Source organism: Chryseobacterium sp. CH21, from assembly GCF_004119445.1.
In the GTDB taxonomy this organism is placed as follows: domain Bacteria; phylum Bacteroidota; class Bacteroidia; order Flavobacteriales; family Weeksellaceae; genus Chryseobacterium.
In genome coordinates this window covers 1-57671 of record NZ_QICI01000045.1, presented here as the reverse complement: position 1 = coordinate 57671, position 57671 = coordinate 1, and the positions used below count along the sequence as shown (strand labels likewise).

At 37.4% G+C, this 57671-nt stretch carries 48 protein-coding genes and 3 pseudogenes (1 of these 51 running past the window's edge); 29 read left to right on the top strand and 22 right to left on the bottom strand.

Features of this window, described 5'->3' with window-relative positions; translation table 11 throughout:
* Both BOQ62_RS08615 and BOQ62_RS08610 read right to left on the bottom strand, forming a co-directional pair.
* Window positions 1-957, bottom strand: partial view of a hypothetical protein gene (locus BOQ62_RS08615; RefSeq protein ID WP_129038689.1) — the 5' portion only. The gene continues 555 nt to the left of window position 1, outside the view; the window shows 957 of its 1512 coding nt (coding positions 1-957); its start codon is at window positions 955-957; the stop codon falls past the left edge of the window.
* 99 nt (window positions 958-1056) lie between these two features.
* Window positions 1057-2598: a glycine--tRNA ligase gene (locus BOQ62_RS08610; RefSeq protein ID WP_129038688.1), complete on the bottom strand. Its 1542-nt coding sequence runs from the start codon at window positions 2596-2598 to the stop codon at window positions 1057-1059.
* A gap of 257 nt (window positions 2599-2855) precedes the next feature.
* On the opposite strand from BOQ62_RS08610, the gene BOQ62_RS08605 reads away from it, so the two are divergent.
* The 3 genes from BOQ62_RS08605 (at window position 2856) to BOQ62_RS08595 (ending at window position 6246) form a co-directional block, all read left to right on the top strand.
* On the top strand, window positions 2856-3911 hold the full coding sequence (locus tag BOQ62_RS08605; protein ID WP_129038686.1) for an alpha/beta hydrolase-fold protein: 1056 nt from the start codon (window positions 2856-2858) through the stop codon (window positions 3909-3911).
* Window positions 3912-3935: 24 nt separating this feature from the next.
* A complete protein-coding gene (locus BOQ62_RS08600; protein ID WP_129038684.1) occupies window positions 3936-4643 on the top strand; it encodes a pseudouridine synthase in 708 nt (235 codons plus the stop codon).
* Between the two features lie 562 nt (window positions 4644-5205).
* A complete protein-coding gene (locus tag BOQ62_RS08595) occupies window positions 5206-6246 on the top strand; it encodes a quinone-dependent dihydroorotate dehydrogenase (RefSeq protein WP_129038682.1) in 1041 nt (346 codons plus the stop codon).
* A gap of 29 nt (window positions 6247-6275) precedes the next feature.
* Here BOQ62_RS08595 and BOQ62_RS08590 read toward each other — a convergent pair whose 3' ends face one another.
* On the bottom strand, window positions 6276-7166 hold the full coding sequence (locus BOQ62_RS08590) for a hypothetical protein (protein ID WP_129038681.1): 891 nt from the start codon (window positions 7164-7166) through the stop codon (window positions 6276-6278).
* A 26-nt stretch (window positions 7167-7192) separates the two neighbouring features.
* Window positions 7193-8277 (bottom strand): annotated as a pseudogene (locus BOQ62_RS08585) (DUF445 domain-containing protein).
* 335 nt (window positions 8278-8612) lie between these two features.
* Here BOQ62_RS08585 and msrB point away from each other — a divergent pair.
* From msrB to BOQ62_RS08570, 3 genes are all read left to right on the top strand, one after another.
* On the top strand, window positions 8613-9059 hold the full coding sequence (gene msrB / locus BOQ62_RS08580) for a peptide-methionine (R)-S-oxide reductase MsrB (RefSeq protein ID WP_228413844.1): 447 nt from the start codon (window positions 8613-8615) through the stop codon (window positions 9057-9059).
* 127 nt (window positions 9060-9186) lie between these two features.
* A complete protein-coding gene (locus BOQ62_RS08575; protein WP_129038677.1) occupies window positions 9187-9942 on the top strand; it encodes a murein L,D-transpeptidase catalytic domain family protein in 756 nt (251 codons plus the stop codon).
* A gap of 110 nt (window positions 9943-10052) precedes the next feature.
* Window positions 10053-10484, top strand: a complete 432-nt coding sequence (locus tag BOQ62_RS08570) for a hypothetical protein (protein ID WP_228413842.1) — start codon at window positions 10053-10055, stop codon at window positions 10482-10484.
* A 76-nt stretch (window positions 10485-10560) separates the two neighbouring features.
* Here BOQ62_RS08570 and fabF read toward each other — a convergent pair whose 3' ends face one another.
* The 6 genes from fabF to BOQ62_RS08540 form a co-directional block, all read right to left on the bottom strand.
* Entirely contained in the window at window positions 10561-11802 is a 1242-nt protein-coding gene (gene fabF / locus BOQ62_RS08565; RefSeq protein WP_129038675.1) for a beta-ketoacyl-ACP synthase II, read from the bottom strand.
* A 2-nt stretch (window positions 11803-11804) separates the two neighbouring features.
* Window positions 11805-12230 carry a PaaI family thioesterase gene (locus tag BOQ62_RS08560; protein WP_034691630.1) on the bottom strand — a complete coding sequence of 142 codons (426 nt, stop codon included), beginning with the start codon at window positions 12228-12230 and terminating at the stop codon, window positions 11805-11807.
* A gap of 9 nt (window positions 12231-12239) precedes the next feature.
* On the bottom strand, window positions 12240-13508 hold the full coding sequence (locus tag BOQ62_RS08555; protein ID WP_129038673.1) for an acetyl-CoA C-acetyltransferase: 1269 nt from the start codon (window positions 13506-13508) through the stop codon (window positions 12240-12242).
* Between the two features lie 10 nt (window positions 13509-13518).
* On the bottom strand, window positions 13519-14124 hold the full coding sequence (locus BOQ62_RS08550) for a TetR/AcrR family transcriptional regulator (protein ID WP_129038671.1): 606 nt from the start codon (window positions 14122-14124) through the stop codon (window positions 13519-13521).
* 179 nt (window positions 14125-14303) lie between these two features.
* Window positions 14304-14723, bottom strand: coding sequence for an OsmC family protein (locus BOQ62_RS08545; RefSeq protein WP_114822298.1), 420 nt, complete (start codon window positions 14721-14723; stop codon window positions 14304-14306).
* An 86-nt stretch (window positions 14724-14809) separates the two neighbouring features.
* A complete protein-coding gene (locus BOQ62_RS08540; RefSeq protein ID WP_129038669.1) occupies window positions 14810-15676 on the bottom strand; it encodes a helix-turn-helix domain-containing protein in 867 nt (288 codons plus the stop codon).
* 201 nt (window positions 15677-15877) lie between these two features.
* Between BOQ62_RS08540 and BOQ62_RS08535 the strand changes: the two genes are divergently transcribed.
* The 13 genes and pseudogenes from BOQ62_RS08535 to BOQ62_RS08480 all read left to right on the top strand — a co-directional run bounded on the left by BOQ62_RS08535 (window position 15878) and on the right by BOQ62_RS08480 (window position 36567).
* Window positions 15878-16756, top strand: coding sequence for an AraC family transcriptional regulator (locus tag BOQ62_RS08535; protein ID WP_129038668.1), 879 nt, complete (start codon window positions 15878-15880; stop codon window positions 16754-16756).
* Window positions 16757-17129: 373 nt separating this feature from the next.
* Window positions 17130-20090, top strand: coding sequence for a SusC/RagA family TonB-linked outer membrane protein (locus BOQ62_RS08530; RefSeq protein ID WP_129038666.1), 2961 nt, complete (start codon window positions 17130-17132; stop codon window positions 20088-20090).
* Window positions 20091-20107: 17 nt separating this feature from the next.
* The gene (locus BOQ62_RS23860) at window positions 20108-21187 is read left to right on the top strand and encodes a SusD/RagB family nutrient-binding outer membrane lipoprotein (protein WP_262708318.1); all 1080 of its coding nucleotides are present in this window, start codon (window positions 20108-20110) and stop codon (window positions 21185-21187) included.
* Window positions 21184-21732 carry a SusD/RagB family nutrient-binding outer membrane lipoprotein gene (locus tag BOQ62_RS23855; protein WP_262708317.1) on the top strand — a complete coding sequence of 183 codons (549 nt, stop codon included), beginning with the start codon at window positions 21184-21186 and terminating at the stop codon, window positions 21730-21732. Before BOQ62_RS23860 ends, BOQ62_RS23855 begins: the two co-directional genes overlap by 4 nt.
* A gap of 172 nt (window positions 21733-21904) precedes the next feature.
* Window positions 21905-23206: an MFS transporter gene (locus BOQ62_RS08520; protein ID WP_129038664.1), complete on the top strand. Its 1302-nt coding sequence runs from the start codon at window positions 21905-21907 to the stop codon at window positions 23204-23206.
* A gap of 30 nt (window positions 23207-23236) precedes the next feature.
* Window positions 23237-24208, top strand: a complete 972-nt coding sequence (locus BOQ62_RS08515; RefSeq protein WP_129038662.1) for a glycoside hydrolase family 130 protein — start codon at window positions 23237-23239, stop codon at window positions 24206-24208.
* Window positions 24209-24324: 116 nt separating this feature from the next.
* Entirely contained in the window at window positions 24325-26556 is a 2232-nt protein-coding gene (locus tag BOQ62_RS08510; RefSeq protein WP_129038660.1) for a GH92 family glycosyl hydrolase, read from the top strand.
* Between the two features lie 37 nt (window positions 26557-26593).
* Window positions 26594-28021, top strand: coding sequence for a glycoside hydrolase family 125 protein (locus BOQ62_RS08505; RefSeq protein WP_129038658.1), 1428 nt, complete (start codon window positions 26594-26596; stop codon window positions 28019-28021).
* Window positions 28022-28130: 109 nt separating this feature from the next.
* A complete protein-coding gene (locus BOQ62_RS08500) occupies window positions 28131-30281 on the top strand; it encodes an endo-beta-N-acetylglucosaminidase H (protein WP_129038656.1) in 2151 nt (716 codons plus the stop codon).
* A gap of 58 nt (window positions 30282-30339) precedes the next feature.
* Window positions 30340-32748: an endo-beta-N-acetylglucosaminidase H gene (locus BOQ62_RS08495; RefSeq protein WP_129038655.1), complete on the top strand. Its 2409-nt coding sequence runs from the start codon at window positions 30340-30342 to the stop codon at window positions 32746-32748.
* Between the two features lie 132 nt (window positions 32749-32880).
* Window positions 32881-33741, top strand: coding sequence for an ROK family protein (locus BOQ62_RS08490; RefSeq protein ID WP_129038653.1), 861 nt, complete (start codon window positions 32881-32883; stop codon window positions 33739-33741).
* Window positions 33742-33763: 22 nt separating this feature from the next.
* Window positions 33764-36045: pseudogene (locus BOQ62_RS08485) on the top strand (GH92 family glycosyl hydrolase).
* A 24-nt stretch (window positions 36046-36069) separates the two neighbouring features.
* Window positions 36070-36567, top strand: coding sequence for a phosphoheptose isomerase (locus tag BOQ62_RS08480; RefSeq protein ID WP_129038651.1), 498 nt, complete (start codon window positions 36070-36072; stop codon window positions 36565-36567).
* Between the two features lie 265 nt (window positions 36568-36832).
* On the opposite strand, the gene BOQ62_RS08475 is transcribed toward BOQ62_RS08480, so the two are convergent.
* The 5 genes from BOQ62_RS08475 to BOQ62_RS08455 all read right to left on the bottom strand — a co-directional run bounded on the left by BOQ62_RS08475 (window position 36833) and on the right by BOQ62_RS08455 (window position 43093).
* Entirely contained in the window at window positions 36833-39541 is a 2709-nt protein-coding gene (locus BOQ62_RS08475; protein WP_129038650.1) for a TonB-dependent receptor domain-containing protein, read from the bottom strand.
* Between the two features lie 69 nt (window positions 39542-39610).
* Entirely contained in the window at window positions 39611-39973 is a 363-nt protein-coding gene (locus BOQ62_RS08470) for a hypothetical protein (protein ID WP_228413838.1), read from the bottom strand.
* Between the two features lie 19 nt (window positions 39974-39992).
* The gene (locus BOQ62_RS08465; protein ID WP_228413836.1) at window positions 39993-40634 is read right to left on the bottom strand and encodes a hypothetical protein; all 642 of its coding nucleotides are present in this window, start codon (window positions 40632-40634) and stop codon (window positions 39993-39995) included.
* Between the two features lie 78 nt (window positions 40635-40712).
* Window positions 40713-41399, bottom strand: a complete 687-nt coding sequence (locus BOQ62_RS08460) for a response regulator transcription factor (protein WP_002982671.1) — start codon at window positions 41397-41399, stop codon at window positions 40713-40715.
* Window positions 41400-41548: 149 nt separating this feature from the next.
* Window positions 41549-43093 (bottom strand): sensor histidine kinase, encoded by a 1545-nt coding sequence (locus BOQ62_RS08455; RefSeq protein ID WP_129038646.1) that lies wholly within the window; start codon window positions 43091-43093, stop codon window positions 41549-41551.
* A 202-nt stretch (window positions 43094-43295) separates the two neighbouring features.
* Between BOQ62_RS08455 and BOQ62_RS08450 the strand changes: the two genes are divergently transcribed.
* A complete protein-coding gene (locus BOQ62_RS08450; protein ID WP_129038644.1) occupies window positions 43296-43781 on the top strand; it encodes an SRPBCC domain-containing protein in 486 nt (161 codons plus the stop codon).
* 135 nt (window positions 43782-43916) lie between these two features.
* Here BOQ62_RS08450 and BOQ62_RS08445 read toward each other — a convergent pair whose 3' ends face one another.
* From BOQ62_RS08445 to BOQ62_RS08425, 5 genes are all read right to left on the bottom strand, one after another.
* A complete protein-coding gene (locus BOQ62_RS08445) occupies window positions 43917-44255 on the bottom strand; it encodes a hypothetical protein (RefSeq protein ID WP_129038643.1) in 339 nt (112 codons plus the stop codon).
* 34 nt (window positions 44256-44289) lie between these two features.
* On the bottom strand, window positions 44290-44664 hold the full coding sequence (locus BOQ62_RS08440; protein WP_228413834.1) for a four helix bundle protein: 375 nt from the start codon (window positions 44662-44664) through the stop codon (window positions 44290-44292).
* A 15-nt stretch (window positions 44665-44679) separates the two neighbouring features.
* Entirely contained in the window at window positions 44680-46722 is a 2043-nt protein-coding gene (locus tag BOQ62_RS08435; RefSeq protein WP_129038641.1) for a S9 family peptidase, read from the bottom strand.
* Between the two features lie 170 nt (window positions 46723-46892).
* Window positions 46893-47633 carry a uroporphyrinogen-III synthase gene (locus BOQ62_RS08430; RefSeq protein WP_129038763.1) on the bottom strand — a complete coding sequence of 247 codons (741 nt, stop codon included), beginning with the start codon at window positions 47631-47633 and terminating at the stop codon, window positions 46893-46895.
* 12 nt (window positions 47634-47645) lie between these two features.
* Window positions 47646-48314, bottom strand: coding sequence for a DUF4271 domain-containing protein (locus BOQ62_RS08425; protein ID WP_129038639.1), 669 nt, complete (start codon window positions 48312-48314; stop codon window positions 47646-47648).
* 242 nt (window positions 48315-48556) lie between these two features.
* Between BOQ62_RS08425 and BOQ62_RS08420 the strand changes: the two genes are divergently transcribed.
* The 4 genes and pseudogenes from BOQ62_RS08420 (at window position 48557) to BOQ62_RS08405 (ending at window position 51961) form a co-directional block, all read left to right on the top strand.
* Complete coding sequence (locus BOQ62_RS08420) at window positions 48557-49273, top strand: polyprenol monophosphomannose synthase (protein WP_129038637.1); 717 nt, start codon at window positions 48557-48559, stop codon at window positions 49271-49273.
* Window positions 49274-49278: 5 nt separating this feature from the next.
* A complete protein-coding gene (locus tag BOQ62_RS08415) occupies window positions 49279-49647 on the top strand; it encodes a DUF4296 domain-containing protein (protein WP_228413832.1) in 369 nt (122 codons plus the stop codon).
* Window positions 49648-49766: 119 nt separating this feature from the next.
* Complete coding sequence (gene tgt / locus BOQ62_RS08410; protein WP_185146793.1) at window positions 49767-50843, top strand: tRNA guanosine(34) transglycosylase Tgt; 1077 nt, start codon at window positions 49767-49769, stop codon at window positions 50841-50843.
* A gap of 6 nt (window positions 50844-50849) precedes the next feature.
* Window positions 50850-51961 (top strand): annotated as a pseudogene (locus tag BOQ62_RS08405) (LptF/LptG family permease).
* Here the strand turns inward: BOQ62_RS08405 and BOQ62_RS08400 are convergent.
* Together BOQ62_RS08400 and BOQ62_RS23060 are read right to left on the bottom strand one after the other, a co-directional pair.
* Window positions 51955-52530 carry a biotin--[acetyl-CoA-carboxylase] ligase gene (locus BOQ62_RS08400; RefSeq protein ID WP_228413830.1) on the bottom strand — a complete coding sequence of 192 codons (576 nt, stop codon included), beginning with the start codon at window positions 52528-52530 and terminating at the stop codon, window positions 51955-51957. The pseudogene BOQ62_RS08405 and the gene BOQ62_RS08400 overlap by 7 nt on opposite strands.
* Window positions 52485-52667 (bottom strand): hypothetical protein, encoded by a 183-nt coding sequence (locus BOQ62_RS23060; RefSeq protein ID WP_228413828.1) that lies wholly within the window; start codon window positions 52665-52667, stop codon window positions 52485-52487. The genes BOQ62_RS08400 and BOQ62_RS23060 overlap by 46 nt, the downstream gene beginning before the upstream one ends.
* 87 nt (window positions 52668-52754) lie before the next feature.
* Between BOQ62_RS23060 and rsfS the strand changes: the two genes are divergently transcribed.
* From rsfS to BOQ62_RS08375, 5 genes are all read left to right on the top strand, one after another.
* Window positions 52755-53120, top strand: a complete 366-nt coding sequence (gene rsfS, locus BOQ62_RS08395; RefSeq protein ID WP_129038633.1) for a ribosome silencing factor — start codon at window positions 52755-52757, stop codon at window positions 53118-53120.
* Between the two features lie 21 nt (window positions 53121-53141).
* Window positions 53142-55163: an ATP-dependent zinc metalloprotease FtsH gene (gene ftsH, locus BOQ62_RS08390; protein ID WP_129038631.1), complete on the top strand. Its 2022-nt coding sequence runs from the start codon at window positions 53142-53144 to the stop codon at window positions 55161-55163.
* Between the two features lie 136 nt (window positions 55164-55299).
* The gene (locus BOQ62_RS08385) at window positions 55300-55881 is read left to right on the top strand and encodes an LUD domain-containing protein (protein WP_129038629.1); all 582 of its coding nucleotides are present in this window, start codon (window positions 55300-55302) and stop codon (window positions 55879-55881) included.
* Window positions 55882-55905: 24 nt separating this feature from the next.
* Complete coding sequence (locus BOQ62_RS08380; protein ID WP_129038627.1) at window positions 55906-56778, top strand: phosphatidate cytidylyltransferase; 873 nt, start codon at window positions 55906-55908, stop codon at window positions 56776-56778.
* Window positions 56779-56782: 4 nt separating this feature from the next.
* A complete protein-coding gene (locus BOQ62_RS08375; protein ID WP_129038625.1) occupies window positions 56783-57439 on the top strand; it encodes a phosphatidylserine decarboxylase family protein in 657 nt (218 codons plus the stop codon).
* Window positions 57440-57671: the final 232 nt, after the last annotated feature.

The window sequence follows — 57671 nt, the reverse complement described above, 5'->3', positions numbered from 1 at the left end:
GTCAGATTTGTTGAGAATCATTCTTGCAAATCCTACGGATTGGGAATCATCATAGTTTCTTCCCAACAAAACTACTTTATCATCAAAATTTTTATCATTATCAATCTTTCGGTAATTAGAGTAGAAGGTTTCAATATTGTCTATTGTATCATCAGATAATCCGGTAACGGGTTTATTGGATGTTTCTTTTCCGGTTTTCATATCAAGAACCAGAAGACTGAATGTTTTCTGCTTGTCATTCACTTTTTTCATGATGCAGTACATATAATTTTCATCTCTTTCCAGAACAGAGAGTGTAGTGTACATTTTTTTGCTTCCGTCTGTATTGTATTTGTACCTCCATACTTCTTTTTTGTTTTCATCAAACTTCATCAGACTGTTGCTGTTTTCATACTTTCCATAATCTTTGTATTCAACAGCAAAATAACCTCCTTCTTTCAGTTCTCCTACGGCAGAAACATAGTTGTAACCTTTTTCTTTTTTCTCATCACGGTTGTCTTTGCGCTGTTCTTTCCAGCTCTTTGGTTCGTTGATCTCCTTGAAAGTGCCGTTCTCCAGATAATCATAGTATATTTTTCTCGTAATGGAGTTTGTTTTCGGATCTATTACCATGGAAACCGGAGTGAAGATTTCTTTGCTTTTTACCAGGGAATAATCCATCATGGATGGCTTTAGAATAATTTGCCCTCTAAAATCTACATATCCTAAATAAGAAGCAGCCGTAATATCTCCTTCAAACTCTTTATTGGCAACAGGGTTGAGGTTTTTGTCCAGTATTACATACTCGAATTTTTTGGTCTTATCACCGGATTTTCCGTAAGAATATAGAGAAACGTAACCGTACAGATTGTCTTTATCATCAAATAATGCATTCATCCCTACGTGGTCCCCGGCAGCGAGTGTTGTAAGGTCCTGGGTTTGGGAAAATGCAAATGTCTGGATCAGCCCAAACATCATCAGTGTTATTTTTTCATGGTCAAAATTTGAGGAATAAAAGTAATAAATTAACCCTTATGTTGCGAAAAATAAAAAAGCCCTGAAACCAGGGCTTGTCAACTATAATTGAGAAAGTAAATTTCTGAAGTTCGTTTTCTCATCAATGATTCTTCTCAACTCTGAAACAGGAACTCTTTCCTGCTGCATCGTGTCTCTGTCTCTGATGGTTACCGTGTGATCAACTAAAGAGTCATGATCCACAGTGATACAGTATGGAGTACCAATGGCATCCTGTCTTCTGTAACGCTTTCCAATCGCATCTTTTTCTTCGTAGAATAAGTTGAAATCATATTTCAGATCATTGAAGATCTTTTCTGCATATTCTGCTAAACCATCTTTCTTCATCAATGGAAGAATAGCGGCTTTAATTGGTGCCAATGCCGGAGGTAATGATAAAACTGTTCTTTCCGAACCGTCTTCCAATACTTCGTCTCTTAAACAATGTGAGAATATAGAAAGGAATAATCGGTCTAAACCTACTGAAGTTTCCACTACATAAGGAACATAGTTTTCGTTTCTTTCAGGATCAAAGAACTGAAGTTTTCTTCCGGAGAATTCTTCGTGAGCCTTTAAGTCGAAATCCGTTCTTGAGTGAATACCTTCCAATTCTTTAAATCCGAATGGGAAATTAAACTCAATATCAGCCGCAGCATTCGCATAGTGAGCCAATTTCTCGTGATCGTGGAATCTGTAGTTTTCATCTCCTAAACCTAAAGCTCTGTGCCAGTTCAGACGTTTTTGTTTCCACTGCTCGTAGAATTCAAGTTCTGTACCCGGAGCAACGAAGAACTGCATTTCCATCTGTTCAAATTCACGCATTCTGAAGATAAACTGTCTTGCAACAATCTCATTTCTGAATGCTTTACCAATCTGCGCAATACCGAAAGGAAGTCTGTGACGTGAAGTTTTCTGTACATTCAGGAAGTTAACGAAGATACCCTGAGCCGTTTCTGGTCTCAAATAAAGATCCATCGCAGAATCAGCAGAAGCACCTAATTTAGTTCCGAACATCAGGTTGAACTGTCTTACCTCCGTCCAGTTTTTAGAACCTGTATCAGGATCTGCAATCTCAAGCTCTTCAATCAAAGCTTTTACATCAGCAAGGTCTTCATTTTCCAGAGATTTTGCCAGTCTTGAAAGAATAGCCTCTCTTTTGGCTCTGTATTCCAGAATTTTTGGATTCGTAGCCACAAACTGATCTTTATCGAAAGCATCCCCGAATCTTTTCGCTGCCTTTTCGATTTCTTTATTCTCTTTATCTTCAATTTTAGCACAATAATCTTCCACCAAAACATCTGCTCTGAAACGTTTCTTAGAATCTTTATTATCAATCAATGGATCGTTGAAAGCGTCTACGTGGCCTGATGCCTTCCATGTGGTTGGGTGCATAAGGATCGCCGAATCAATGCCGACAATATTTTCGTTAAGCTGTACCATAGCTTTCCACCAATATTGTTTGATATTATTTTTGAGTTCGGCACCGTTCTGTCCATAATCATAAACAGCGGATAAACCATCATAGATCTCACTCGATGGGAAAATAAAACCATATTCTTTAGCGTGAGAAATCACTTTCTTGAAAACATCTTCTTGCTTTGCCATAATTTTTTTAACGTCTGAAATGCAAAAATATGAATTTGGAATCAAAATCATGAGTTTCAATAAAAAAAGCCGTTAATAAACAGGCAAATATTTACATTTTAATTTTACAGAAGCCGGGAACCTGCTTTTCACTCTATCTTTTGCGTTGCAAAAGGATGCCGTTACAATCAGGGCTAAATAGTAACAGCATAAAAACCTTCTATTATTATCTTGTTTTGAGACAATTTACCGACATTTGGTTTACCTAAAATATCACAATGAAAAAATCAGGATTCCTATTGATAATGTTTGTCTTGTTGGCTCAGTTTTTATGGGCACAAAAAATTCCTGAAGGAAAGGTGGTTATAACTTATATTACAGCCAAAACTTTACAGAATAAAGTGGGAGAAAATCCCAGGCGCAGAGTATCAGTGTATCTTCCTCCGGATTATGAAAAATCTTCAAAAAGATATCCTGTTATTTATTTTTTGCATGGCTTTTTCTGGAATGACAGTTTATTGGTCAGCAGAGATAGGATGAATCGTATTATTGACTGTGCTATCAGCTCAAAAAAAATAAAACCTGTTATTATGGTAATGCCGGATGAGAGCACCGTGTTTAAAGGAAGCTTTTATACCAATTCAAAGTCTTCAGGAAACTGGTCAGATTTTACATCCATTGAGCTGGTAGATTTTATTGATAAGAACTACAGAACTATTGCTGATAAAGACAGTCGGGGAATTACCGGGCATTCAATGGGAGGAAATGGAGCTTTGCGGAATGCTTTTCTGCACCCTGAAGTTTTTTCTTCGGTTTATGCACTTTCTCCGGCAGTTCTTGATGCTCAGTTTTTTACAATCAATGAAATTGATCTGTATAAAAACCTGAACAATATTAAAGATGTTTCTGATCTTTCAAAACGTGAAAATGCAAGAACCAATATGATTTTCGCCATTGCAAGAGCTTATAACGGAAATGAAAACAAATCTCCTTTCTATGCAGATTTTCCTTATTCTTTTGAGGAAGATCATTTGAAAGTGAATGCTTCTGTAGCCCAAGAACTAAAGAAAAATTCTACCTCTGAATTAATTTTTTCACATTACGACAACATTAAAAAACTGAAGGCCATAAAATTTGACTGGGGAAGAAATGATGAATCCAAAACCATTCCCATAAACTGTATGACTCTGAGTAAAAATCTTGAAATGCTGAAAATAAAACATGAAGCTGAAGAATATATAGGCACGCACGGCAGTGAGGTCAGTAAGGAAAACGGAAGAATTGAAAATCAAATGCTGCCATTTTTTAATGAACACCTGATATTTGAGGAATAATCAAAAAACCTCTACTTTTGCACCATGTTAGAAATTCTTTATCGTGACGAACATATTATAGCCATTAACAAGCCCAGCGGATTACTGGTTCATAAATCTTTCTATGCGGGAGAAGCCGATACTTATGCTATTCAGGAGCTGAAGAAACAGATTGGGCAAAAAGTGTATCCTGTACACCGGTTAGACCGAAAAACTTCGGGTGTTCTGCTGTTTACCCTAGATAAAGATACTCTTAGAATCATGAGTGAACAGTTTGCATCACGAGAAGTGGAGAAGAAGTATCTGGCCATTCTTCGGGGCTGGACAAAAGAAGAAGAAACCATTGATTATGATTTGGTTAATGAAAATGAAGTCAAACAAAACGCCGTTACAAACTATCGCCGTTTGCAGACTTCAGAAATAGATTTACCTTTTCTAAAGCATCAGACTTCTAGATATTCTTTGGTAGAGGCAATTCCTGAAACCGGAAGGTTTCATCAGTTGAGAAAACATTTTAAACATATTCTGCATCCTATTTTAGGTTGCCGAAAACACGGCTGCAATAAACAAAATAAATTGTGGCTTCAAACATTTGAGATCAGCAAAATGACGCTTCATGCACACCAGCTAATTTTCAATCATCCTCTTTCTAACGAAAGAATTACCGTAAATGCTACTATAGATGAGGAATTCAAAAGAGTAGGAGATATTCTGAAATTTGACCTGAGCGCGTACTCTTCATTAAAATCTTAAGATTTTAAATAACCTTGACAAGGTTGGGGAAGGTATTTCTCTGCTTCTATTGTTTTAACGCAATGGTCGCAAAGTTTAACTAATACATGGTTTTTATTTCCGATCGCAAGGGCACTTCGTTCAGCAAGGATTTATAATGTGCACTTCGCTTAGTGAAACGCCTTTGCGGCCAAAAAATGTTTTCAGGATGGTGATATTTCTTTGCGATCGTAGCGTTAAAAAATCTCACTGATTTGTAGCGTACACAGATTGTACCCGTTGTTATAACGCAATGCTCGCAAAGTTTAGCTAATACATAATTTTATTTTCGATCGCTGAGGCACTTCGTTCAGCAAGGATTTATAATGTGCACTTCGCTTAGTGAAACGCCCTTGCGAACAAAAAATGTTTTCAGGATTGTCCTATTTCTTTGCGATCATAACGTTAAAATAGTTTACTCATTTGCAACGTACATAGATTTGTTTCCAGCTTATAGATACTATAGATCAAGCATTTTGATAAAATATCATAGGATAATCTGAGATTAATTTTAAAATGAGTAATTTTGTAAAACTTTTTTTCAATGTACAAATCGCTCATTCGTCCGATCCTTTTCAAATTTGACCCTGAAGAAGTTCATCATTTTACATTTTCAATGCTTAAAAATTTTGGATTTCTTACCAAACTGTTTTTACCAAAACCTATTGAAGACAAACGTCTGGAAAGAGAAGTCTTTGGATTGAAATTTAAAAATCCTGTAGGACTGGCTGCCGGTTTCGATAAAAATGCAGTGTTATTTAACGAATTAGGAGATCTGGGATTCGGATTTGTAGAAATCGGGACGGTAACTCCAAGAGCTCAGTCCGGAAATCCTAAGAAAAGACTGTTCCGTCTTATTGAAGATGGCGGAATCATCAACAGAATGGGATTCAACAACGAAGGTCTCGAAGCTGCTATCGAAAAATTGAAATCCAATAAAGGAAAAATAATCATCGGTGGAAACATTGGAAAAAATACAGATACCACCCCGGAAAATTATACCCAGGATTATCTGGACTGTTTTGAAGGTCTTCATCCTCATGTAGATTACTTTGTACTGAATGTAAGCTGCCCGAATGTAGGAAGCCACGCCAAACTTGAAGATGTAGACTATCTGAGAGAGCTGATCACAGAAGTGAAGAAAATAAACCAGTCAAAATCTGTACAGAAACCAATATTACTGAAAATCGCTCCGGATCTTAATCACAATCAGTTAGATGAAATCATTGAGCTGATTGCAGAAACAAAGATTGATGGTATTGTAGTGTCCAACACTTCAGTAAACAGAGAAGGACTGAAAACCTCTCCGGAAGTCTTAGAACAGATCGGAAACGGAGGATTAAGCGGAAAGCCTATCCGTGAGAGAAGTACAAAAATGATTAAATATCTTTCTGATAAAAGTAACAGAGCATTCCCGATTATAGGGGTAGGAGGAATTCATTCTGCAAAAGATGCTATGGAGAAATTAGATGCAGGTGCCAGCCTGATCCAGCTGTATACCGGATTTATTTATGAAGGTCCGGAATTGATCAACGAAATCAACAAGGAAATTCTGAAAAGAGCAAGCAGATTACCAAGATCATAACAAAAAGAGAGTTGATAAAACTCTCTTTTTTATTTTGATTTTACAACGGTTGCATTCTTAATATCAACAGTAAGTGTATGAGCTGGTGTGTTATCAGATTTACCTATTTTATATTTGATCGTTTGCTTGTCTTTGGATTTTGTTTTGGTAGCATCATAAATGTTTTCCAGACAGCTTTCTATGAGGAATTCTTCATAGTTTTTATAATTCCAGTCTTTCGTAAAATAAAGAACCCTGTAGCCTTTCTCACCTTCACTGGCCCCACATCTTCCACAGGCATTAAAATTTGATGTTTGCTCAAAATAGAGCAGCACTCTGTTTTTGTTTTCTCCCGAAGCATAGGAGATCAACTCGTTTCCACCTGCTTTATTAATGAAATCATAGGTGTTGATCTTTTTATTATTCGGTAAATACAAATAATTGTTGAGGCGGTAGATCATCGCATTGCCTGTAAATAACTTGGCAGGCTGAACCTTTTTGCCCAGATAAAAATGCCCGGGAATCGGGTTGTTATTTGCGCTAATATTTTCGAATATAATAGATTCCTTTGGTTGTAATTTTTGTGCTATTTCATCAGTCTTTTCTACTTTCTGAAGAGATGTGATCTGCTCTTTTAAAAACTTAGAGTTTTGTTTTTGTTTGCTTCCGAAATTATACAATGACAGATTTCCATAATAGTCATATATTCCGGTAAGGGAAATTTTCTTTTTGTATTTGTCATAATAATACCATCCATCCACATAATGCTGGTACTGGTTACAATCTACAATACCTGTATAATTGAGTTCAATAGTAATCGGTATTCCTCCGATTTCTCCGGTGAAAGTCTGGGAAGAATCTGTTATTTTTTTTAATTCAACTTTCTGGCAGAGAAAAAATGTGAGGGAAAAGAAAAAGAATACACTGAAAATTTTTTTCATGGTAGGGTTATCGTGGATTTTAGTTTTTAAATGAAAAAGTGAGCGATGGTGTAGATGATCAATCCGACCAGTCCACCAACAAGCGTTCCGTTGACCCGGATAAACTGAAGGTCTTTTCCTACTTCCAGTTCCAGCTTTTCGCTCAATTCTTTCCCTTGCCAGTTCCCAACGGTAGTACTGATGAGGTTCCCGAACTGATGGGTGTTTTTCAGAATATATTTATAAGCCGTTACCCGAACCCAATGGTCAATTTTGTTCTGAAGGTTTTCATCGGTTTTTAAATTCTGGGCAAATTCATTCAGGTTTTTAGTAAGATAGTTTTTCAACGCCGAGTTTTCCTCCTGAAGTTCTTTCATCAGCGTTTTTTTGATGGAAACCCAGATGTCGTTGGAATATTCATCCAGTTTGTCATTTTTCAGAAGACCGTTTTTGATAGTTTTAAACTCTTCATCCCATTTCGGATCTTCTTTCAGATCAACGGAGAACTCATGAATTTTTTGTGTAATTAGTCCTCTTACTTCATGCTCAGGATTTTCTTCTATTTCTTTGAAAAAATCAGAAAGTCCGTCGGCAATTTTATCGGCAATTTTAGTATCTACAAAAGACGGGATGAATGAATAGCTTCCTTTCTTTACCCGTTCCTGAATCATTTCATCGTTTTCAATGATGTATTCTTTGATCTGTTTCGAAAGATTGGTGATGATTCTCTGATGATCATTTTTTCCAGAATATAACCGATTCCGTTTCCAACTACTTTATTCAGTTTGATATCATCTGTCATTTCAGAAACCTTTTTACTGATAAACTGGCTTACGGTAGAATCATCAAGCTTATTAAGAATATCAAGAACAATATCAGAAAGATTTTTAATCAAAATCTCCTGGCTTTTTTCCTTGCCCAGCCATTCCCCAACAAAATTAGAAACTTTAAGTTTTTGGATATAAGGACGGATATTCTGAGGAGAAAGGAAGTTGCCCACCACAAAGCTCCCAAGGTTGTCTCCCAGTCTCTGTTTACTGTTTTCGATCAGATTGGTATGAGGAATGGGAAGCCCCAGAGGATGACGAAATAATGCGGTCACTGCAAACCAGTCAGCAAGAGCCCCTACCATAGCGGCCTCAGCAAATGCCCGTACATAGCCGATCCAATGAGAGGTATTAGACTTCTGTAAAATAGTGGTAACAATGAAAATAACCGCCATCAGGACAAATAATCCGGTGGCAAATGCTTTATATTTTCTGAGTTGTTTTCTTTTTGCTTCGTCATTCATATTCTCAAATTTACTAAATTTGGTTATGAAACCGTTTAATCTTAATAAAAGCTTTTAAACCTCAAAATACTTGTGGTTAAAGAATGAAATTTACGATGAAATTTTTAGTTTCACCCATCTTATTATTTTTTCTGCAGGCATGTACGCAGAAATACGAACCCATTAACCCCCCTCCTATGGAAAATACAGAAGCAAAAAACAATCCATACTATTCCAGAACCGATACTACCAAACTCAATGTTTCCAATGAAGAATGGAAAAAACTTCTGGCTCCGGATTTATATGCAATCGCCAGAGAAGCGGCTACAGAAAGAGCTTTTACCGGGAAATACAATGAATTTGATGAGGTAGGTGAATATTATTGTGCTGTGTGCGGAAATCATCTGTTCCGTTCCACCTCAAAATTTTCCAGCAGCTGTGGCTGGCCAAGTTTCTTTGAAGCTGATAAAGAAGGAGTCTATTATGTAAGAGATCAGTCTTATGGAATGGATAGAGTAGAGGTGCTTTGTAAAAGATGTGATTCCCATCTGGGACATGTTTTTGATGATGGTCCGAAGCCTACAGGACTGAGGTATTGTATGAATTCTGTGAGCCTTGAATTTATTCCGGATTCGCAAAAATAATCGCTTTAATTCACAAAATCAGGACGTTAAAGTTTCTTAAATAGCGTTAAACTTTTTAGAGTTATACCCCCTTGGTAATTATGTTTTTATAATTTTGCCCCACTAATTTGGATTTATATAGTATTGAATGAAAGGATTTTATAGTGTATTAGGCCTTGTTTACATGGTGACGACTTCATTCTACATTTCCCCAAGAGTAGCGGCGAAAAGTGAGAATGTAACAACAACGAAAACTGAAAAAGTAGCTGAAACGAAATCTGAGAAGAGCATTACATCTGTATCTTCATCAGAAGCATTGTACCAATCTATTGCCTTTGACCCGGAACATGAACTGAACTATGAAGTGTTCTCAAAAGCATTAACTGGTTATGAAAATTTAAAAAAAGCAGGATTGCTTACCCAGGACTCGCATTTACTTACTATCTGCGATTTTTCTATGTCTTCTAACACAAAAAGACTGTGGATCATTGACCTGGAAGACAAAAAAGTTCTGTTCAACTCTTTAGTAGCACACGGAAAAAATACAGGCGAAGAATTTGCGACGAATTTTTCTAACAAGGAAAGTTCGCTGCAGAGCAGTCTTGGATTTTATATCACGGATGCTACCTATCAGGGTGATAACGGATACTCTCTTAAATTATTAGGAATGGATAAAGGCTTTAATGATGCTGCATACAGAAGGGCAATTGTAATGCATGGTGCGGATTATGTAAGTGATGCATTTGCCAGTATGCACAAAAGAATCGGAAGAAGCTGGGGATGCCCTGCCGTTCCAAGAGAGCTGACACAGTCTATAATCAATACGATTAAAGGAAAAAACTGTCTGTTCATCTATTATCCTGATCAGAATTACCTTTCTTCCTCAGAATGGTTGAAAGCGTAAAGATAAAAAGAGCAGTCAGATTGGGCTGCTCTTTTCTTTTAAAATAAGTCTTGCAATTCGAAAATAAAAATTACATTTATATAAATCTTTTAGCTTTAAAGTATAATAGAATGATGAATGGACAAGATGAAAATCACAAAAATATAAATGTAGACCTGGAAACATCTATGGGATTTATTCCAGCCATAAGACTGATTAATAATCCTGATGGCTCATGTACTTTTGAGAAAGGTAGAATGCCCACTCTTAAACATATAAAAGCTACCGTTTTCTGGATGAGTAATGAAACGGAAGAATGGGAAAAAAATGACCATCCGGCACCCAGAAGGCAATATGTTATTACCATTAAGGGGAGTGTAAGATTTAAAGTAACAGATGGATCTACATTTATTATTGAACCAGGAATCATTCTTTTAGCTGAAGATCTTAAAGGGGCCGGACATAGCTGGGATATGATGAACGGTAAAGAATGGGAGAGACTTTATATCCCGATTGTAGATAATGAGAGCGGCCTTTTCATTCCTGATACTGATTTTATGTAACAGGTAAAGATAAGGTAGAATAAAAAAGCCCTGTATGAAGGCCATACAGGGATTTTTTCAATTATTTGAATTCAAATTATATGAATTTCTTGAAAATTAATGTCGCATTGTGCCCTCCAAACCCAAAGGCATTGCTTAAAGCATAGGTAATATCTTTTTCTTTTGCTTCTCCAAACACAATATTAATATCCTGTGGAATATTTTCATCAATAGAATGAAGATTAATCGTTGGCGGAATAATTCCGTTTTGAATAGCTTTAATAGAAAGAATAGCCTCAACAGCTCCCGCAGCTCCTAGAAGGTGGCCTGTCATAGATTTAGTGGCACTGATATCAAGATTTTTGCTTCCTTTAAATAATTTATTAATCCCATTCAGTTCAACCAGATCTCCCAATGGAGTAGAAGTGGCATGTGGATTAATATAGTCAATATCATCTACATTGATCTCTGCTTCGTTAAGAGCCAGCTGCATTGCTTTGATTGCTCCAACACCATCAGGATGAGGTGCTGTCATATGATAGGCATCCGCTGTCATCGCTGCACCTACCAATTCTGCGTAGATTTTTGCTCCTCTTGCTTTGGCATGTTCATATTCTTCCAGAATTAAAGTTCCGGAACCTTCACCCATTACAAAACCATCTCTGTCTGCATCGTAAGGACGACTGGCAGTTGCAAAATCGTCATTTCTTGTAGACATCGCTTTCATAATAGAAAATCCTCCTATTGAAGCCGGAGAAATAGCAGCCTCAGAACCGCCGCTCACAATTACTTTTGCTTTTCCAAGACGGATATAATTGAAGGCATCCATCAATGCCGTATTTCCTGTTGCACATGCAGAAACAGTGGTATAATTGATTCCCTGAAGCCCATATTTCATAGAAATCATTCCCGAAGCCATATTAGCAATGAATTTTGGTACAAAGAAAGGATTGAATCTTGGTGTTCCATCACCAGAAGCGAAATTCATGACCTCACTTTCGAAAGTCCACATTCCGCCCTGTCCTGTCCCCCAGATAACACCTACATCAAATGGGTCCATGTTTTCCAGCTCAAGCCCGGAATCTTTGAGTGCCTCCGCAGTGGAGTACATGGCATATTGTGAAAATAAATCACTTCTTTTGATTTCGTTGTGGGTTAAATGAGCTTTTGGATCAAAGTTTTTAACTTCACAAGCAAAATGTACTTTAAACTTTTCTGTGTCAAAATGGGTGATTTTGTTTGCTCCACTCACTCCATTGATACTGTTTTGCCAAAATTCTTCGACATTATTTCCCAAAGGCGTCACTGCGCCAAGACCTGTAATGACAACTCTTTTCATACTTAGTTATTGATTTTGAATAAATTCGAGGTTCCCCTCGCTATTAGGCGGGTCTTATCTGCATTCCATATTTCGCACTGAGCGTTTACAAACTGCTTTCCTCTTTTAATGATTTTAGTTTCGGCTACAATATTATCATTTTCTTTTGCAGTTGAAAAATAATCAATGACATTATTTATAGTGGTAATGAAAGAATTTTCATTTAAAGAAAACATGGTAGCACCAATGATATCGTCTATAATGGCAGCGGTAACTCCACCGTGAAGGTTTCCAATCGGGTTCAACCATTCCGGTCTTATGGTATATTGAAATTCCAGTTGTCCTTCTTCTACAGAAAGAACAATAGGATTAAGCCATTTCATAAATGGAGACGGAGACTGGTCAAATTCTTTTCCGATGAATTGTTTTAATTGTGCTAATCTATCCATACTTAATTTTTACTTTTCTAAAATCATGGTTACTCCCTGTCCACGTGCTGCACAGATCGATATAAACCCCTTTCCGCTGCCCTTTTCATGAAGTAATTTTGCCAAAGTTGCAATAATTCTTCCTCCTGTTGCTGCAAATGGATGCGCTGCCGCAAGGCTTCCTCCTTTTACATTCAATTTACTTCTGTCTATTTTTCCGAGGGCTTTTTCCAAACCAAATTTTTGCGCAAGCTCATCATTTTCCCAGATTTTTATGGTGGCCAAAACCTGTGCGGCAAAAGCCTCATGAATTTCATAATAATCAAAGTCTGACAAACTCATACCTGCTTTTTTAAGCATTCTCTCTGCAGCAAAAACAGGTGCAAGAAGCAGATCCTGTTTATTTTCTACATATTCTATTCCTGCCAGCTCAGAAAAACTGATATAAGCTAAAATGGGAAGATTGTTGGCTTTTGCCCATTCTTCACTGGCCAGTAACACTGCTGAAGCTCCATCAGTAAATGGTGTTGAATTTCCAGCGGTTAGAGTACCATTTTGTTTATCGAAAGCGGGTTTTAGTTGTGAAAGCTTTTCAATACTGCTGTCACGTCTTAAGTTATTATCTTTATCTAAACCAAAGGCCGGAGTTATCATATCATCAAAGAATCCTTCATCATATGCTTTTGCCATATTCTGATGACTTTTTAAAGCCAATTGATCCTGTTCTTCTCTGGGGATCTTATAATATTTGGCAGTAATTTCTGTGTGTTCACCCATTACCAGACCTGTTTTGGGTTCCTGTCCTTTGTAAGGAATAGGCATCCAGTCTTTCAGTCTAGGGCTTAACAGTTGTTTTAATTTTCCAAATGCTGATTTTTCTTTATTGGCCTTTAACAATGCCTTTCTTAATCTTGATGAAGACTCAAACGGGATGTTGCTCATAGCTTCCACTCCACAGGCAATACCAGATTCTATCTGACCTAAAGCAATTTTATTTCCGATATAGATCGCTGCTTCAATCCCTGTATCACATGCCTGCTGAAGATCACATGCGGGAGTTGCAGGATCAAGAGATGTATTCATGACAGTTTCTCTGATGAGGTTGCTTTCTGAAATGTGCTTAATCACTGCGCCGCCAGCAACTTCTCCCAGTCTTTTCCCTTTAAGATGATAGCGGTCTATCAATCCGTTCAGAGAAGCAAGCAGGAGGTCCTGGTTACCCTGTTCCGAATAAGCGGTATTCATTCTGGCGAAAGGAATTCTGTTGTATCCTACAATGGCCACTTTTTTTGTTTCCATATCGTATAATTTATGATGGAAGAATATTGAGTTCATGATCAATCATGTGGGTGATTTTGTCTAAAGCGTTGTTTAGAAAACTTTGATCACCCATCGTTTTTGAAAGCAGAATTCCGCCTTCAATAAGCATGATGAATAAGGATGCGTATTGCCCAGCATTGATGTTTGTATCAATTTCACCTTTGCTTTGTCCTTCAGCAATAGCATTTGATATTTTTGTCATCCACTGTTCAAAAGATCTTTTAACCTGGGTTTTTAGGGCTGGAAAAGAATCATCCGCTTCTGTTGCTGCATTCATTAACGGACATCCGCCGTTCGCAAAGACAAACTTCCAATTTTTCCTGTAAAAATCTACAAAAGCATGAAGCTTATCCAGTGAAGTAATGTATTCATCCCCAAAAGAGCGGCTTAGTGTTTTGCTCAATAATCCGGAATTGTATTTATAAACTTCGATGGCTACTTCATCTTTGTTTTCAAAATTTCCATAGATACTGCCTTTCGTCAGTCCAGTTGCCTGAGTAATGTCCGACAGCGATGTGGAAATATAACCCTTCGTATTAAAAAGAGTTGCTGTTTTCTCGATGATGTGCTGTTTTGTTTTTTCTGCCTTCGACATTATAAATGTTTAAATATGATGCAAATATACAAAAATATACCATTCGGTATATTTGTTTGAAGAATTTACTTCTTGAGATATTAGGGTTTTAAGTTTTGGCTAAAGCCAATGGAATTATTTTTAAACAAGAAAACGGGCTAAAGCCCGTTCCTATTGATGTTGATATACTGCTTAGATTCTTAACTTTCTAAAGTAGCATTCAATGTGATTTCAAAGTTGAAAGCGGCGCTGACAGGGCATCCTTCTTCAGCAATCTTAGCGAATTTCTGGAATTCTTCTTCTGAGATTCCCGGAACTTTAGCGGTAAGAGTTAGCTCAGATTTTGTGATTTTTCCAATGTTTGGATCAAGAGTGATTACAGAAGTTGTTTTTAATTCTTCAGGATTGTAACCTGCCTGAGATAATTCTGCATCCAGTTTCATAGTGAAACATCCAGCGTGAGCTGCTGCCAGTAATTCTTCAGGGTTTGTACCTACACCATCTGCAAAACGGCTGTTGAAAGAATATTGAGTCTGGTTTAAAGTGGTACTCTGAGTTGTTAAATGTCCTTTTCCTTCTTTGATGGTACCGTTCCAAACGGCTGTTGCGTTACGTCTCATAATGTTTGTTTTTGTATTTAGTATTGTTTAATTTTGATGTTACAAAGATATGTCGGTGCCAAAGAGTATTCAATAGATAAAAAGACTTAAATATTGTACTTTTTTCCCGAAAGGTAATTTTTTTTGAAATTAGCAGGTGTGCTTCCTGTTTTGTTGGTGAAAAGTCGGTTGAAATAGGCCGGATCTTCATATCCAAGATCATAGGCAATTTCTTTCACAGGTTTATCCGTATAGAACAGTAATCTTTTTGCTTCTAATAAAATTCTGTTGATGATCAACTGATTGGGAGACTCTAGATGTAAGTTTTTAAATTTATGAGTTAATGTTTTCGGTGCTATATGAAGCATTTCTGCATACTCTGCTACATTGTGTTTCTCTCTGAAATGAATTTCCAGATGTCTGCTGAAATCCCGGAAAATATCAAGTTCACTGCCTGGAATTCTGACAGAACTATTGTCTAAATTCTGTTTTTTCCATTTTCTGGTAGCACGAATGATAATCTGTTTTACATAAGTTCTGATCATTTCCTCTGCAGAAGAGTCTTTCCACTCAAGTTCATCCTGGATATTCTGAAACAGACCTTTTATAAGAGTAGTTTCTGAATCATCAAGCTCTACAAAAGGAATTTCAAATACATTATGAAAAAGGAGCCCATCGCAGGCCACTTCTTTATCATGGATCTGAATGCAGTAAAAATCTCGGTTGTAGAAAAGAAGGATAGATTCATCTTTCCCTTTTTGGATACTCAAATGCTGGTTGGTGAGGAAGAAAAGTGAAGGTTTCTTGGTTGTATAATGATTAAAGTCTACTGTAAGTTCATATCCTGAAGGAATAAAAAATACTTTAATATCTGCAGAGAACCGATTTCCGTTGAAATTCTCCAGATTTTCTTCTGAAAATACTTCCAGTCCGAGTCTTTTATAATGATCTTCAAAAATAAGCTGTTGCGGCATCCTTTAACTTTAGTTTAAAGATACAAAAAAGCACGATTTGAGCTGTATTAAATTATTGAACCTATGATTTCTTATGTTTGATCTATAAAATTGAAATAAAATAAATCGGAAATATGTTTTTACATTGATATTATTTTATCATTTTTACAAAGATTTGTACTCCGACCCCATATTATTAACCCTTTTTTCAAAACTGCCTGTATGAGCGAATTAGAAAATATTCTGAGAGAAATAACTCCACTATCTCCTGAGGATAGTTTTCTCGTATTCGACAGGATTAAAGCTTCTTTTGACTTTCCGTATCATTATCATCCGGAAATTGAAATTAACTTTATCTACAAAGGAAAAGGGTATCGCAGAATGATTGGAGACCACACAGGAGAAATTGGAAATATAGAGCTGGTATTGGTAGGTCCTAATTTGCCACACTGTTGGGCCAATTACAAATGCAAAAACAGAAAGACCCACGAGATCACTATACAGTTCAATCAGGATTTCTTTCAACAGTCACTGATGGAGAAAAATATCCTGAAGCCAATCAACAACCTGATGAAAGATTCCATCAGGGGAATTCTTTTTTCTACGGAAACGGCTGAAAAACTAAAAGATTCGTTTCTCAATCTGTCAAAAATGAACAGTTTTGAGTCTTTTATAGAAATTATGAAAATCTTGAATGAACTGTCTGTTGCAGAAAACAAAACACTTCTGTCTTCCTATAGCATAGAGCTGGAATCTTTTGCAGATAATGATAAAATGAAGGTTATTCATGATTTTGTCCATAAAAATTTTGAGAATAAAATAACACTTGATAAAGTGGCTTCGTTAGTGAATATGAGCAACGTAACGTTCAACAGATTTATCAAAAAAAGAACGGGGAAAACATTCATTAACTATCTGAATGAGATAAGAATCAGCTATGCAGCACGCTGGCTGATGGAAAAAAATCTTACGGTTTTTGAAATTGCTTTTGAAGCTGGTTTTAACAATATTGCGAACTTCAACAAGGTATTTAAGTCCATCAAAAAGACAACTCCAACTGAATTTAAAGAACAATTTAAAGGAGTGAAAAAAATTGAATAATATGCTTTAAAAATTCATTTTTCCTATAAAATAAAAGACAAAACCGGGTATTTATATCCGGTTTTTTTTGATAAAAAGTAAGATAAATCCTCTTTTTCTGATTGAATTTAATCAGATGTATTTTGTTGATATTTAAAGGATTAATGCGGTTTTAATAAAATTGCTGAAAAAATAATATCGTTTTATGATAAAATAGTATTATATCAGACTGGTTACAAAATTTAGATTTGTGAATGTGAATTAAATCTTAACAAAACTTTAAATAATTTAATACATAAACAGCAATTTTTTGCTGAAAAAACAATAATTTTTTTGTATTGAAAAATAAAGTAATGTCACTGATTCTCAATTAAATCTAACGAATCTAAACCTTATGAGAAAAGCAGTTATACCTGTTCTGTTCGTTTTTTCACTTACTGCGAATGCACAGGAGAAAAAAGCAGCCGATACTACGAAGACAACCAGTATTGAAGAGGTCGTGGTCACCTCTTTGGGGATAAAAAGGCAGGCCCGCTCTTTGACGTATTCCAGTCAGCAGATTGGTGGAGATGAGCTTACAGAAGTGAAAACTCCCAATCTATTAAATTCGATCAATGGAAAAGTTTCCAACGTACAGATCAACAGAACCAATGGTGTAGGTAGCTCCGTAAGGGTGATCATGAGAGGTAACAAGTCTGTGAACAATACACAGCCATTATATGTAATTGATGGTATCCCTATTATCAACGGAACAGGAAAATCTGCAGATATAGGGCAATATTCCAATATGCCGGATCCGGGAGATGTACTGAGCTCCATCAACCCTGATGATATTGAAAGCATCAACTTCCTGAAAGGAGCGTCTGCTTCTGCATTGTACGGTTCTGCCGGAGGTAACGGAGCTATTTTGATTACCACCAGAAAAGGACGTGCAGGGAAAAGTTCAATTACTTACAGTTCCAGTCTTACCGTAGACAGAGCCTATAGCCTTCCAAAACTGCAACACAGCTATTTGTCTTACGATCCGTCTGTAGCAGGATCACAACCTGGACAGGCTGTAGACAGCTGGGGAGCAAAAGGATCTTCTAAAGATTATCTGAAAGACTTTCTGCAAAACGGAACGACTTGGGTAAACAGCCTTTCTTTCCAGTCCGGAAATGAAAGATCCACCAGCTATTTCTCCATCGGGAATACTACCAATAAAGGAGTAGTTCCAATGTCGTATTTTGATCAGTATAATGTGTCTTTCAGAAATTCAAGTAAGTTTTTGGATGACAAACTGACATTAGATGCCAACTTCATCGGATCATTACAGGAAAGTAAGAACAGACAGACTCCTGGAGCTTCTTTTTCTCCTTTAACGAGTTTATACTGGCTGCCGAGAGGAGTAGATTTTGACCAATACGGAGAGAATAATTATTCTTATTTAGATAAAACAAGATTTTTGCCAGCTCAAAACTGGTGGGAAGTAAATCCGGACGGAAGCTTCAAAGGAAATCCGGTAACACAGAATCCTTACTGGATCTTGAACAGAAATCCTGTTACAGTCAGCAACAAAAATACATACGGAGCACTTTCTCTTTCTTATCAGATTAATCCTTGGTTAACGGCAAGAGTGAGAGGGAACTATAGCTGGAACATTTCAGACAGCCAGCGTGATATAGCAGCTTTCTCAGCACCAAGTTTACTAGCAAACGGTACTAATGGTAGAATGCTTAAAAATACCTACGAAAACACGTCCACGTATGGCGATGTTTTGTTAATCGGTAGCCCTAAAATAAGTGAGACCATCTCATTAGATTTTACTGTTGGAGGAAGCATTAATACGACAAGAAATAAAATAGGACAGATTGATAACGCTTATCTGGCGAATCCGAACCTTTTCACGATGAACAACCTTCAGTGGAATATCAACAGATCACCGGGAGATGGATATCATAATACCTATACCAATATGAAAAAGCAGGTACAGTCTGTATTTGCAAGTGCTTCAGTAGGATATAAGAATATGTTCTATGTAGATATGACGTTCAGAAATGACTGGGATTCTACGTTAGCATTAACGGGAAGAACTGGATTTGATTATGAATCTGTAGGAGCAAATGCTATCTTATCTTCTATCTTCAAGCTTCCGGAAGTGATTAATTTCTGGAAAGTAAGAGGTTCATATGCTACTGTAGGATTAGGATTACCTACCAATATTTCCAATGCAATGCTTGAATATAATAAAGGTTATACCTATGGAGTAGATGCAGGAACTATTGTATATCCTAAGAGTTCTTTTGCTACAGGGGCAGGTTTTGAAGCCCTACTTCCAAGACCGGAATTGAATAAAACATTTGAAGCAGGTACAGAGTTGAGGTTGTTAAATAACAGATTAAACTTTGATATTACGTATTATAACTCGAATACGAGTAACCAGTTATTAGAAACAACCGTGTTTTCAAATTTAGGAGGTTTAGCGCCAGGGTCATATTACCTGAATGCAGGGAAAATCCGAAATACAGGTTTTGAATCTTCACTTTCTTACAAGATTTTTGGAGGCGAAAAATTCGGATGGACGGCTACTTTGAACGCTTCTGCCAACAAAAACAGAATTGTTGAGCTATTCCCGCCAAGCTTGAGTATTCCACAAGATCAGCTTTTCGCATTAACCGGAGGGGGAGATTATACAAGACTTAAACTGGGAGGATCTTTTGGAGATCTTTACGGAATTAAATTCAAAAGAGATGATCAGGGACGTATTTTAGTGAATGAAAAAGGAGTTCCTTTAGCTGAAAGTACACCTTCTTATTTAGGAAACCCGAATCCTAAGTTTATCCTTGGATTCAATAACGCATTCAATATCGGTAAACTTGGAATCTCTTTCCTTATTGATGGTAAATTCGGAGGAAAAGTTCTTTCTCTTACAGAAAAAGCAAATGATCTGTATGGGGTAAGCCAGGCTACTGCTGATGCAAGAGATGCTGGCGGTGTAGCGATTCCAAATGCAGTATATGCGCCGGGAACGCCAAATGCAGGACAGGCTTATACAGGTTTAACGAATGCGAAAGATTACTATAAAGGAGTAGGAACTACTGAAGGATATGGAAAAGGAGTAGATGAAGCTTATCTGTATAGTGCTACCACTGTACGTTTACGTCAGGCATCAGTTTCTTATACCTTTGATGTAGATTCAAAATATCTGAGAAATGCAACGGTAAGCTTAGTAGGAACCAATCTATTCTTCTTCTACAAAAAAGCACCGTTCGATCCTGAACAGGTATCAGGAAACACACCTGGAGGGGTTGGAGTAGACTCATTCGGACTGCCGGTTACCAGATCTATCGGATTATCATTAAAAGCGAACTTCTAACTTTTACAATTACGAAAATGAAAATCAATACTATAAAAACATTGGTATTCGGAGCTGCAGTGCTGTTTTCCGCATCAGGATGTACCAATGACTTTGATCAATATAATCAGGAAAAGCTGGGAGGCCCTGAAAACTTTTACGCAGACTTTATCGCTGTTGTAAACCCAATGAAATCTATCCAGAGAGGATTGCAGTCAGATTATCAGCTGTATCCTAACCTAAGTGCGGATATGTACAGTGGAATGTTCAGTACAGCAACACCATTCAACGGAGGCGTCAACAATCTTACGTACTCTATGATGGATGGCTGGAACAACAGAATTATTGCAAGACAGCAGGATATCTTTAATTATTCTATCATTATTGATAATGCTGCTAAAAACAACTATCAAGGAGTAGATTTCACAGGAACGTTTGCGGTGAAAAAGATCCTTAAAGTGATTACAGCTGCAAGAGTATCCGACAGTCATGGCCCTGTAGTATACAGTAAATATGAAACACCAAATCCAAATGGGGTTACAGATTTCGATTCTCAGCAGGATGCGTATAATTATTTTATTGCTGATCTTACAGCCGCTATTGCAGATTTACAAAAAGTAATTGCAATGCCTGCAACAAAAAATGTAGAAGATAGATCTTCCCTGAAAAATGCTGATTTAGTATACGGTGGAAATATGGCACAATGGGCAAAATTTGCCAATTCATTAAAGCTGAGGCTAGCCATGAGAATGAGCTATGCAGACCCTGCAAAATCAAAGCAATATGCAGAAGAGGCATTAGCTTCATCAGCGGGATTGATCACTGATAACGCAGATAATGCTTTAATCAGTGTAGGACAGTCAGAATTAAGCTTTATCATTTATTCGTGGGGAGACTGTTTGATCGGAGCACCTTTGATGGCTTACATGAACGGATATAACGACCCAAGACTTCCTGCTTATGCTATTCCGGCATCAGATCCAAGTCTTCAGGGGAAATACATAGGAATACGTCAGGGAATTGATTTATTAATGGTAAATCAACATATGGAGGATTCTCTCAGCCACAGGCAAAATCGGCCAGCGGAGATTATTTCTCAGGAACTGATGGTAAAATGAAATTATTCACAGCCGCAGAAACATGGTTCCTAAAAGCCGAAGCAGCCTTAAGAGGATATGCAGGAGCAGGTGATATTCAGACCAACTATACTACCGGAGTTCAGCAGTCTTTCGGAGAATGGGGCAAAAGTGCAAGCGTTGCAACATACCTTGCGGATAACACTTCTACAGAAGCCCCTTATGTAGACCCGAAAAATGCAGACAATAACATTGCTTTAGGACACCCTCAGCTAAGTACAATCACTATCGCATGGAATAACGGCGATACTAACGAAAGAAAATTAGAAAGAATCATTACTCAAAAATGGCTTTCCCTTTACCCGAACGGACCAGAGGCATGGGCTGAACAAAGGAGAACAGGATATCCTATTCTTTTCAAAGTAAGAAAAAATGACAGTGGCGGAGCCATCAGTACAGAAGCAATGATCAGAAGAATTCCTTTCACTATTGATACCAAAACGTCATTATATAATTACCAGCAGGCCGCACAGATGCTTAACGGTCCTGATACCGGAGGTACTAAGCTTTGGTGGGATAAAAAATAAAAAAATATTCAGAATCACTCATTAATAAAGAGGCATCTCAACATCAGATTTTTATTTGATACATTCATTAAAGCAGGAGAATAGAGTAGAATCTCCAAAAAATTATAGTTTCGTTTTTTAGCCTGAATGAATTGTTGAGATGTTCTCTTTTATTAGAATCTTATTTTTAAATATGGGAAAAAACAACTCCGAAACCCGACGGATTCAGCCAATTCTTTGGATTTCCACGTTATATTTTGCAATGGGAGTGCCCTTTGTAACCATTAATGCGGTTTCAGGAATCATGTATAAAGATATGGGTGTTTCGGATTCGCAGATCACATTCTGGACTGCCCTTATCATGTTCTCCTGGACGCTAAAACCTCTTTGGAGCCCGTTTCTGGAGATCTATAAAACAAAAAAATTCTTCGTTGTTTTTACTCAGTTTGCGATAGGAATTCTGTTTGCATTAGTAGCTTTAAGTCTGCCCATGCATGATTTTTTCAAATACAGTATTGCGCTTTTTGCAGTAGTGGCATTTTGTGGAGCTACCCATGATGTGGTAGCAGACGGAACGTATATTGGCTTTCTTACCAATAAAGAGCAGGCAAAATATATCGGCTGGCAGGGGGCTTTTTACAACCTGGCGAAAATTATCAGCAGTGGTGCACTCGTTTATTTTGCTGGTGTTTTAGAAAAGACAAAAGGCGTTACCCATGCGTGGATGATCATTATGGTGATTTATGCATTACTGTTTTTTGTGTTGGCTATTTACCACTATTTTATTCTGCCAAAAGAAAATAAAGAAGAGAAGAAAGACGAGAAAACAGCCGGTAACGTTCGTCAAGAACTCTTGGAAGTGATTACCTCTTTTTTCACCAAAAAGAAAATTTTATGGTGTATCCTCTTCATTATTCTGTATCGTTTTGCAGAAGGATTTGCCATCAAAATTGCTCCTTTATTTTTTAAAGCTCCAAGAACGTCAGGAGGATTGGGACTATCCACTTCAGATATCGGACTTATTTATGGAACATACGGCTCCGCAGCATTCATCTTAGGTTCCGTATTGGCAGGATATTTTATCTCAGCCCGTGGATTGAAAAGATCTTTGATATGGCTGTGCTGTGCATTCAATATTCCCTTTGTGGTGTATGCATTATTAGCGCATTATCAGCCGGATACTCTTTTGCCTGTAGGAATTGCTGTAGTAGTAGAATATTTCGGATATGGATTTGGTTTTGTAGGGTTAATGCTCTACATGATGCAGCAGATTGCACCCGGAAAACACAAAACGGCCCATTACGCATTTGCAACAGGAATTATGAATCTTGGCGTAATGATTCCCGGAATGTTTAGTGGAATGATCAGTGACTGGGTAGGATACAAAATATTCTTTATCTGGGTATTAATCGCTACCATTCCTGCATTTTTGGTCACTTTATTTGTCCCTTTCCCTCATCCGGAAAATCAGAAAGAACAACAAATCAATTCATAATAATTAAAAATAAAAAGTAAAAAATACTTTATGACAGCTCAATCAGTAATGATCCCTTGGCAGGATCGCCCGGAAGATTGCAATGATATTATGTGGAGGTTTTCCGAAAACCCGATCATTAACAGATACGCGATACCAACATCCAACAGTATATTCAACAGTGCCGTGATCCCTTTCGAGGACGGATTTGCCGGAGTCTTCCGTTGTGACAACAAGGCAGTGCAGATGAATATTTTTGCTGGTTTCAGTAAAGACGGAATCAATTGGGACATCAATCACGACCCTATTGAAATGCAGGCAGGAAATACGGATATGATTGAATCCGATTACAAATACGATCCCCGTGTAACATTTATAGAAGACCGTTACTGGATCACTTGGTGCAACGGATACAATGGTCCTACTATCGGAATTGGGTATACTTTTGATTTTAAAGAATTTTTTCAGTGTGAGAATGCCTTTCTTCCATTCAACAGAAACGGAGTCTTGTTCCCTGAAAAAATCAATGGTAAATATGCCATGTTGAGCCGTCCGAGTGATAACGGACATACGCCTTTCGGTGATATTTATATCAGCTATAGCCCTGATATGAAATACTGGGGTGAACACCGTTGCGTGATGAAAGTAACGCCTTTCGAAGATAGTGCATGGCAGTGTACAAAAATTGGAGGAGGGCCGGTTCCGATCAAAACAGAAGAAGGATGGCTGCTTTTCTATCACGGAGTGATCAATACATGCAGAGGATTCAGGTATTCAATGGGAGCAGCTTTGCTAGACCTTGAAGATCCTACAAAAGTATTGTACAGAACGAAACCTTATCTGTTGGCGCCAGCAGAATTGTATGAACTGACAGGAGATGTGCCGAATGTGGTTTTCCCTTGTGCAGCATTAACTGAAGGAGACAAAGTAACAGTATATTATGGGGCTGCTGACACCGTAGTTGCGATTGCCTTTGGATATATTTCAGAAATCATTGATTTTATGAAAAAGAATTCAATTTAATACCGTAATATAAAGTTTAGGAAAATAGGTTAATCATCTTAATTTTCCCTTTTATTGGGAATTTTATAATGGTTTTCCTATTTTTAAACAAAAAAATCTCCGATACTTCTCTTATCATGAAAAAAGAACTGTTAATCTGCTTTTTTACCACCCTGATTTCTGTAGTCAATGCCCAGCAGAATAAAAACGATGTTTTATCCTGGGTAGATCCATTCATAGGCACAGGAGGACATGGGCATACATTTCCGGGGGCAACCACACCATTCGGGATGATACAGCTGAGCCCGGATCAGAATACAAAAAGCGGCGAATGGGACTGGTGTTCAGGATATCACTACAGCAGCAAAACGATCATGGGATTTAGCCATAACCATCTGAGTGGAACAGGATGGGCAGACCTTGGAGATATTCTGGTAATGCCTACTGTAGGACAGGTAAAAATGGTTCCGGGATCTGAAGAAAACCCTGAGACAGGCTACCGTTCAAAATTTACCCATGATAAAGAAATAGCGTCTCCTGGATATTATTCCGTTATGCTGGACAGTTATGGAATCAAAGCAGAGCTTACTGCTTCCCCAAGAGTCGGATTTCATAAATATACTTTCCCGAAAAGTAGTGAAGCCAATATCATTATTGATCCTACCAATAAAATCTTCGGAAATATCTACCATACTTTAGTAAGTGTGGAAGGCAATAATAAAATCAAAGGGTACTGCTACAGCAATGGCTGGGGAGGTAAACGATTTGCTTACTTCGTAATGGAGTTTTCCAAACCGTTTAAGTCTTACGGCGTGTATGCTGACGGAAAAATCAAAAATGATGAAAAAATTGCCCTTGCCAAAGATGCTAAAGCCTTTGTAAGATTTTCAACAGAAGATCAGGAAAGCATAGAAGTAAAAGTTTCTTTATCTCCGGTAAGTACAGAAAATGCACAGGAAAATTTCGATACAGAAGTAACAAATGTTGACTTTGCCAAAGCAAAAGAAACCGCACAAAAGATCTGGAGAGACCTGATTGGAAGATTCCAGGTGACAGGAGGAACTGATAGCCAGAGAAAAATTTTCTATACCGGTGTTTACCATACATTCATTGCTCCAAACCTTTACATGGATGTGAATGGAGACTATGTTGCCGCTCAGGAAAACATGAATACCAAATGGTTTACCAACTACAGTACTTATTCTTACTGGGACGGATTCAGAGCGACACATCCTCTGTTGACTATTATGGATCAAAAACATACAAAAGAATTTGCTAACTCTTTGATCAGTAGATATACAGATCGTAAAGATCACATGCCAATCTGGGAGCTTTGCGGATATGATAATTTCTGTATGTTAGGCTATCACAGTGCTTCGGTAATCTGGGATGCCATTTCAAAAGGAGTTCCGGGTATTGATGCTGAAAAAGCATTTGCTGCGATGAAAGATGCTTCTTTAACAGATAAAATGAGCAGCAGCGATGGTGGTGGAGGTCTTAATGATTATATCAAGTTAGGCTACACTCCATCAGAAAACGGAGCTTCAGTTTCCGCAACACTGGAATACTCCTATGATGACTGGTGTATTCAACAACTTGCAGAAAAATTAGGAAAAAAAGAAGAATCAGAAGTGTATAAAAAACGTTCTATGAACTTCCTGAATACCTTCAATAAAGAAAATAATCACTTCTGGCCAAGACAGAAAGACGGAAAATTCTTAGCAGATTTTACCCTTAACGACTGGAAAAAATTGCAACCACACTGGGTTTCCGGAAACATCTGGGCTTATGACTTCTTTGTTCCTCATCAGATTGATGAAATGATGAATCTGTATGGAGGGAAAAAAGGATTTGAAGAAAAACTGGATAAAACCTTTACAGAAGCACTTCATATGGAAGGGGAGCAGCATGTAGATATCTCAGGATTCATTGGATCTTTAGGATTTGGTGACGAACCGGGTCATCATGTTCCATACCTGTACAACTACGCAGGAAGTCCTTATAAGACTCAGAAAATGGTAAAATACATCCGTGACAATATGTATGCCGCTAAACCGGATGGAATCGTTAACAACGAAGATTGTGGTCAAATGTCAGCATGGTATATCTTCTCATCATTAGGATTCTATCCTGTGACACCAGGGAAACCTGTGTATGCCATCGGTGCACCACAATTCCCGAAAGCATCATTAAAGCTGGAAAATGGAAAAACATTTACGGTAATTGCAGACAAAATATCTGACAAAAATATCTATGTAAAGAAAATGTTCCTGAACGGAAAAGAGTACAAAAGTTGGGAACTGAACCACAGCGATATCATGAACGGAGGCGAACTGAGATTCGTAATGGGAAGCAAACCTGTAAAATAAGACTAATAAAAATAAAATAAACGAAACAAAAGTATCAATGGAAAGGAGAAATTTTATTAAAACAAGTGCACTGGCAGGAGCCGGATTGCTGTTTACTCAAAATGTTTTTGCTAAAAATTTAGTGTTGGACGATTTTCCTGTTGTCCGCGTTCCTAAAGATAAAAGACATTTTACCAGCGAATCCGTAGAAAGTGCTATTGCCGCGTTTAAAAAGAAAGTAAAAAACAAAGAACTGAGCTGGCTTTTTGAAAACTGCTTCCCGAATACATTAGATACAACTGTTTACTATACAGAAACCGGCGGAACACCGGATACCTATGTGATCACTGGGGATATTGATGCCATGTGGCTTCGTGACAGTTCCGCACAGGTTTTCCCTTATCTGCAGTTCTCTAAAAAAGATGAAAAATTACATAAGCTGATCTCAGGAGTAATCCACAAACAGACTAATTTCATCCTTAAAGATCCTTATGCGAATGCTTTCTACAATGATGATCAGAAGATCAGTAAATGGAAAGAGTATGACCACACCGATATGAAGCCGGGAACCCATGAAAGAAAATGGGAAATTGATTCGCTTTGTTATCCTATCCGTCTGGCCTACCACTTCTGGAAAACCACAGGAGATACAAAACCTTTTGATGCGAACTGGTTGAAAGGAATTAAACTTACCCTGCAGACTTTTACAGAACAACAGAGAAAACATGATCTGGGACCTTATAAATTCGAGCGTACTACAGCTTGGGCTACAGACGGAGTTCCTATGGGAGGATATGGTTATCCAACAAAACCTGTAGGATTGATCAGCTCTATGTTCCGTCCAAGTGATGATGCTACTATTTATGGATTCCTGATCCCTTCTAACTTATTTGCTGTGGTAAGCTTACGTCAGGCTGCGGAAATGGTTTCACAAATTAAAAATGAAAAAACATTGGCTCAACAACTGAACAGCCTTGCTGATGAGGTAGATGCAGCCATCAAGAAATACGGAATTTACAATCATCCTGAATTTGGAAAAATATATGCTTTTGAAGTGAATGGCTTCGGAAGTTATAACCTGATGGATGATGCGAACTGTCCAAGTTTGTTAGGATTACCTTATCTGGATGCGGTGAAAGCTGATGACCCTGTATATTTGAATACAAGAAAATTTGTGTGGTCAGAAAATAACCCGTTCTTCTTCAAAGGTAAGCTGGCAGAGGGAATAGGAGGTCCACATATCGGACTTGACATGATCTGGCCAATGAGTATCATAATGAAGGCACTCACTACCAAAGACAAAAGTGAGATCAGATGGTGTATAGATACCTTACAGAAAACGCACGGAGGAACAGGCTTTATGCATGAATCCTTCCATAAAGACGACTCCAAAAAGTTCACCAGAGAATGGTTTGCATGGGCAAATACTTTATTTGGAGAATTGTTATGGAAAACCTTTAACGAAAACCCAGAGCTACTGACATAGCCCACCCTTTTATATCGCTTATTCATCTGAGATTCCTTTCCGAAAAAGAAGGTGTCAGGGGAATGCTATATAAAATTCACACACCAAAACACCTTAAAAAAATTATACAATGAAAAAAAAATCCATCTTTACCGTACTGATTGCCATGATGCTTCAGTCTGGTTCTCTGATTAATGCACAGCAGCTTAATCCTACCGGAATTTGCTATGTGGAAGTGAATAACAACAACCTCCTGAATGCAGGAGCGTACAAACTGCAGACATCGAACAGCTACCTGTTTAATGTGGTGAATATTTTTGCGGCTAATATTAATTATGATACCAGCCGTGGTAGAGCTTATCTGTATTCCAATAATAATGTGACGAAGGTTCTTACTAATGCAGATACTTACATAAAGCCACTTCAGCAAAAAGGGATGAAAGTAGTACTGACTATTTTAGGGAATCACCAAGGAGCAGGGATCTGTAATTTTCCTACCCGTGAAGCTGCAAAAGACTTTGCATTACAGTTGGCTAATACAGTGAATACCTACGGTCTTGATGGAATTGATTTTGATGATGAATACTCAGAATATGGGAACAACGGAACAGGACAGCCCAATGACAGCTCTTTTGTAATGCTTGTTCAGGAGCTTAGAGCATTGTTGCCGAATAAGATTATCTCATTCTATTATTATGGTCCTGCCGCTTCAAGACTATCCTGGAATGGAGCAAGAGTAGGAGATAACGTTAATTACAGCTGGAATGCCATGTACGGAACATTCTCTGCTCCGAATGTACCACCTCTTACCAAAGCACAAATCTCTCCTGCAGCCGTTTGGATGGGAAATACTTCCAATTCTACAACAACAAGTCTAGCCACCCAAACTAAAAATGGAGGTTACGGAGTATTCATGTGGTATGATTTACATGGAACTAATGAAGCATCACAGCTTTCAGCAGGAACTCAGACTTTATACGGAGAACCAACTGTTCTAAGCGGTACTTTACAATCCTGGACACAAGGAACCAATTGTGATGCACCTATCGGATTATACACAAGTAATCTTACAGGAACAAGTGCAAAACTGAACTGGTCTGCCGTAGGAACCAATACTTATGATATTGATTATAAACCTGCTTCTTCAACAACCTGGACGAACGCAGTGTCTGCAACAAGTTCTACTTCTGTAACCATTTCCGGATTAACAGCCAATACTGAATATGACTGGAGAATAAGAACCAACTGCAGCGTGAAAAGCGCCTATATGTTTGCCCCAAGATTTACAAGCACTTCAGGAACAACGCCTACGGGTTCTTATGCTCTGTCTTTGGATGGAAGCACTGAATCAGGAGCTGCCGGAAGTCTGAATCTAAGCGGTTCTGCACTATCTTTTGAAGGATGGATCAAACCTTCGTCATTCAAATCTGCGTCTCCATATATTTCCTCTATTATGGGAACAGAAGTAAGTGACAGCAATTCCGCATTCTTACGATTAGGAGATGCAGGTCTGGCGAATAATAAACTTCAGTTTGTGGTAAGTATTAATAACGTTCAGCAAAAACTGGCTTCTGCAACAGCTCTGAATGCCAACACCTGGTATCATGTAGCAGCTACTTACGATGGATCCAATATGAAAATTTACATCAATGGAGTTCTGGATGCCACCAAAGCACAAACCGGAAGTCTGAATTCCACAGGTGCATTCAACGTAGGATATTTATACAACACATCAAGAAATTTCAATGGAAAAATAGATGAGGTAAGAGTTTGGAAGCGTGCATTGAGTCAGACAGAAATCAGCCAGAATATGTGTAATGTATCTGTTCCGGCAACTTCATTGGCTGCCTATTGGAAGTTTAACGAAGGAAGTGGTTCTACCGTTCAGGATACTTCAGGAAACGGAGTGACTTTAACGTTAACGGGTGTTGATTCGTCTAATTGGGGAACAGATGTACCATGTACAACAGGAAGTTCAGCATTAGCAAGAACTGCAGGCCAAAAGGCGATCAATGTGGGAGAAACAAGCATTAAAAATCAAATAAAACTATACCCTAATCCGGTAAGCAAATCTTCATCATTGACAGTTTCTGTTCCGGATGAATACAGTAAAGGAAAACTAACGGTTTATGATTTTAACGGAAGAATTGTAGACACAAAATCACTGAACTCCGGAGACAATCAATACGAATTGAGCAGAATTTCAGCAGGAAATTATATCATCCAGTTTGAATCTCATAATGGAAACCTGAAACAATCTGAAAAACTAATTGTAAAATAACAAACCCAGTCATTGGGCTTCGGCCCAATGATTTTTCTACTACAAAAATTGATATACTATGAGAAAAAAATCCTTTTTTATTCCCTTAATGGCTCTGATGTTTCAATCAGCTCCTGCACTCAAAGCACAGCAGCTTAATCCTATGGGAGTCTGCTATGTGGAAGTGAACAACAACAATATGCTGAACGCAGGTTCCTATACTCTGCAGAATACGAACAAACAGCTTTTTGATGTTGCTATTATTTTTGCAGCGAATATCAACTATGATGTTTCTAAAAGCCGTGCTTATATCTCAAACAATAATAACGTTACCAAAGTTCTGAATGATGTTAATACCTATGTAAAACCCTTACAGCAAAAAGGGATAAAAGTATTACTGGATCTTTTAGGAAACCACCAGGGAGCAGGAATTTCTAATTTTCCTAACCGCGAAGCTGCTAAAGATTTCGCTCTACAGGTTGCTCATACTGTTTACACTTACGGTCTGGATGGAGTAGACCTTGATGACGAATATGCAGGATACGGAAATAACGGAACAGGACAGCCTAATAACAGTTCTTTTGTAATGCTTTTGCAGGAATTGAAAGCGGCAATGCCGGATAAACTGATTACATTCTACTACTATGGTCCGGCTACAACCAGACAAACTTATAATGGAGATTTAGCAGGAAATTATATCAATTATACATGGAATGCCATGTACAGTACCTACAATGCTCCTGTTGTTCCTCCCCTTGATAAATCCAAAATCTCTGCAGCTGCAACCTGGATACAAAACTCGAATCCAAGCTCAACATCTGCAACTACACTGGCAAGCTTAGCGACCAGCACAAAAAATGATCAATATGGTGTGTTTATGTGGTATGATCTTGCAGGAACTAATGTTGCCAGCTATCTGAGTACTGGATCTAATATCCTTTACAATGAAAATACACTCTTAAGCGGTCAATTATATTCATGGTCTCAGGGACAAACCTGTGATCCGCCACTAGGGCTTGATATTTCCAATGTCACAGGAACTTCAGCGCAACTGAACTGGACTTCCAATGCGTCCCAGTCTTACAATATTGATTATAAACCAGCTAATTCAACGGTGTGGACAAACGTTGCCAATAACTATTCAGGAAATAATATTGTCATCAACAACCTTACCCTGAATACCAATTACGATTGGAGAATCCAGTCTAACTGCTCACCAACATTAACAAGTACTTATATTTTTGCACCAAGGTTTAACTCCGGAAGTGGCTGCACTACGCCATCAGGATTGACTTCCGGAAGTTTCCTTGGTAATACGGCTCAGCTATCATGGGATGCCGGAAATGCAACTTCATATACCCTACAGTATAAAACTGCTGCTGCCACAACCTGGACTGAAATCCAGAATGTTAGCACCAATTCTTATTCATTACAAAATCTTACCCCTAATACATCCTATGTGTGGAAGGTACAGGCCTCATGTGCAGGAGGAACTACAAGCACTTATTCAGGAGAAGGATCATTCAACAGTGGTTTCGCCCCGGTTACAAGTCCGGGTGCAAGATCTCTTGCTTTCAACGGAAGTACCAATTATCTTAATGCAGGGCAATTTAATTTAAGTGGAAATGCGGTGAGCTTTGAAGGATGGGTAAAAGTAAATTCATTTAAATCTGCTTTCCCTTACATCTCATCAGTAATGGGCGTTGAAGTAGGAGATAACAACTCGGCAATGCTTCGTTTCGGAGATGGAAACTTAGCGAATAATAAACTTCAGTTTATTTTGAGTTTCGGTTCATCACAAGTGAAATTGAATACGAATACAGCATTCAACACCAATACATGGTACCATATCGCAGCCACTTATGATGGTGCAGCCATGAAAATTTATGTGAATGGTAATCTTGATGCCAGTTTTGCAGTGACGGGCAACTTTACCGCAAACGGAATCCTTTATCTGGGAAGAAACTACGACAATTCCCGAACAATCAATGGTTTCTTGGATGAATTCAGAGTTTGGAAAAAAGCGTTAACTCCACAGGAAATTTTAAGTAATAGCTGTAATGTTCCTGCCAATTCTACAGGTCTTGAAGCCAACTGGAAAATGGATGAAGGAAGTGGTTCAGGTGCATTGGATGCTACAGCTAACACTCATTTTGCAACCCTGATCAGTATGACAGATGCCAACTGGAGAACAGACGTTGCCTGTGCTTCATCTCTTGCCGTGAAAGATATCGAATCCATAAAAGAGAACAGTGCAGTTTATCCAAATCCTGTGAAACGTGGAAATGACATTCATTTTGCCATCAGTGATAATTCGGCAATTGAAGTGGCATTGTATGATGCCTCAGGAAAATTGTTCAAAAAACAGAATATTAATCAAAATAATAACGCAGTGAATACACAGGATTTAATCAGTGGTACTTATATTTACAAGATTACATCCGCCAACAGTAAAGTACTATCAACCGGTAAAATCATTGTGAAGTAAAATTCAGATAATGAAATAGTTATCGAAATTAATGAAATAAAGTCTGAAATACAAAGCAGACAGACAGGAGCTCACTTCTGTTTGTCTGTTTTTTCAGTCACAGGGATGTCTTGAATTTAAAATAAAAAAATAATGCAGAATATAGTAGGAATCGATATTGGAGGGTCACACATCACGTTGGCTCAGGTAGATCCGGAAAAACGTGAAATCATTTCATCAACCTATGTAAGAGAACATGTAGATGCTTTCGAAAATAAAGAAGTTATTTTCAGTGCCTGGGTTTCCGCCATTGAAAAAGTGGCTCATGATCTGGTAAAAGAAGACCTTTTAATCGGTATCGCAATGCCTGGCCCTTTCGATTATGAAAATGGAATATCACTAATGCAGCAGGGTAAATTCATTGATATCTATCAGATAAATATTAAAGAAGAGCTTGCAAAAAGATTAGAAATTTCTCAGGAGCAGATTCACTTTGTAAATGATGCTGCAGCCTTTATGGAAGGAGAAGTATTCGGAGGATGTGCCCAAGGTTTCAACAGTGCTTTTGGAGTGACTCTTGGAACAGGATTGGGAACTACTTTCTTCAATGGAGAATTTGCTACCGATGAAGACTTATGGGATTCTCCCTTCAGAGATTCTATCAGTGAAGACTATCTCGCGACACGCTGGTTTGTGAATCATTATAAAGAGCTCACAGGAGAAGAAATCTCCGGAACCAAAGATTTGCTGGATAAACCCAAAGAAATACAAACCCAAATGTTTGATGCATATGCAGACACTTTCTCAGAATTTATCGTGAAATATGTAGCTCATTACAAACCGGAAGTTTTAGTTATAGGAGGAAATATTGCCAAGGCTTATCCTTATTTTGAACAAAGATTTATTCAAAATTTAACAAAGAATAATATTAACTTGCAGGTTAAGATTTCCGCCATTTTTGAAGATGCGGCCATTCTTGGAGCTGCCAGCTATGCATTAAAAAAGCGTATATAAATTAACAAAACGAAAAGATACAATGAAGTTTATATTTTCTACTTGCTTACTGTTATTACAGGCCTGGGCTCTAGGTCAGAATGTATCTCCCGTAGACTATGTGAATCCTTTGATGGGAACCCAATCCAAACCGTCATTATCCAATGGGAATACTTATCCGGCTGTCGGACTTCCTTGGGGAATGAATATCTGGACACCCCAGACCGGTAAAATGGGTGACGGATGGGCATATACCTATGATGCAGATAAAATAAAAGGATTTAAACAAACCCACCAGCCATCTCCCTGGATGAACGATTATGGCGCTTTTGCCATCATGCCGGGAGTAGGAAAAGTAAAGTTTAAAGAAGATGAAAGAGCAAGCTGGTTCAGCCATAAAGCTGAGGTTACCACACCTTATTTCTATAGTGTTTATCTTGCTGACATCAATGTTACTACAGAATTTACCCCTACTGAAAGAGCCTCTTATTTTAAATTTGATTTTCCAAAAACAGACAGCGCTTACGTAGTGGTTGATGCTTTGAATAAAGGCTCTTATATCAAGATTTTACCGAAAGAAAGAAAAATTCTGGGTTATACAACGAGATATTCTACCGGGAAATATGAGAACTTTAAAAACTACTTTGTCATTCAGTTTGATAAAGATTTTGAACTGACAAAAACATGGAAAGACGATAAACTGGTGAATGATCAGTTAGAAATTACCAGTGATCACACCGGAGCTGTAGTAGGATTTAAACTTAAAAATAAAGAAACGGTTTATGCAAAAGTAGCCTCTTCATTCATCAGCTTTGAACAGGCAGAACTGAATCTTAAAAGAGAAATCGGAAACAGAAATTTTGAACAGGTAAAAGCCGATGCTAAAAATATCTGGAATAAAACATTAGGAAAAATAGACGTAAAAGGAGGAACAGATCAGCAGATGAGAACCTTTTATTCCTCTTTGTACAGAACTTTATTTTTCCCACAAAAGTTATATGAAATAGATGCTCAGAACAAAATAAAACACTGGAGTCCTTACAACGGAAAAATTGTTGACGGAAGAATGTTTGCCGGAACCGGATTCTGGGATACTTTCCGCGCTCTATATCCTTTCCTGAACCTTGTTTACCCAAGCATTAATGTAGAAATGCAGGAAGGACTGGCCAATGCTTACAAAGAAGGAGGTTTCTTACCAGAGTGGAGCAGTCCGGGATATTCTGATATCATGATTGGAAACAATTCTGCATCCGTAGTAGCAGATGCTTACATCAAGGGACTTCGTGGATATGACACGGAAGCGCTTTGGCAGGCAGTAAAGCATGGTGCGAATAATGAAGGACCTATAGAAGCGGTAGGCCGTGCAGGTGTAGAATATTACAATAGATTAGGCTATGTACCTTACGATGTAAAGATCAATGAAAATGCTGCCAGAACATTGGAGTATGCTTATGACGATTTTTCGATTTATCAGTTAGGAAAAGCACTTGGAAAACCTGCTTCTGAGATTGATATCTATAAGAAAAGAGCCTATAATTACAAAAATGTATTTGATAAGGAAACAGGCTTAATGCGTGGTAAAAATAAAGACGGTAATTTCCAGAAACCTTTCAATCCTTTCAAATGGGGAGATGCTTTCACGGAAGGAAACAGCTGGCATTACACATGGTCGGTTTTCCAGGACATTGATGGACTGGCAGAACTGATGGGTGGGAAAAAGAAATTTGAAGCCAAATTAGATGAGGTATTCTCATTGCCTCCGGTTTTTGATGACAGTTATTACGGCGGTGTGATCCACGAGATCAGAGAAATGCAGATCATGAATATGGGTCAGTATGCCCACGGAAACCAGCCTATCCAACATATGATCTATCTGTATAATTATGCAGGAGCACCTTATAAAACTCAATATTGGGCAAGACAGGTGATGAATAAGCTTTACCATGCAACTCCGGACGGATATTGCGGTGATGAAGATAACGGACAGACTTCTGCATGGTATATTTTCTCAGCTTTAGGCTTTTATCCGGTGACACCGGCAACGGATCAATACGTGTTGGGAGCACCATTATTTAAAGAAGCTACCATCATTTGGAAAATGGTAAGAAAATTGAAATAAAAGCTCCGGAAAACAACGCAGAAAATCTATATGTAAAATCATTGAATGTAAACCAACAGTCTTATTCCAAAAACTGGCTGAGTCATAAAGAACTGATGAAGGGGGCCGTTTTAGACTTTAAAATGGACGGCAAACCCAATAAAGAAAGAGGTTCACAGGAAAAAGACTTTCCTTATTCAATGTCAAAAGAAGAATCAAATAAATAATTTTTAAATTAAAAATATAGCTGTATGAGTACAGAAAAAAAAGAAATATTCGAGAGAGTAGAGAGCATGCTGAAAGGACAAGGTTTTAACATTGCAGCAAAAGATGATACAAGACCATGGGGAGGTTTCTTTGTGATTGATGAAACGCAGGCACAGGATTTTGCTAACCAATATTTCGATGGGATTGATGTAGACAACCTGAGAATAGGAGGGAAGCTAAGCCCGAAAATCCTTATCGTAGCTCCGGAAGCAAGATTAAGCTGGCAGTACCACCACAGAAGAGCCGAAATCTGGCAGGTAGTGGAAGGAACAGTAGGAATCAAAAGAAGCAATACCGATGAAGAAGGAGAGTTGGGAGAATACGGCCCGAAAGATCAGGTAAAACTTCAACAGGGTGAAAGACACAGATTAATTGGTCTTGCAGGCTGGGGAATTGTTGCTGAAATCTGGCAGCATACGGATGCATCCAATCCTTCAGATGAAGATGATATCGTAAGAGTACAGGATGACTTTGGAAGATAAATAAAAAGAATCGGCTTCAATATTGAAGCCGATTCTTTTTATTAATAAGGAAGCTTGAGGCTGGAAGGTGGAAGTTATTTGAGGGTTTCATAACTCTTGGATTTCCTCCGTTATGAGTGGCAAATTTTACCTGCTTATGGTAAAATCAAACCTTATAGGTTTCTGAAACCTATAAGGTTTTTGTGTATTCAGCTATTATCCTCAATAAGATAAAACTTTACTTGGTTGTGGGTACTTCCCAGCTTCATTCTTCCAGCTTTCAGCCTTAAAACGTCACATCCAGTCCCACATAGAAGTTGGCCTTCATAATCGGAGCGTATACCATTCCCCCGTCAAAATAGCTTCCGAAAGGATTTTTAAAATCAACAATCGCATTTTTCTGGTAGTAAGAAGTAAGGTTTTCTCCTCCTACATAAGCTCTGATCTTTTTATTGAAATTTCTTGAGATTTGAGCATTAAGAACCGCATAGGATTCTGAATAAGTTGGCAGCTGAAACTCTGCCGGATTCGTTGATGTATCAGGAAGTCTTTGTTTTCCAACCCAGTTTAAAGTCGTATCAAAACTCCAGAACCCTCCTTTATCTGTTTTATTGGTTGAATAGGCCAAGTTCACAAATCCTCTGTGCTTCGCCATAAAAGGAACTTCTCTTCTTCCACCGATATAATCAGCCTGCACATCATAATATTTATAAGCAAGTCTTACCTCAAGATTTTTTACAGGCACGAAATCCCATTGGGTCTGGAATGAATTCGCAAATGATTTTCCATCCAGATTATAGAATGTCAGCTGTTGAGGAGATTTATCCAAATCTACCAATACCTGATCCTGGAAATCTGTTCTGAAGAAGTCAGCAACAATACTTGATTTTCTTCCGAACAACTTAAATTCCTGCTGTAAACTCGCTCCATAATTCCATGCAATTTCAGGTCTTAATCCATAAATATTTCCTCCGTTGGGTAAAATATTAATAGCTCTGTTCGATGCGAAATACTGCTGGCTTTCCGCAAATACATTCGCCGTTCTGAATCCTCTTCCCGCAGAAAGTCTTAAAATTGTCTGTGGGGTGAAATCATACTTGAAATTAAGTCTTGGTGTAAACTGAGTTCCTGCCAGATTATGAAAATCTACTCTTGAACCTGCTACTAAAGTATATTTTAAACCTGTTAAAGTATATTCAGCAAAAATTCCCGGTACAATTTCATTTCTTCTGATATCATTCAGTAAATACGTTTCTTTATATCCGTCATATAAGAAACTTGCTCCAGCCTTATACTTGTGGTTGGTATTTCCGATGATGCTTTCAAAAATTAAGTTTGAATAATACGTATGCTGTTGTCCCGCATAATTTCTCAATCCAAAGAAACTATCCTGTTGGTGATACACATACTGGTTCATCCAGCCAATACTCTGGTAAGGTTTTCCCTTGAAAACATAACCGGTTTTATTCCAAACCTGAAATCTTGAGATGTCAATTCCTACCCCATAAAAAGGCTGCTTATCCTGACCCAGTTTTTTATCAAAACCAATCTGTCCGGCAGTTCTTTCATCTCTGATAAAATTAATCCCGAAATGAGATCCAAATCCTGACTTTTCAAGGTCGTTATAATTCAACAAATAAGCTGCATTGATCTGCGTTCCTTTTGGTCTGTCCAAAAAACCATCATGATTCATATCCGTATTTCCAAACGTTCCGTTTCCGTGAAGAAGGAAAGTCTGTGACCATTTATCGTTGATTGGAGAAACATTGGTGATATTGATTTCTGCTCTTCCATTGAAATCAGAAAAAAGATTCAGTGATGTTTCTGGAGTCTTCGCATTCTTCAAAAGCTCAGTGTTAATCTGTCCTGTGATACTTTCATAACCGTTTGTTACGGTACTTCCTCCTTTGGTAAGCTGAATACTTTCAATCCATCTTCCTGGAATAAAATTTAATCCATAGGCAGAAGCCAATCCTCTGATTTCAGGTAATTGTTCCTTCGTTAAGCTGGTATATTTTTGATCCAAACCAAGCATTTTCAGCTGTTTTGTTCCTGTAACCGCATTGCTGAAAGAAACATCTACCGTTGCATTGGTTTCGAAACTTTCAGACAGATTACAGCAAGCTGCCTTTAACAGCTCTTTTTTATCAATATTAAAAACAAGTCCGGCTTCTTTCTTACTTAAAGCGGTTGCTGCCTTAGAACCTGTTACGACAACTCCGTCTATGCTTTTTTCATGCTGAGAATGATCTTCCTGAGCTGAAGTTGCTGCAGTGTCTTTATGATCATTATGCTTTGTCGCTTCTTCGTAATGTACTTTTGGATTGGGTTCACCAAAAGTAAAGTCTCTGTCATATAGGCAACATCCCGGAAGTCCGTTGTATACAGCATCTGTTGCTTTATATTTTTCATTATCATGACCGGCATCAGCAATTGCCTTTAAAATCTTGTCTGATGAGGTTTTTGATAGGTCAAAATTTAACGTAACCGTTTGTTTCTCCGCATTCCATTCTGCAGTATTGGCTCCGGCATCTTTTGAGGCTTTTTCAATTCTGGCTTTACAAGAAGCACAGTTTCCTCTTACATAGAATTCATTCTCTTTTTTAGCGGAAACATTAGCATCTGCATGATGTTCCTGATGTGTTTCTGCACTAGTAGAAAGTTGTGGATCTCTATCATAATGACAACACCCCGGAAGACCTTCATAGGTTGTATCAGACGCTTTGAACTTTTCGTTATCATGGCCAGCTTCAGCTACCTTTTTCAGTATGTCATCGGTAGAAACCTTGTCTGTTTCTAGAGTTAACGTTTGAAGATCAATGGAGTAAACTGCTGTTTTCGCGCCAGCTTTTTTAGCGGCACTTTCAATTCTTGTTTTGCACATTTCACAGTTCCCTTTTACCTTGAACTGATTTTTTGAATGGGTTTGAGCAGATATAAATTGTGTAAATAGGAATAATGCACCAAGTATCAACCTGGAAATATGTAATTTCATTTTGTTTAAAAGTTTAAATTAATTAAAAAACAGTTCACTATAGTACATAATGAACCCTTGATATTTTAATTAACCTATCTTAGGCGGCTGCCAGATTTCCTTTAAACGGTCTGAAAGATAAGGATCTGAATACTGAAACTGAGGATTCTTATTCGCTTTGTAATAAGACAGTTCCAAACGTAAATTTTTTGAGAAAGGGGTTTCAATAAAAGTATAGCATGCAACACATGATGAGCAGCAGTCATCATTACATGATTTTTTGTTATCATGTTGGCTGTCTTTTTTTGAAGAATGATTTTTACAGCAGTCCATTTTTTTGGAAGACTCTGCCTTACAGCATGTTTCCTGCATCCCTTGCGCATAGAAATTGTCCTTGGGAATCAGAAAGACTCCCAGGCAAAACACTATTGCAAGTAGGTGAAACAGCTTCATTTCTGCAAAAATACAAAATTTATGGCAAAGGATCACCAACTTTTAGTGAGCAGCTGTGCCAAGGTTCACCATGTGCCGGGTTTAGTTTTGGTTTTTCTCCCATCGCCAGATTCTGTGCAGCGGGTGCAGGAGCAGGGCTTGGAGTGGACTGAACTGCATTTTGTGCTGGTTGTGGTGCAGGAGCGGGCTTGCTGCTTAAGGGCTGCCCTACGGGAATATCACATCGGTGTCCGGGCTGTCCGTGCGGAGGATTCATTCCCGGAGCGGTTTTTGCCTGCTTCCCGTTGTTATCAAGGGTGATTTTTCCTGGTGATACTGCATTAGGATCAATCTGGATGGTATTACCTCCGTTCACGTTTACATTTTGTGTTGTGGGTGCAGCTGCAGGTTGACCATTTAAAGGTTGTCCTACAGGAATATCGCATCGGTGTCCCGGCTGACCGTGTGGAGGGTTCATTCCTGGAGCGGTGGCTATAGGAGCAGGAGCCGCATTGGACTGTATGCCTGCCTGATCCATCAGAGCCGTTTTTGAGGTAGTATTTAGTGCTACGTTAGGTTGGCCAGCATTGGTTTCTTCTTTTAAATAAGTAGCTCTTTCATCCTTTTTACAAGATGTGGCAAGTAATGATACAGCGATCAAACCTATAAATGTATTCTTCATATCCATGGGTATGAAACAAAATTAGCAAAACATTTTCAATTGTTTTGCTAATTTTATACTTATAATTTGATTTTTGGATTAATTTTTCACCAAAAGTCTAAATCCTTCTCCGTGAACGTTGATAATTTCCAATCCTTCGTCATCTTTTAATAATTTACGAAGCTTTGCAATATAAACGTCCATACTTCTTGCGGTAAAATAATTTTCTTTCTTCCAGATCTTTCTTAAAGCAAGATCTCTCGGCATAAAATCATTTCTGTGGATGCAAAGAAGTTTTAATAATTCATTTTCTTTAGGAGAAAGCTTGTATTCTTTATCACCTACTTTCAGCTGTCTCAACATAGAGTCGAAGAAAATATTACTGATTTTGAACTGCTCCTGCTCTTCGTTTTCCAATGTGGAACTTCTTTGAAGAATTGCTTTTATTTTGTATAAAAGAAGCTCAGTATCAAATGGTTTTGTAATATAATCATCCGCACCCAGCTGATACCCTTTCAGGATATCCTCTCTCATGTTTCTTGCAGTAAGGAAAATGATAGGTGTATTTTTATCAATCTTTTTTACATCTTCTGCTAATGAAAATCCGTCTTTTTTAGGCATCATTACGTCAAATATGCAGATGTCGAATTCATTTTCTGTAAATTCTTTTAGTCCCTGCTCCCCATCAGTAGCAAGAGTTACTTCAAAATTATTGATGGTTAAATAATCTTTAAGCACTGCCCCGAAACTCTGATCGTCCTCTACTAATAATATTCTGTTGCTCATAACTTTTAATAATTAATAATTAACATTTAAGAATGAACTTCCTCACTCTATCTTCTATATTTTGATATTTGGTTAAATTTTTTATAATTGATGAATGATAGTTGATTTGAAAGACATCTTTTTATCGTTTATCATCTATCATTGATTTTCTATCCCATCGGTAATTTTATCGTGAACATACTTCCTTTTCCTTTATGAGAATCTACGATAATCTGTCCTTTGTGCAGTTCTACAATTTTCTTAACGTAGGAAAGACCTAATCCCTGCCCTTTTACGTTATGGATATTTCCGGTTTCTTCTCTAAAGAATTTTTCGAAAATTTTGGTTTTATTTTGGGCATCCATCCCCATTCCCTTGTCGGAAATCTCAATCACATACCAGTTTCCTTCATTTCTTGTTTCCACATGTATTTCCGGTGCTTCAGGAGAATATTTGTTGGCATTATCCAGTAGATTGACCAGCATATTGGAGATGTGGAATTCGTCTATTTTAAAATTATAATGGGTTGCATTAAATTTCTGAGTAAGAGAGCCATTTCTTTGCTGTACAATCAGATTGAAAGATTCTGTAGTTTTTTTGATCAATTCCCTTACGTTGGTTTCTCTTAAGAATAATTCCACTTCATTTCTTTCAAGCTTGGACATATTAAGCACATTTTCTACCTGCTTTTTCATCCTTAAGTTCTCCTGCTTAATCAGTTCTGAGTAATATTTTACCTTATCCGGATTGGTTGCAATTTTGTCATTGGCCAATGAATCCGTTGCTACAGAAATGGTTGCCAGTGGTGTTTTAAATTCATGGGACATATTGTTGATGAAGTCTGTTTTTACTTCAGCAAGTTTTTTCTGTCTCATCATATAATTGATGGAAATAATATAAATTCCAAGAATGGTAAGGAGAGAGAGGAATGTTCCTAAAAGCATTGGCCAGTTGTTCATTGCCAGAGAATATTCTTTTTTAGGGAATACCAATGCAAGGCTGTATAATGTATTTTTCTTATCTGCAAAAAGAGGAAAGCTGTAGGTATTGCTGTCTTTCTTTTCTTTGTAAGCCTTATTGGCGATGCTTGTAAGCTTATTATTGCGGTCGAGAACTCCATATCCGAACTTGGCCGTAATACCTCTTATTTTAAGTTCTTTGGCGATAACAGAGTCAAGCGTTTTTGGATCCACTCTTTTGGTGATAGGAAGATTATTTCCATAAACTTTCACAAATTCTTTCATGGAGTAATCTCCTGTTTCAATCTCCTGATTGATATCTGTTGTAAGAAGTTCGCGATTGGTAGTATCTCTTTTTATTTTGTAGGCCGCTTCGTCTGTATACAAAGTTGTCAGCTTGATAGAATCTCCTTTTTGAGAAATCGGAAGCTGTGTTTTTTCAATAATATTTTTAGAATAAATAATCTGTCTCTGAGTACCGGAGTCTTCTACCTGCTGAATCGTAGTTAAAGACGGCTGTTTGCTGTTCGCAAGAATATTCTTTCTGAAATCTTTATAATCCTGATTCAGATATTTGTCCGCTTCAATCTCTTCAATACTTTTTGAAGTACTTTCCAAAACCGCATATACTTTATTTGAAAAATCCTGTTCCAGTACGCCGTAATAGCCTTTCAACCAATAAAATTGGAGCGTTACAAAGACAATCAGTGAGATTGTCATAAACACTGAAATTATTGGGATGAATTTGTTATTCATTATTTAATTATATAGGTTTTGGAAAAATGAATGTTAAAATTAATTGTTTTAAGACTACATAAACAAAAAACGAGCCAAAAAATTGTTTTTTTTCTCTTAAAAGAGTGTTTTTTAACAATTATTTATGAATTATCCTCTCCTTGTCATACGAAAAGTCCCTTTGAATGAAATAAAGTGCTAACTTTATTAAAAATAATTATTTATGGAATCGAACTTCATTTTCAACAAAGATTTTGACGCAGCCAGTACGTATGTCATGAAGATATATAAAGCTGACGTTTCTACAGTATGGAATTATTTTACCCAATCCGAATTATTAGACCAGTGGTGGGCGCCAAAACCCTGGAAATGCGAAACGGTAAGTCAGGATTTTGAAGAAGGAGGATTTTGGTTCTATGCAATGGTGGGCCCCAGTGGTGAAAAAGGATATTCAAAATTTGAATACGGGGAAATTATGGAACACAGAAGCCTGGACTGGCTGAGTGCTTTTTCTGATGAAAAAGGAAATATCAACGAAGATTTTCCAAGGTCAAAATGGCTGATCGGTTTTACCGGAGTAGAAGAAGGTACGAAACTGACCATTAATATTCATTATCACTCTCAGGAAATGATGAAAAAAATTATGGAAATGGGTTTTGAAGGTGGCTTTACGATAGGACTTAACCAGCTGGAGGAAATCATTGGATAAATTTCAAATTATAAAATAAATGATCAATAAGAAGAATCCGGATCTTTCCTTGGAAAGATCCGGATTCTTTTTTCTATAGTGAAGATTGGCTCGTGGGTAATTAACTCCCAGCCTCAGTCACCCAGCTTTCAGCCTTTATATAAGCTCCTCTTCCTGGAAGTACTGAATAATGGCCTTTTTCATAAGCAAAGTCTGCTCATTAGGCTTTAATTCCGGAAGTTCTTCGAGGCTTTCAAACTGTGGCCATCCGTCTTCATAGTGCGTGAATTTATAATATCCAAAAGGTTCAAGTAATCTGCACACTGCAATATGAATCAGGTTTACTTTGTCTTCTTTCGTGTATTTTTGCTGGCCGCTTCCCAGCTCCTGAAGCCCTATCAGAAATAAAAGGGTTTCAATGGGCGGATTCTTCTCAGTCTGAAAATTATCTTCGAAGAACTGTTCTATTTTTTTCCAATATTCGGACTCGTTCATATAATTGATAAATGATGATTAATAATTGATCTTGTTAACGTTTTAATTCTTCACCTAATTTCCTTTTATAAGCAGAGGTTACTTTCAAAATTTCACTGGCTTCGTTAATAAGAATATCTAAATTTTCTTTTTTTAGTATATGGAGTTCATCTATTAACTCCAGCCAGAATAAAGTTTCGTCAGCTTCTTCTACAACAATGCATATTTTGGAATATTTTTCTTTGGTAGATCTGGCTCTGCACATTGCTCTATAGTTGCTTGCTGTGGATGAAACAGATCTGAAAACTTGTTTCCTTATATTTGATATTTTATCAGAATATGAAATATCAGACAACTCATTAATGATTGCAATGGTTAAAGATTTAGTCTTTTGTGCAAACATCTGGTTGTAGTTGTTGTCCATACTCATATCAATTATCTTTTATCAATTATCATTTATCTTTAAAAGAAACGCATATTCTAATGCGTCCTCTTTCAGTGATTCAAATCTTCCGCTTGCCCCACCGTGTCCGGAGCTCATGTCTGTTTTGAAGACTAAAATATTATCGTCTGTCTTTAATTCTCTCAATTTTGCGGTCCACTTTGCGGGTTCCCAATATTGTACCTGAGAATCATGAAATCCTGTAGTGATGAGCATATGCGGATAATCTTTAGCTTCTACATTATCATATGGAGAGTAATCTTTCATATAATGATAATATTCTTCGTCATTTGGATTTCCCCATTCATCATATTCTCCGGTAGTCAAAGGAATTGTATCGTCCAACATAGTAGAAACAACATCTACGAAAGGTACCTGTGCCACGATTCCGTTGAATAGCTGAGGCTCATAATTCACCACAGCACCTACCAACAGTCCGCCGGCACTACCTCCCATCGCATACATGTGTTTCGATGAAGTGTAATTTTCCTTGATTAAATACTTTCCTGCATCAATAAAATCGAAGAAAGTATTTTTCTTGAATAACATTTTTCCGTCTTCATACCATTCTCTTCCCAAATATTCTCCACCTCGGATATGAGCGATGGCATAAATAAAACCTCTGTCCAGAAGTGACAATCTTACATTTGAAAAGCTGGCATCCACAGTATGTCCATAACTTCCATATCCGTACAGAAGAAGTGGAGTATCTGCAGATTTTTTGGTGTCTTTATGATAGACTAAAGAAATAGGAACTTTTGCTTTTCCATCTCTGGAGTCTGCCCAGATTCTTTCTGAAATATAATTCTCAGGGATAAATTTTCCACCCAGTACTTCCTGTTGTTTCAGAAGTTGAGTGGTTTTTTCCTTCATGTTATATTCATAAGTGGAACTAGGCTGTGTAAGAGACGTATAACCGTAACGTAAAATATCTGTATCAAACTCAAGGTTGATTCCTATATAAGCTGTATAAGTAGGGTCTGAGAAAGGTAAATAATAAGATTCCTGCGTCTTTTCATCAATGATTTTGATCTGAAGCAATCCTCTTTCTCTTTCCTCGAGTACCAGATAATCTTTGAAGATTTCAAAACCTTCCAGTAAAACTTCTGCGCGGTGTGGAATTACATCCACCCAGTTTTCCATACCACAGTTATCAATCTTTGCTTTTACAATTTTGAAATTGATCGCATCGTCAGCATTGGTAATGATGTAAAATTCATCCTCATAATGCTCTACGGAATATTCAAGATCATCTATTCTTGGCTGAATAATTGTCCATTCTGCAAATACATTGTCAGAAGGGATAAAGCGGTGTTCGTCAGAAATAGTACTTGAACTGGCGATGAAAATATATTGTAAAGACTTTGTTTTAAATACATTGACATCAAAAGTCTCATCCTCTTCGTGGAAGATTAGAACATCTTCTTCGGAATCTGTTCCCAGTTTATGTCTGTATACCTGGAATGCACGGAGACTCTTATCTTTTCTGATGTAAAAAACATGCTGGTTATCGTTAGCCCAAACAGCTTTTCCTGTTGTATTAGGAATGGTGTCAGGTAGGATTTCACCAGTTTTTAGGTTTTTAAAATTAAGCGTATAGATTCTTCTTCCTACATCATCAGAAGAAAAAGAAGCCAGTTTGTTACCTGGGCTTACTGCTACACTGCCTACTTCAAAAAACTCTTTGCCTTCTGCATGGATATTAACGTCCAGTACAATTTCCTCTTCGTTGTCAAGGCTTTTGTGCTTTCTGCAGAAAATAGGATATTCCTTACCTTCTTCATAACGCACAATATACCAGTACTCATTAAAGAAATAAGGCAGAGATTCATCATCCTTTTTATAACGGGCTTTCATCTCTTCGAAAAGCTCTTCCTGAAGGGCTTCCGTATCTTTCATGATGAATTCTTCGTAGGCATTTTCTTCCTCAATATATTTGATGACTTCAGGGTTTTCCCTTTCATTCAGCCAAAAGTAATTATCGGTTCTTGTATCGCCGTGGGTTTCTAGTATTTTTTCTATTTTTTTTGCCTGTGGAGCTTTCATCCGGGTATTTTATTTTTTATTGAATGGAATAGGTCTTTATACTTTTTCTTCTGAAAGCAAGTAATTTAAGCAGAAATCCACTCAATATTAATTTTCGTTCAAATTTAGGTAAAAAAAAACCATCTTTCCTTTATTGAAAAGATGGTTGATGGTATTTTTATAATTAAAGACTATTTATGAAGTGCTTTAATATACTTTTCAAGGGCCATTGTCATGGAAGGAGTTTCCTTCGTAGGTGCCATTAAATCTACTTTTAATCCAGCTTCTTCTGCCGCTGCCAAAGTCGTGTTTCCAAAAACTCCGATCTTTGTCTCATCCTGCTTGAAGTCAGGGAAGTTTTGTTGTAGAGATTTGATTCCTTGCGGACTAAAGAAGATCAACATATCGTAATCTTTAATCGTAATATCTGTAAGATCACTGCATACGGTACGGTACATAATTGCTCTTGTCCAGTCTGCATTAGATGCATCCATGGTTTTTACAATATCCGGACTTAAAACATCTGAAGATGGCAACAGATATTTTTCAGTTGGAAATTTTTTGAAAAGAGGAAGCAGATCCGAGAAGTTTTTCTCCCCAAAGCTGATTTTTCTTTTTCTGTACACAATATGCTTTTGAAGGTAGTTGGCAATTGCTTCCGACTGGCAGATGTATCTCATTGTATCCGGAACGGCAAAACGAAGCTCTTCCGCAAGTCTGAAGTAATGGTCAATCGCATTTTTACTGGTAAAAATAATACCGGTATACTGCGTCAGATCTATTTTTTGTGTTCTGAGCTCTTTATTGTCAACCCCTTCGACGTGGATAAATGGACGGAAATCAATCTTTATTTTTTCCTTCTTCGCTATATCCAAATATGGAGAAGACTCACTAGGCGCTGGTTGAGAAACCAATATAGACTTTATTCTCATCATTGACATTTATTAAAAAAATAACAACTTCCAAAGCAATAATAATGGTGCGATTTGGAGGGTGCAAATATACAAAAATTTATAATACCATTTTTCAGGAAGAATCTTGTTCTTGTGAAATAAATAGAAAAAAACTTTGAAAATGAAGACAAAAGAAAAGAAGCAGATATAATATAAAAACATTTTATTTTTGTCGATAGGGAAGTAATAGTGGGCTACACAAAGAATTATTAGCAAAAATGAAAGAATGAAATAGAATTTTGTGGAAGTAAAATAGAATATTGTCCATTTTTTTCCATCCCCTATACTTTGATAAAATAAAAAACCTAATGTTGATTTTAATAAATAAAAAAACAGCACCGCCAGCAAAGTATACCCAAATTTGTTGAGCTGATAGCCCAAAAGCTGAAGATCGGCAATATATTTTGGTACAATAGGAATGTACTGTGAAATTAAAACGGACAGCGTAAGAGTCGTCACACATGAGGTGATGATCCAGCTGGGAAGGTTATTGCTCGCATCAAAATACTTTTGAAGCAGAAAATCTTTGAGACTGGCATCCCTTTCTATGACGTTCATCATAAAAACATACAAAAATATACAGCCCACGAGGATAAAAATTACCCAATCATTATTCTCAGGTATTCTTACTTGATTGACGAAGTGTTGTGATGATGGCAAAATTTAAGTTTTTATTATTTATTATTTAACTTCAGATAACATAACCCGGCACAGATTTTCCTATCACCTGATTCATAATTTTGAAGTTAAAATATTTGCTCTCACCGATTTTACGTATTGTCCAGATCTGTTGTATAAAAGTTTCTGTTTCATCCGCTTAATCCCTGAGAAATATTTTTGCAAAATTATAGATTATTTTGTATAAAATAAAAAGGTTAAATAAACTATCTTTGCAAACTGAAATGAAAAAACTCGTCATCATCCCAACTTATAACGAAAAGGAAAATATTGAAAATATTATTTCCGCAGTTTTTGCATTGGAAGATGACTTTCATATCTTAGTAGTAGATGATACTTCTCCTGACGGAACCGCAGAGGTTGTGAAGGAGTTGCAAAAGAAACATCCACATTATCTGCATCTTTCAGTAAGACATGTGAAAGACGGGCTTGGAAAGGCATATATTCATGGATTTAAATGGGCGATCGAAAATAAATACGATTATATTTTTGAAATGGACGCCGATTTTTCACACAATCCCAACGATTTACCAAAACTTTTTGAAGCTTGTAAAAATGCAGATATGGCCATCGGATCCCGTTACTCAAAAGGAGTGAATGTGGTCAACTGGCCTATGGGAAGAGTGTTGCTTTCTTATTTTGCATCCAAATATGTGAGATTTGTCTTAGGACTTCCTATTCATGATACAACTGCAGGATTTGTCTGTTTTTCAAGAAAAGTATTGGAAGAAATAGGACTGGATAATGTGAAACTGAAAGGCTATGGTTTTCAGATTGAAATGAAATTCAGAGCATTCAAAAAAAGTTTCAGAATTGTAGAAGTTCCTATTATATTTACCAACAGAATTTTAGGAGAAAGCAAAATGAACGGTGGAATTATCCATGAAGCCGTTTTTGGAGTATTGAACTTAAAATGGAAATCAATCATCAACAGATTATGAAACTGATGAAAAAGTTAATCTTCATTTTCGTTTTGCTGAGCCTGTTTTCGTGCAGCGGTTATATTGATAAGCCTAAAAATCTTATCGATAAAGATGTGATGGCAGAAATCATTGCAGACCTTGCGATCAACGATCAGGCAATCTATGTATATCCTGAAAAAAATATGGAAGCCGGCACCAGAGCTGTTTTGAAATCATATAAAGTAAAATCTGAAGACTTTGTAGAAAGTTTTAAGTATTATGTGATTAAAGAAGAAATGGAGGGCATCACCAATGATGCACAGGAAATACTGCTGAAGAAAGACCCGAAAGCAGATAAATATGTAAAGGATAAACTGAAACAGAATGGAGCTGTATTACCCTTAGTAAGGTAAAAGCTGTATCTGACTTCTGTTTTATAGGAAATCACTGATAAAACAGTGAATTAAAAAAGGATAGAGATGAAATTTTTTAATATAGAAAAACCTCTGAAGGAAAAGCAAGAGCAGGGGAAATTACCACAGATCACGGGAAGATTCAAACTCCTATTTTTATGCCTGTGGGAACTGTAGCAAGTGTGAAAACAGTTCATCAGAGAGAATTAAAAGAAGACATTAAAGCTCAGATTATTCTGGGAAATACTTACCACCTTTATCTTCGTCCGGGCATGGAAACGATGCAGGATGCCGGTGGTTTGCATAAATTCATGAACTGGGATCTTCCTATTCTTACAGATTCAGGAGGTTTTCAGGTATTTTCACTGGCGAGTAACAGAAAAATGACCGAAGAAGGTGCGAGGTTCAAATCTCACATTGACGGAAGTTACCACATGTTCTCTCCGGAAAGATCGATGGAGATTCAAAGACAGATCGGAGCCGATATTTTCATGGCTTTTGACGAATGTACTCCATACCCTTGTGATTACAACCAGGCAAAATCATCGATGGAGCTTACTCACCGTTGGCTGAAAAGATGTATTGAATGGACTAATGATAATCCTGAATTATACGGATACAAACAAAGACTTTTCCCTATTGTTCAGGGGTCTACCTATTCCGATCTTAGAAAAATCTCTGCAGAAGTAATTTCTGAAGCAGGAGCAGAAGGAAATGCGATCGGAGGGCTTTCTGTAGGAGAGCCTGAAGAAGAAATGTACAGAATTACAGATGAAGTAACGGACATTCTTCCAAAAGAAAAACCAAGATACCTGATGGGAGTAGGAACTCCATGGAATATCCTTGAGTCTATCGGGCTGGGAATTGATATGATGGATTGTGTAATGCCAACAAGAAATGCAAGAAATGCAATGCTTTTCACGTGGCAGGGCGTGATGAATCTTAAAAATGAAAAATGGAAGCGCGATTTTTCGCCTTTGGACGAATTTGGGACCAGTTTTGTAGATAGTGAATATTCAAAAGCGTATCTTCGCCACCTGTTTGTATCTAAAGAATATCTGGCAAAACAGATTGCTTCGATTCATAATCTTGCATTCTACCTTGATTTAGTAAAAGTAGCCAGAGAACATATTATTGCAGGAGATTTCTACGAATGGAAAAACTCTGTAGTACCGGTTCTTAGACAAAGACTGTAAGAGAATATGCTTAAAATTGTAGACAGATATATCATTAAAAAATACCTTGGAACTTTCAGTTTCATGTTGGTGTTATTGTCTATAGTCGTATTGGTAATCGATGTTCAGCAGAAGATTCCAAGGATAGAAAATGCCAAGGCTATTGATCCGAAACTGGATCTGACGTATTTTCTGATCCATTTTTATCCCTTCTGGATCATCAATCTTGTGGTGACATTTCTTTCCATTCTGGTATTTATTTCGGTGATTTACTTTACCTCCAGGATGGCAAACAATACTGAAATTGTTGCTATTATCAGTAGTGGAGCCAGTTTTCATAGGTTTTCCAAGCCTTATCTGTTTACCTCCATTTTTATCGGATTGATCGCTCTTGTAGTGTATCATATGGTTCTTCCATGGGCTAATATCAAAAAAATGAGCTGGAAGCATATACTTATAATGCAGCCAATAAAGAAAAGATTTTAGGAACAGCTCCGGCTTCTTCACAGCTGAGCAAAACAGAATATATCTTCGTTGATTCCTGGAATAAAAGAGAAAAAAGAGGGTCTAGTTTTGTCTATCAGAAATATGATAAAGACAGGAAAATGACTTATGAGTTGAAAGCCAGTGAAGTGTATTGGGATAAAACCAAAAAGCAGTTTGTTTTAAATAACTATCTGGAAAAAACAATCAATAAAGACAATACCGAAAAACTCGGCAACGGAATAGAATTAAGGAAAAATTACGGCCACTCACCGGAAGAACTTTTCCCTAACGAGCTTTTGGGACAAAATAAAACAACGCCGGAACTTCTGAAGTTTATTGATAGAGAAAAAGCAAGAGGAAACAGTAACCTGAATTCTTATCTGAATGAGCTTCATCAAAGAACCTCAATGCCTGTTTCTATCATAATTCTGACATTTTTGGCGCTTTCCCTGTCGTCACAAAAGAAAAGAGGAGGATTGGGAGTTAACTTGGCAATAGGGATTTCATTGGCCTTTATTTTCGTGTTCTCATTTGAAGCCTTGAAAGTGGTGTCAGAAAATAAAAGTTTATCTCCGGCTGTAGCCATGTGGCTGCCCAATATGGTATTTTTGCCGCTTACTCTTTATCTTTATATCAAAAGAGCCAATCAATAAAGTAATTTTATTTCCTTGTGATAAAAGGAATGCATTCCGTCTTCCAGTTCGATCCAGAGCTCACCCTTTTCGTCTGCATGTCGGATGATGCCATTTTGTCGCTCTTTTTCAATTTCAAAGACAGATACCTGATCTTTTCTGAAAAGATTATTATTAAATCCGTCCATAATTTCCTGATCAGAAGGGATGTTTTTTATTTTTTCAGACAGATGTTCATGAAGATTCAATGAAAGCTCTTCAAGATTAAATTGTACACCAGTCTGCGTCAGAAGTGATCCCGCATTCGATATTTCATCAAAATTGCCCTGAAGAATATTGATTCCGGCTCCTATGATGAAATAATTATTTTGATTAATTTTTTTCTTTTCTATTAAAATTCCAACGATTTTTTTACCTTTAAGGATAATATCATTCGGCCATTTGATTTTTACCTCAGAGTCAGACAATTTGGCAAGGAAATCACGAATCACCATTGCGGTATAATAATTGAACATAAAGTCGGAGCACAGGATGTTCTGAGTATTCACTGCCAGCGTATAAGCCAGGTTTTTCCGGCAGTCTGAGTCCAAACATTTCCATACTGACCACGGCCTTTAGTTTGATTAAAAGTATGAAGCCCAATAAAATTTGAATCTCCGTAAAGTAAAAACTTTGTTATTTCGTCATTAGTAGAAGAACATTCTTTCAGATAGAAGAGTTGGCTCATTTAAGAAAACTTTAAGACATTAAGAGGGTAAAAGTAAGGTTAAAGTAAAGAAAAAACAATAAATTTGCAGATTATAGTATTTTTTTAATGAATAAAACAGCAGAAAAACAAGCGTTAATAGATAAAATCGTTGAAGCTATCCAGGATGTAAAAGGGGAAGACATTATGATCTTTGATCTTTCCAACATCGAAAACTCCGTAGCAGAAACGTTCGTGATATGTAGTGGAAACTCAAATACACAGGTAGCTGCATTGGCAGGAAGTGTAGAGAAGAAAGTAAGAAACGAACTGAAGGACAGACCTTGGCACGTAGAAGGTACTGAAAATGCGATGTGGGTGTTGGTAGACTACGTTTCAGTGGTCGTTCATATTTTCCAAAAACAAGTACGTGAGTACTACGATATAGAAGAGCTTTGGGGTGACGCAGTCATTACCAAAATTGAAAATGAATAATAAAAAATTTAAAAAGTCTAAATGAATAATAAAGGATTCAACTGGTTCTTTCCTATTGCAATCATAGCTCTTTTGCTATTCTTCGGCTCCAATTTCCTTGGAGGTGATGCCGCAAAATCTATCGATGAAGATGGTTTCTTTAGAGAAATGCAGGCGGGCAAAGTCCAGAATATAATTATATACAAAGACATAGAGAAAGCTGATGTTTTCCTAACAAAAGAAGCGAAATCAGCAATGGTTTCCAAAACCGGTAAAGAAAACAACCCTCTTTCTGCCTTCGAAATGGCTCCTAAAGCAGATTATTCTGTGAAATATGGAGACCTTCAACTTTTCCTTCAGAAATTTGAACAGGTTAAAGCCAGCAATCCGGTTATTAAAACAACAAAAGATTACGGTACAGGCAAAAGCGCACTAATGGATATCTTAGTTCCTGCGCTGGTTTGGATTTCTATTCTTGGATTATTCTACTTCCTTCTTTTCAGAAAGATGGGTGGAGGTGGAGGTCCTGGCGGACAAATCTTCTCTATCGGAAAATCTAAAGCTAAGCTTTTCGACGAAAAAGAAAGAATTCAGGTAACATTCAAAGATGTTGCAGGATTGGAAGGTGCTAAAGAAGAAGTTCAGGAAGTGGTAGATTTCTTGAAAAACTCTGAAAAATATACAAAACTGGGAGGTAAAATCCCTAAAGGAGTTCTTTTAGTAGGTCCTCCGGGAACAGGTAAAACCTTATTGGCAAAAGCCGTTGCAGGGGAAGCTAAAGTTCCGTTTTTCTCACTTTCAGGTTCAGATTTCGTTGAAATGTTTGTGGGGGTAGGAGCTTCCAGAGTAAGAGACCTTTTTGCTCAGGCTAAAGCGAAATCTCCGGCGATTATCTTCATTGATGAGATTGACGCCATCGGACGTGCAAGAGGAAAAAATAATTTCTCTGGCGGAAATGACGAAAGAGAAAATACATTGAACCAGCTTCTTACTGAAATGGATGGTTTCGGAACAGATACCAACGTTATTGTAATGGCTGCCACCAACAGAGCAGATATCCTTGATAAAGCTTTGATGAGAGCAGGACGTTTTGACCGTTCTATCTATGTAGACCTTCCGGAACTTCACGAAAGAAGACAGATCTTTGATGTTCACTTGAAAAAGATCAAACTTGATGATAATGTAGACAGAGAGTTTCTTGCAAAACAAACTCCAGGATTCAGTGGAGCGGATATTGCCAACGTTTGTAATGAAGCAGCCCTTATTGCAGCAAGAAATAATCATACTTCAGTAACAAAACAGGATTTCCTTGATGCTGTAGACAGAATCATCGGTGGTCTTGAAAAGAAAAATAAAGCAATAAAACCTTCTGAAAAAAGAAGAGTAGCTTACCATGAAGCAGGTCACGCTACGATCTCTTGGTTGGTAGAGCATGCATCTCCACTTTTAAAAGTAACAATCGTTCCAAGAGGACGTTCATTGGGAGCAGCATGGTATCTTCCGGAAGAAAGACAGCTTACCACTACTGAACAGATGTTGGACGAAATGTGTGCAACATTAGGAGGTAGAGCAGCAGAGCAGGTGATCTTCAACAATATTTCTACAGGAGCACTTTCTGATCTTGAAACAGTGACGAAAAGAGCCCAGGCAATGGTAACGATCTACGGATTAAGCCCGAACATTGGTAATATTTCTTACTATGACAGTTCTGGCCAGTCTGAGTACAATTTTGGAAAACCATATTCTGAGGAAACGGCTACCAAAATTGATGCAGAGATCAAATCTATCATCGAAAATCAGTATGACAGAGCGATAAGAATCCTTGCTGATAATAAAGACAAGCTTGATGCTTTAGCCGGTAAATTATTAGAAAAAGAAGTGATCTTCCGTGAAGACTTAGAAGAAATATTCGGAAAAAGAGCATGGGATCCTGAATTGACAGAGAAGCCTGTTACCAACACTATCCCTGAAAAAGATCAGCCGGTAGTAGTGGAAACACCTCAGATCAAAGAAAAAGAAGAACAAAGCGAAATACAGGCTCCAGAAAGCCCGACACAGCTTTAAAACTCTTGAAAAATAAACGTTACAAAAACCTGACAACCTCAAAATTGTCAGGTTTTTTCATATTTAAAGAGATATTTTGGACTCTATTGTAATTTATTTTCTATTTTTGTATAAAGTTGACTAAAAATAGATTAAGTTGAATTTATTCAAGAGGATTGTAAGCAAACTTACCAACCAGCCTGAAGAAGAGGACAAACAGAGCCTGGAGAAGCTTGGGGATTCGCTGAAAAATGCGGATCTTGACTATAAGTTTGCGCAATTATTTACGCATTCGGGGGGATTTTTTAATTATTGTGCAGATGAAGCGGAAGCTCTACAAACTTTAAATCAAATTGTTAAAATAGAAGGGATCCACAACCTTTTTTGTTGGGATAAAGAACTTCAGAATTTTTTGAACGTTGTGAAGTCTACCTATACTTCAGAACTACAGCCGTCCAATGACGCCGCATTTATCACTTGTGAATACCTGATTGCCTATGATGGCAGAATCATGCTTTCGCATAATAATATTCTTCATTATCATTCTTCAAGACTTCCCGACAGAATTATCATCATTGCCAATGTTTCTCAGATTGTAAACAACCTGAATGATGCGATGGGGAAAATAAAAAGAAACGGAAATATCAAGAACCTTACTTCCATCAGCGGAAGCCAGTCAAAAATGGACAGTTCTTCCAATTCCAATACAAAACTGTTTTTATTGCTGCTTGAAGATTAAGCAACCACTTCTAAATTTTAAATTTTGGACAAAAATCTCATTCAAAGAACCATATCAGGTCTGGTTTATGTAGCCATCATTATTCTTTGTTCTACCCCGTTGGGAGCGCAGCTGCTGAACAATATTGCACCTGGTCTTATCAAACAACAGTATCTTTATCATGGATTAATGAGTCTGCTGCTGATTGTAGGAACATGGGAATGTGTCAAAATCATGAAGTTTGGAAATGGCTATGAAAAATGGGTCGTATATCCATTGGTTATTTTTATATTCTACATGTTTTCCAAAAGATATTTTAACCACGATTTCTTTTTTGATTTCAGATTGAGTGAAATACTTGCGCTGGCACTTATAGGAATTGCTGTGGTTACTTTATTCAAATATCCTAACGAATTATATTTTGACAGCGGGAAACTCATTTTTACCGTTATCTATGTAGCGTTACCATTTAGTTTTGCATTGGGACTTCCAAAGTTCTCCAGCTATAACGAAAGCTTCTCTTTAGAGGTGATGTTTCTCTTTATCCTGATCTGGAGTAGTGATACCTTTGCTTATCTGGTAGGAAAGTTCTTCGGTAAACATAAAATGGCACCTAAAATATCTCCTAAAAAAACATGGGAAGGATATGCAGGAGGTGTAGTATTAACACTGGTTTTATCCTACTTTATTGAGCATTATCAGCCGGAGCTGAGGGGGAACTGGATGGTCGTAGGATTTTTAGTGGCTGCCTTTGCTCCGTTAGGCGATCTGGTAGAAAGCCAATTAAAAAGAAATTTCGGTGTGAAAGACAGTGGAAACATCATTCCTGGGCATGGTGGAGTTTTAGACAGGCTGGATAGTTTTATTATTTGCGTTCCTGTCGTATATTTGTACTTTATTTTAGAAAAATTTATTTAGTCTCATGAAATTACATAGAGAATCAAAAGGAACAATTACCGTTGCAACCCTGCTTTTTATTATTCTGGGTGTTGTAGCAATTTATTTCCTTAAAATATGGTCCCTGCTGATCATTATACCTTTGTTGGTTATTTACGGTTTAGTTTTCTGGTTTTTCAGAGTTCCGGATCGTAATATCCTGGATCACAAAGAAAACGTAATCGCTCCGGTGGACGGAAAAGTGGTCATGATCAAAGAAGTGGATGAAGATGAATTTATTAAAGGAAAAGCCATTCAGGTTTCTATTTTCATGTCTCCATTGAATGTGCATATCTGCAGATACCCGGTTTCAGGTGAAGTGATTTACAAAAAATACCACCCTGGAAAATACCTGGTGGCATGGCATGAAAAGTCTTCCACAGAGAACGAAAGAACGACTGTTGCAATACAGACAATGACCAATCATAAAGTAGTCTTCAGACAAATTGCAGGATATGTGGCAAGAAGGATTGTTTTCTATTGTAATGAAGGTGATAAAGCAAAAGCCGGGCATGAGTTCGGATTTATTAAATTCGGTTCCAGAATGGATGTATTCCTGCCTTTGGATACTGAAATTATCTGTAAGATCGGAGATATTACAAAAGGAGGGGAGGATATTATTGCCAAACTGAAAGAAAATTAAAATTCTTATCATAGATATAAATCAAAAGAGAGCCGTTAGAGCTCTCTTTTTTTATTTGATGAATACTGGAGTTGCTAACTTTGTTAGGACACCATTCTTATACTCTTTAACTTTAAGAGTATGAAAAGATCAGAAAAAATTACAGTATCGAGTTTAAGATTCAAGCAGTATCTTTAAGTGAACAACGAGGCAATATATCCTTATTAGCTCAAGAACTAGGGATTTGCAAAGA

Coding starts and splice junctions, on each gene's coding strand:
- BOQ62_RS08550 (WP_129038671.1), bottom strand. CDS start 14,124: ATGTCGAAGGCAGAAAAAACAAAACAGCACATCATCGAGAAAACAGCA.
- BOQ62_RS08420 (WP_129038637.1), top strand. CDS start 48,557: ATGAAAAAACTCGTCATCATCCCAACTTATAACGAAAAGGAAAATATT.
- BOQ62_RS08590 (WP_129038681.1), bottom strand. CDS start 7,166: ATGAAAAAAATTTTCAGTGTATTCTTTTTCTTTTCCCTCACATTTTTT.
- BOQ62_RS08500 (WP_129038656.1), top strand. CDS start 28,131: ATGAAAAAAAAATCCATCTTTACCGTACTGATTGCCATGATGCTTCAG.
- BOQ62_RS08595 (WP_129038682.1), top strand. CDS start 5,206: ATGTACAAATCGCTCATTCGTCCGATCCTTTTCAAATTTGACCCTGAA.
- BOQ62_RS08540 (WP_129038669.1), bottom strand. CDS start 15,676: ATGCCGCAACAGCTTATTTTTGAAGATCATTATAAAAGACTCGGACTG.
- BOQ62_RS08470 (WP_228413838.1), bottom strand. CDS start 39,973: ATGAAGCTGTTTCACCTACTTGCAATAGTGTTTTGCCTGGGAGTCTTT.
- BOQ62_RS08480 (WP_129038651.1), top strand. CDS start 36,070: ATGAGTACAGAAAAAAAAGAAATATTCGAGAGAGTAGAGAGCATGCTG.
- BOQ62_RS08455 (WP_129038646.1), bottom strand. CDS start 43,093: ATGAATAACAAATTCATCCCAATAATTTCAGTGTTTATGACAATCTCA.
- BOQ62_RS08600 (WP_129038684.1), top strand. CDS start 3,936: ATGTTAGAAATTCTTTATCGTGACGAACATATTATAGCCATTAACAAG.
- BOQ62_RS08530 (WP_129038666.1), top strand. CDS start 17,130: ATGAGAAAAGCAGTTATACCTGTTCTGTTCGTTTTTTCACTTACTGCG.
- BOQ62_RS08510 (WP_129038660.1), top strand. CDS start 24,325: ATGAAAAAAGAACTGTTAATCTGCTTTTTTACCACCCTGATTTCTGTA.
- BOQ62_RS08450 (WP_129038644.1), top strand. CDS start 43,296: ATGGAATCGAACTTCATTTTCAACAAAGATTTTGACGCAGCCAGTACG.
- ftsH (WP_129038631.1), top strand. CDS start 53,142: ATGAATAATAAAGGATTCAACTGGTTCTTTCCTATTGCAATCATAGCT.
- BOQ62_RS08610 (WP_129038688.1), bottom strand. CDS start 2,598: ATGGCAAAGCAAGAAGATGTTTTCAAGAAAGTGATTTCTCACGCTAAA.
- BOQ62_RS23860 (WP_262708318.1), top strand. CDS start 20,108: ATGAAAATCAATACTATAAAAACATTGGTATTCGGAGCTGCAGTGCTG.
- BOQ62_RS08460 (WP_002982671.1), bottom strand. CDS start 41,399: ATGAGCAACAGAATATTATTAGTAGAGGACGATCAGAGTTTCGGGGCA.
- BOQ62_RS08605 (WP_129038686.1), top strand. CDS start 2,856: ATGAAAAAATCAGGATTCCTATTGATAATGTTTGTCTTGTTGGCTCAG.
- BOQ62_RS08440 (WP_228413834.1), bottom strand. CDS start 44,664: ATGAGTATGGACAACAACTACAACCAGATGTTTGCACAAAAGACTAAA.
- BOQ62_RS08535 (WP_129038668.1), top strand. CDS start 15,878: ATGAGCGAATTAGAAAATATTCTGAGAGAAATAACTCCACTATCTCCT.
- BOQ62_RS08375 (WP_129038625.1), top strand. CDS start 56,783: ATGAAATTACATAGAGAATCAAAAGGAACAATTACCGTTGCAACCCTG.
- BOQ62_RS08555 (WP_129038673.1), bottom strand. CDS start 13,508: ATGGAAACAAAAAAAGTGGCCATTGTAGGATACAACAGAATTCCTTTC.
- msrB (WP_228413844.1), top strand. CDS start 8,613: ATGGAAAATACAGAAGCAAAAAACAATCCATACTATTCCAGAACCGAT.
- BOQ62_RS08495 (WP_129038655.1), top strand. CDS start 30,340: ATGAGAAAAAAATCCTTTTTTATTCCCTTAATGGCTCTGATGTTTCAA.
- BOQ62_RS08570 (WP_228413842.1), top strand. CDS start 10,053: ATGATGAATGGACAAGATGAAAATCACAAAAATATAAATGTAGACCTG.
- BOQ62_RS08490 (WP_129038653.1), top strand. CDS start 32,881: ATGCAGAATATAGTAGGAATCGATATTGGAGGGTCACACATCACGTTG.
- BOQ62_RS08465 (WP_228413836.1), bottom strand. CDS start 40,634: ATGAAGAATACATTTATAGGTTTGATCGCTGTATCATTACTTGCCACA.
- BOQ62_RS23855 (WP_262708317.1), top strand. CDS start 21,184: ATGAAATTATTCACAGCCGCAGAAACATGGTTCCTAAAAGCCGAAGCA.
- BOQ62_RS08430 (WP_129038763.1), bottom strand. CDS start 47,633: ATGAGAATAAAGTCTATATTGGTTTCTCAACCAGCGCCTAGTGAGTCT.
- BOQ62_RS08515 (WP_129038662.1), top strand. CDS start 23,237: ATGACAGCTCAATCAGTAATGATCCCTTGGCAGGATCGCCCGGAAGAT.
- BOQ62_RS08505 (WP_129038658.1), top strand. CDS start 26,594: ATGGAAAGGAGAAATTTTATTAAAACAAGTGCACTGGCAGGAGCCGGA.
- BOQ62_RS23060 (WP_228413828.1), bottom strand. CDS start 52,667: ATGAGCCAACTCTTCTATCTGAAAGAATGTTCTTCTACTAATGACGAA.
- BOQ62_RS08520 (WP_129038664.1), top strand. CDS start 21,905: ATGGGAAAAAACAACTCCGAAACCCGACGGATTCAGCCAATTCTTTGG.
- BOQ62_RS08545 (WP_114822298.1), bottom strand. CDS start 14,723: ATGAGACGTAACGCAACAGCCGTTTGGAACGGTACCATCAAAGAAGGA.
- BOQ62_RS08445 (WP_129038643.1), bottom strand. CDS start 44,255: ATGAACGAGTCCGAATATTGGAAAAAAATAGAACAGTTCTTCGAAGAT.
- BOQ62_RS08560 (WP_034691630.1), bottom strand. CDS start 12,230: ATGGATAGATTAGCACAATTAAAACAATTCATCGGAAAAGAATTTGAC.
- fabF (WP_129038675.1), bottom strand. CDS start 11,802: ATGAAAAGAGTTGTCATTACAGGTCTTGGCGCAGTGACGCCTTTGGGA.
- BOQ62_RS08415 (WP_228413832.1), top strand. CDS start 49,279: ATGAAAAAGTTAATCTTCATTTTCGTTTTGCTGAGCCTGTTTTCGTGC.
- BOQ62_RS08475 (WP_129038650.1), bottom strand. CDS start 39,541: ATGAAATTACATATTTCCAGGTTGATACTTGGTGCATTATTCCTATTT.
- BOQ62_RS08435 (WP_129038641.1), bottom strand. CDS start 46,722: ATGAAAGCTCCACAGGCAAAAAAAATAGAAAAAATACTAGAAACCCAC.
- BOQ62_RS08575 (WP_129038677.1), top strand. CDS start 9,187: ATGAAAGGATTTTATAGTGTATTAGGCCTTGTTTACATGGTGACGACT.
- rsfS (WP_129038633.1), top strand. CDS start 52,755: ATGAATAAAACAGCAGAAAAACAAGCGTTAATAGATAAAATCGTTGAA.